We start from the raw sequence: 57,671 nt of genomic DNA, 5'->3' as shown, positions 1-57,671 counted from the left end.
TGGACAGCATCTAAAACGCCTTTTCCCTCTTCAACCCTACCAACATGAAGAAACGTTAACGGTGCATTTTTATTGTATTCGGTACTATCAACGGCTAGTGAGTTGTATATAGTATGTACATTATTCTCACTTGACGGGAGAATTTTTAATATGTTTTTTGAAAGGTGCTGACTGATGCCGACATAATCAGAAACACAGCTATAAAATAGGCGATGAATGGGATCTTTTTTAGAGGAAGATTTTGTTGTCCCATGCCTTACAATGACTCGACAATTCAATCCCATGACAGCAAAGAAAATTGACTTAATTTCGGACGCACCAAAAAAAATAAGAGTGCCAATACCGTATTTTTTAATCGCCGTCCTTAAACCTCTAATTAGCGAAATGCTTAGCTTAGATTTGAACTTAATGCTTTGGAAAGGAACACCCTGCTCTATCGACACCTGCTCGAGAAAAGTTCCCTCTCTACAAATCAGTATGGCGTCTACTCCATGATCTCGAAACAACTTGGTTTGCTTGAGTGCGTCAAGTTCCATGCCTCCTCGAAAATGAGATAAACACAAAACAGCGATCTTCGAGGTTGCGCTCATAAATATGCCTTCTGTGAAGCTGTAACCTATCTGTACAACCATTGTTGAATTCTTCGACCGATTATAAGCATCCCCACACCGCATCTCAATTGCTTGGAGAACAGTGGTAAGCATTTTGTGCCTAGGAAGCATCGTTTAATATAAGTACAATGTCCTTTGACATCAAAATCCATAAGTACAAGGTAAAATCGCTGCTATGCACTCCTCTCTAAACACTTCAAGATGGCTAATCATTGGCCTTCCTGGGTTGGCGACATGGTGATGTCTCAAAGCTTGTACAAAACCATCAAAGATAAACACCCAAACTCAACCATCGATGTACTGGCTCCAGCATGGTGCAAGCCTATTCTTGAACGTATGTCAGAGGTGGATCGTGCCATAGAAATGCCAATCGGCCATGGTGAATTCAACTTATCCGGCCGTTGGAAGTTGGGGCGTTCGCTAAAAAAAGAAAACTACACACATTCAATCGTTTTGCCTAACTCGGCAAAGTCAGCTCTCATTCCTTGGTTCGCGGGCGTTCCACATCGAACTGGGTGGAAAGGCGAAATGCGATATGGCCTACTGAACGACTTGCGCCCAAACCGCAAAGTATTCCAATACATGGTTGAACGTTATGCCGCGCTTGCTTGCTCCAAGGAAAACATGATTGAAGAGGTGCACCTAGATCAAGTTGCAAAGCCATCGCTGTCCGTCGATACAGATAACCAGGCCAATTGCCTCAAACGGTTCGCAATAGATATTAATAAAACGATCATTGGTATCTGCCAGGTGCGGAGTTTGGCCCAGCGAAGAGGTGGCCAGAGAAACACTACGCAGCCATAGCAGAGCAGATGATCAGTGATGGAAAGCAGGTATGTCTATTTGGTGGCCCTAAAGACCGCGAGGTGGCTCAACAAATTATCGACACCTTACCATCCAAACTTCGAAATTATTGCTTTAATTTAGCGGGTGAAACATCTCTGAACGATGCTGTCGATATGCTGGCCTCATGTGATACGGTTTTTTCTAACGATTCTGGTCTTATGCATGTCGCAGCGGCGGTTGGTGCAAGTATCGTTGCTATCTATGGTTCTAGCTCTCCTCTTTACACACCACCATTATCAACGAAAGTAGCAATCGTAAACACTGACGCAGAGTGCAGGCCTTGCTTCAAGCGAGAATGTCCACTAGGTCATTTAAAGTGCCTAAATGAGCTACTTCCAGCACAAGTGATAGCAGCATACAGCAAACTCACTAGCACCAAATAAGAGCCTAAATATAAGACACGGACGTCTGAACAGAACCATTCTCAGCAAACTGTTACATCTAACTCCCTTGGCTTTGGATAGCGATCACGCCAACAACATTTTTTCGCGTTCTAAATCGCAGCCTTAAGTAATAGTTGCTAGCGTATACATGACAAAATCATTCAGCTTTTATTGCAGACGAGGACTTATGGATAAGCCGCATATCTCGTTGATTTGCCCTTGTCACAATGAACAAAGGGTTGTTGAGCAATTTTTTATCGAAGTAGAAACAATACTTAACAAACTCTCTCTCAGCTACGAGATGATTTTCATCAATGACGGTAGTACTGATGCCACTTTGGACGAACTCATAAAGCTCTCAACTGCCCACAAGCAAGTTCGCATCATTAACCTCTCTCGAAACTTTGGTAAAGAGGCCGCTCTCACTGCGGGATTGGACTTAGCAAAAGGTGATGCAGTAATCCCCATTGACGCTGACCTTCAGGACCCACCAGAGCTGATCATTGATTTTGTTCGAGAGTGGAAAAATGGTTTTGATGTGGTGGTCGCAAAGCGCGTAGATAGGAGTAGTGACACATTCTCAAAGCGGGTGACAGCATCTTTGTTCTACAAATTTCATAACAGCATCGCGCGTCCAGAGATTCCTGATAATGTTGGGGATTTTCGTCTCATCAGCCGAAGAGTTGTAAAAGCCATACAGTTGTTACCCGAAAACCAACGTTTCATGAAAGGCATCTTCTCTTGGGTCGGCTTTAAAACTGCTGTTGTAGAGTATACGAGACAACCTCGCGCTGCGGGTGAAACCAGTTTTAATGGTTGGCGCCTATGGAACTTCGCGTTGGAGGGAATCACTAGCTTCAGTACTGCACCTCTTCGGGTTTGGCTTTACCTCGGAGTTCTCCTTTCAACGATTGCTTTTGTTTACGGCAGCGTCATTATTATTCGTACCATGATGTCGGGCGTCGATCTTCCTGGCTATGCATCTATTTTGAGTGCCATTCTCTTCTTTGGTGGTATCCAGTTGATTGGATTAGGCGTTATGGGGGAGTACATAGGTCGAATATATATGGAAGTAAAAGGCCGTCCTGTATACATCGTGGAAAGTGATTCTGATGATAAACCAAAGAAAACGAGCGACTAAATTTTCAGAACGGCTTCTGCAAGTACGAATTTTTCGCTTTGCGCTAACAGGTGGCCTCGCGTCATTGACACACATTGCAGTTGCTTTTGCTGTGATTCATTTATGGGCGACAAACACCCTCTTTGCCAATGTGGTGGGCTTTTCCTGTGCATTCTTTCTTTCCTACTTTCTTCAGTCCACATTTGTATTCAGACAACATTTATCTCTCAAAAACGCACTTCGCTTCTTCTCTGTGCAGTTTCTTGCTCTGTTAATATCACAAATAATTAGCGAGTTTTTCCAAAACATTAACCCTTACCTTCGCGTCCTTATTGTGGTCTTTCTCATTCCGCTAGTGACCTACATCATCCACAAGCTTTGGACGTTTTCAGAGCCTGCTAAGCATTAACTCGAGCGCACGGTTATGAGCATTTCACTATCAGAGAAACACTTTAACCGCTTCAGAATATTGGGTTTGTGCAGCGGCATATTGCTTGCCATCCTTTATGCCAACTACCAAATCATCACAGGCGATCAGGAGCAGATGTTGTTTAAAGGCTACCTGGGTGCCTTCCAAGACACTTGGCTTGCCTATGGCAACGCAGCCAGTGCGGTGGGCAATGTGCCTGGGTCTTTGTCCGCGTGGATAGTTGGTGGGCCGCTGCTGCTTTGGAATAACCCTTGGGCTCCCATGCTGCTGCTAATCGGATTACGGGTTCTTTCTTACTTGATGCTGGATGACGTCATCAAGCAGGTGTTCAGTCAGCAAGTGCGTCTGTTTTTTATGGTGGCGTATTGGCTCAACCCTTGGCTTTTATACGACAGTCAGCTTTATAACCCTGCCTACCTTTGCTTTTTCGCCGCCCTGCATTTTTGGTCGGCATTCAATCTGCGTGATAAACCAAACTTTATCTTTAGTTTCTTGCATGTCTTAGCCATCGGTGGCGCGATGCAGTTCCACTATTCGTGGCCTGTTCTTGCTGTTATCTCTTGCTATTTGCTCTATCGAAAAATGTCACAGCCAAATTGGTGGGGCGTAGTCGCCGCAGGCTTGGTGATTTTGGCATCTCTCATCCCCTACTTTCAGGAATATGCCAACAATGAAGCTATAAGCCGCGAGAGCGATCGCTACATCGGTTACGGACTGGTACATGTTTATCCCGTACTGAAAGCCGTGCTCTATTGGCTACGCTATGCCTCAACACTCTTTTCAAACCGTATTATCACAGACACCACGTTTGACTGGCTGACGACCATTGGCTGGCTACAACTGGTGTTTCAATACCTTTGGCAAGCGATACTGTATCTGGTTGGCGCATCAACGGTTGTGCTCGCCGCCAAGATAAACTGGCGTGCATGGAAAACCGTGAAGCCGCTGATCAAACGCAATGTCGCCATACCTGAGACCACGCATTGGCTTTTGCTTTATGCTACAGCCACTGTGTTGGCAATTGTTATCAATGCCATGCTCTCACCCATTACTTTTTCTTATTGGCACTTGATCATGACCTTCCCGATTGCGCTTATCCCAATACTCGTTGCCGTTGAGCGTTGGCAGCAAGACAATGCCGATAAATTTAAGACGCTCTTGTTGGGGTTAACCGCGTTTTTCCTTGTCGTGAATCTTATCGCCGCCTGCGACAGCGAAAAGTATTCTCATAAAGTGAATTATGCCGAGCAGGTGGATGTGTATCTTCAAAAAGAAGGGCTATCGCGCTAGGTCATTGGTATGAAAAGGGCTCTTCATCGAGCCCTTTGTTGTACACTAGCCCCAAAATCTTTCTAAAAGGATGCGTTGTGCGCTTTATCTACACCATATTGCTTGCCCTTGCGGCACCTTTTCTACTTTTGGGCTTGTACAAAGCCAAAGATGGAAAGCCAAAAGTTGGCAAACGCTGGGTCGAGCACTTTGGCCGCACGCCGCCTCTAAAATCAAACATTCAACCGATTTGGGTGCACGCCGTCTCGGTCGGTGAAGTCATTGCGGCTAAGCCAGTGATTGCTGCGCTGAGAGCAAGCTACCCAGACACGCCAATTGTGGTCACCACCACCACAGCAACGGGTGCCGCCATCGCCGCAACCTTGGGTGACGGTATTCAGCACAGATACATGCCGATTGATTTTGGTTTCGCGGTGAAAGGCTTTCTAACGCGCATCCAGCCGAAAGTCATGCTCATCATGGAAACCGAGCTTTGGCCAAACACCTTACATTGTGTCCACCGTGCGGGGATTCCTGTCATCGTGATGAATGCCCGCCTGTCTGAAAACTCAAAGCGCGGCTACCAGCGCGTAAAACCGCTGTTCAATCTGCTTTCACGCAATATCGACCATATCCTTTGTCAATTCGACGATGATGCACGACGTTTTAAAGCACTGGGCGTGGACGAACGTAAGGTGTCGGTATCTGGTTCCGTGAAGTTTGATTTACCCGAGTTCGATACCCAAAGCGAGGCAGTTAAAGCCTTGAAAGCGGAAATCAATGCTCGACCAACCTGGATTGCAGCAAGTACCCACCCGGGTGAAGATGACATCTTGCTTCAAGCGCAAAAAATGATTTTAAAACAAGAACCTAACGCACTTATGCTCTTGGTCCCTCGCCACCCAGAGCGATTCACTGATGTCGCTGCGCTTGTCAAAGAAAATGGCTTATCGGTTTCCAGACGCAGCCTGCAAGACCCTGTTTCATCTGATACGCAGGTGTATTTGGGCGATACCATGGGTGAGATGATGACCTTGTTTGCCGCATCAGACGTGGCATTTATGGCGGGCAGTTTAATTGGCGACAAAGTCGGCGGCCATAACCTGCTCGAGCTGCATCGCTCGGCTTACCGCTCATTACAGGGCCAAGCTTTTTTAACTTTCAGGTGATTGCAGAGCAACTCATTCGCTCTGGGGCCTGCGAGGTAAAAGAGACGCCAGACGCTATCAGCGACGCGATTGTGGCCTTGATGAACAATCCAGAGCAAAAGATGAAAGCGGGACAAGCAGCATTGATGGTGGTTGAACAAAATCGTGGTGCGGTGGCAAAAACGCTGTCGACCATCGCACCTTGGACAGATGGCTAACGCCAAACGGGCAGTTACCCTTCGTAGCCTTTAAGAAGCTCAGCCCAATCAGACTCTTGCCAGTTGATGGCACGCTTACCCAACTCTTTTCTGAACGAACGCAGCAAGCGACTTAAGTTTGCTGCTTTCCAGCTCTCGCCATTGCGGCGACCGCATTTATCAAAATCGATCAACCAGAACACGCCTTTGTCATCCAACAAGATATTGTGGATGTTAAGGTCGGTATGGCACACGCCGGCATCGTGAAGTTTTCTCACCAGTTCGCCTATCTCTCGGTATTTATCTGCTGGCAGTGACGTTTGCATCAAGATATCAACCAAATCCTTTGCGCCATCGACTTTTTCCACCAGCAAGTCTGCTCGATACGTCATGCCATCTCGGATCGCACGCGCAGCCAAAGGCCGAGGCACTGCAATGCCTTGCGCTTTGATGTACTGCAGCAAATTGAACTCTTGCGCAGAGCGGGTGTTTTCCCAGCCCGAAAAGAAGTAGCTGTCTGCCACCAGCTTACCGAAAAGCCCCCCTCGACGATAATGACGCAGTGCCGCCGGTACTGTATCCGTTTGCACAAACCATGTGGTACCACGCCCGGTTGCTGAGCCCAATATCGCGTCTTTTTGCTGCCAAAAATCCACGTCAAAACAGCGTGACACGTCCTCTTTCAACAAGGTTTCATCAAACCAAACTCGGACATTGTTATCGGCCAAAAGCTCCACGCGTGCTCCTTTTCAGATTCAAATCGTCTCAGTGTTTTTGTTCTGAGTAGTCGTTGCATTTTACATTGCGGATCGGCAACTGCATAATTTCAGCCAAGATAACCACAAAAGCAGCATCATGGCCCTATTTTCCTCTCCACCACAATCCGTTTGCATCCTTCGCCTCAGTGCGATTGGCGATGTATGCAATGCGATCGCTGCCGCGCAGGCAATCAAGGCGCAATGGCCTGACACAGACATTACCTGGATTGCAGGTAAAGCCGAAGCCGCCTTGCTCACTCCGCTTCTGCCCGATGTCACCGTGATCCCATTCGATAAGAAAGCAGGGGTCAAAGGCATGCAAGCAGTGTGGAAAGCATTGGATGGAAAACGCTTTGATGCCCTACTGCATATGCAAACCGCGATTCGTGCCAGCCTGCTGTCTCTCGGTATTAAAGCCAAACACAAGCTGGGCTTCGATAAAGTCCGTGTCAGTGACTTGCAACAGTACTTCACTAACGTAAAAGTCCCCTCTCCGCAGTCATTGCATGTCCTTGATGGCTTTATGGCGTTTACTGAAACGCTGGGCCTACAACCCCAAACACCGACATGGACAATGCCAATCCGCGAAGAAGACAGTCAGTGGGCCAAAGCGCAATTGGGCGACAAACCCACTTTAATTGTGGCTCCAGCAGCCAGTAAGGCATTCAAGAACTGGACGGCCGAAGGCTATGCAGCGGTGATTGAGCATGCCATTCATCAAGGGTTTAACGTCATTTTGGCGGGAGGTCCTGGGCAAATCGAAATCGATTTGGGCCAAGCTATCGAGAACCAAATCTCGCGTCCGGTGAAAAACCTGATTGGCAAAACCACTCTGCTGCAATTGCTGGCATTGGAAAAAGAAGCGTCCTTGGTGCTTGCACCTGATAGCGGTCCAGCCCACTTAGCCAATGCGGTGAACACCCCAGTGATTGGCCTATACGCGCACCATAACCCTGCGCGAACTGGCCTTATAATTGGCGACACTATGTGGTCAGTGCTTACGCTGAAGCCATTGAAGCGGAGACAGGAAAAAACGTTAGCGAAGTGTCTTGGCGCACCCGCGTAAAAGACGAAAACGCCATGCAACGCATTAACATTGACGATGTGATCGCCCGCTTTGATGAAGTCGTCGCTAAAGAGGAACTCAAATGAGCCAGCAATCACATCAAGAACGCGCGACCATCAGTGCCATCATCATCACCAAGAACGAAGAGCAGATTTTGCCGGAATGTCTGGCTTCACTCGATTGGGTAGATGAAATCGTGGTCGTGGACTCAGGCAGCACAGATAACACAGTTGCCATTGCTGAAGCCGCGGGTGCCAAAGTGCATGTCAACGCCGAGTGGCCGGGGTTTGGTAAGCAAAAGCAACTCGCGCAAAGCCTTGCCACCAAAGATTGGGTGCTTGCAATTGATGCCGATGAAGTCATCACCGACGAGCTGAAAGCAAGTATGTTAGAAGTGCTGGCAAATCCACCCAAAGATACCCTCTTCATTTTGCGCCGCACCACCTGGGTATTTGGCCGTTTCCTCAAACACTCTGGGTGGTATGACAAAATCGTGCGCTTCTACCCGCGCGAACTCACCGGCTATAACGACGCGTTAGTACATGAAAAAATCATTGAGCCAGACGGCGTGAAGAAACAAACGCTCAACGGTGACATGCTGCATTACTCTTACCGCGACCTGCACCAGTATCTGGTGAAGTCTGCGTTTTACGCCAAGTCATGGGCGGATGGCCGTCAGGCAAGAGGCAAGAAGAGCAGCATCGGCCAAGGCATTACACATGCATTGGGCTGCTTCTTGAAAATGTACGTGTTAAAGCGTGGTTTTCTCGATGGCAAACAAGGCTTCTTGATTGCCGTGTTATCAGCGCACTCCACGTTCGTGAAATACGCTGACCTTTGGATTCGCGCTAACGACAGTCGCGCGAGTAAAGACTGATCGGTTAAATCACGCGAGCCAAAAACGCGTTAGCGTCAGGCAAAATGGTGTCGATATCAATCTTCGACATATCTGCCGCCACTTCCTTGTCTTTGTCCTTTGGTGGTGCAAAGGCAAGGTGTTTCCCCTTACTGTTGATAGGTTGCCAACGAAGCGGCGTCGCACTGCGTTTCGCAGGAAAGAAACCAATGGTCGGTACATCGACCGTCGCCGCGATATGAAGTGGTCCTGTAGAACCCGCGATAAAGGCATCGGCACACGCAATCGAGCGAGTGAAATCCTGCAAGCCATCATTTTTGTCGTACACCACTGATGACACCTGCTTTTCATTAAGAAGAGCTTGAAGCTCTCTGGCCTTTTCTTCTTCGCCCGGCCCCGCCGTTAACACCACTTCCATGGTTTTCTCACCAACAATCCCCGCCACCAACTCGGCATACTGCGACAGCGAGAGATTATTGGCGGAGCCACCGCTTCCCGCGTGCACATAAAGCCATGGCACGTCATTACGAATAGCGAGCCCTTCAGCAAGTTTGGCCTTTTGACTGACCAATTCATCACTGGTAAAGGTCAAGTAAGGTGCAGCAGGCTCTGAGGCAGAGACATTCAGCTTTTTCAAGAAGGCACGGACCAAATCCAAGTTGTATTCAAATTCAGGCTTTGCCGATTGAGAACGACGCTGGGTCACACGGTGGTTATACAGGAACTGAGAGATTTTTGTGGCCGGTGCCAAACGAAACGGGATCTTAGACTGCCACACGAGTTTTGCGTTATAGCTGTCAGAGAACAGGCAGATCGAGGCATCAAACTGTTCGGCTTTGATCGTCTGGATCAAGGCTTTTTTACTCAGCTTATCGGCACCTTTTCCACAGTCTACCAACACCTTGTCAATGGACGGGCAAAGCTCCGCCAACGCTTTTGTGTATGACGGAACCAGCGCGGTAATTTCTGCATCCGGCAACGAACGCTTCAACATGGCGAACGCAGGCCATGCCAACATAAAGTCGCCAATTTTATCGTTTCTGATGACAAGGATTTTTTTCATTCTGTGTACCCGTTTACGGTTCTTAACGCCGATCATACCGGATGATGGAACAGACGCTAAGTCTCTGACTAAGGTGAAGAGTGAATAAATGCTAATTGGATAGCTTTTTTCATTCTACCTTGTGGCAAGAAGCGATAATTTTCGACAAGTTTTTGATAGCATGTCGCCAGATAACACTATGGCAGGACATCACTGTGAGTAAAAAAGCACTGACCCGTGTAATTTATCCGGGCACTTTTGATCCTATCACCAACGGTCATCTTGATTTGGTAGAGCGTGCCGCATCCATGTTTGATGAAGTGGTTGTGGGTATTGCTGCCAGCCCAAGCAAAAAGCCATTGTTCGAGTTGGAAGAGCGTGTCGCACTGGCAAAAGCCGTCACTTCTCACTTGGATAACGTGAGTGTGGTGGGTTTCTCTGGCCTGCTGGTCGACTTTGCTAAGCAATACGATGCCAACATCTTGGTGCGTGGCCTTCGCGCGGTCTCTGACTTTGAGTACGAATTCCAGTTGGCCAACATGAACCGCCGTCTGATGCCAGAATTGGAAAGCGTCTTTTTGACGCCATCAGAAGAGAACTCCTTCATCTCTTCTACGCTGGTCAAAGAAGTGGCTCTTCATGGCGGTGACACCAGCCAATTTGTGCATCCAACCATTTTGGCGGCACTTCAAGAGCGCCTAAAAAAATAAGGCACTGAATATCAAAAAAGCCCGCAATTGCGGGCTTTTTTTAATTTTGGCACTCGGGGCAAAACACGGTATTACGCTGCCCTATTTTGGCACTTTCAAGTTCGGTTCCACACACAGGGCATGGCTTGCCTTGTTTGCCATAAACCAACAGTTCTTGGGCGAAATACCCCGGTTTCCCATCGGTTTGGGTGAAATCTTTCAGCGTTGTGCCGCCTTGCTTAATGGCGGTTGCAAGCACATCTTTAATGTCTGCCACCAGCACCTTGGCTTCTTCCAAGGTGAGTTGCCCGGCTTGTCTTTTCGGGTGAATGCGCGAGGTGAAAAGGGATTCATTGGCGTAGATGTTCCCCACCCCAACCACAACAGCATTGTCCATGATGAATTGTTTGATTGCCGTGCGCTTGCCACGGCTTTTCTCGAACAGGTACTCGGCAGTGAAATCATCCGTTAACGGCTCTGGCCCTAGCTTTTCCAGAGCAGGGTGCTCGCCGTCATTGGGCTGCCAAAGCCAAGCACCGAAGCGTCTTGGATCGTTGTAGCGGATCATCACACCCGACGCCAAATGCAGATCAACATGATCATGTTTGTCCGGCGCCGATCCCGACGGTAATACCCGCAAACTGCCTGACATGCCCAAATGCACCAAGGCATAACCGACATCAGTTTCCAGAATGAGGTACTTGGCGCGGCGTTTCACTGAGCGGATAACCTGCCCTTCAATATCGTACAACTCATCAGGAATGCGCCAGCGCAACTGTGGCTGTCTGACATCTAACTTGGAAACGATTTGCCCTTCCGCATGCGGCTTTATCCCCATGCGGCTCACTTCGACTTCAGGTAATTCTGGCATTACATCAATTCTGGTTCGCTAACGGGAACAAGTAGTTTGGATCAACCGACACGGCAAGCCAACGGTTTTCGGCATTTTGCATGAGCCAGAATTGCGGCAATTGGTAATAAGTGAGGCGAAGCGGTTCGACATCTTGCCCCAAATCCACCACCAAGGTCGCGGGCGAGCGAAGATTCGGTTTTAGTTTGTCGTACATATCGGCATCGATTTCGGTGCCGGAAAGGTTCATCCAACGGCCAGCCAATTCTGTCGGGGAGACATCAAGCGCAATGTCAGTTTGCCACGGCGAGCCTTCGGTCAGGGTAAAGTTGGGAAACTGGAGGGCTTGAACAGCAGCATCGGACGGGATCAGGGTGATGACACCATCTTGCATTTGCTCTTGTTGTTGCGCCATGTCGTACTCAGCCACCTTACTGCGAAGGTAGGTCGGCAAATTTATCAGCGCAATGAACACCAAAATGCCGATGATAAGGAAATTATTAAAAGTACGGCGAGAAGGTAATGCCATCAGTCAGTCCCAAAACATAAACACTCTGTTCAGTTTATATCCGGAAGTCACTGATTTATAGCTTTTCGATGACAGTTGTGGTGCTGGCAGCCGAGAGAGAGGGTGAATTTTAGGTATAAAAAAACCCAGCATAAGCCGGGCTTTTTACAAAAAGCGAAAACCAATTACTTGATTTTTGCTTCTTTGTACATAACGTGTTGACGAACAACTGGATCAAATTTCTTGATCTCGAACTTGCCCGGCATGTTACGTTTGTTTTTGTCAGTAGTGTAGAAGTGGCCTGTACCAGCAGATGATACTAGACGGATCTTCTCGCGAATGCCTTTAGCCATTCTTTAAATCCTCTTAAACGTTCTCACCACGGGCACGCATTTCTGTAAGACAGAATCAATGCCTTTCTTGTCGATGATACGCATACCTTTAGGGGTAAGGCGCAGTTTAACGAAGCGGTTTTCGCTTTCTACCCAGAAACGATGAGTTTGCAGGTTCGGCAGAAAACGACGCTTGGTGGCGTTACGTGCGTGAGAACGGTTGTTACCCGTTACAGGACGCTTGCCAGTTACTTGGCATACTCGTGACATGAATGTCTCTCCAAATCGTTTCAGCTCGATATCAACCTTGTCCGGACTGTCCTGCAAACTTGGTCAGGCTCGAGGTCAAGGCTATCAAAGGTGGCGCATTATACTAATAGTAATTCCATTGCTCAAGTCCCGAGCAGATCCTTTTGTCATTTTTTGATCGTTTTTTAGCAAGTTTTCTTTGAAACGCTTATATCCAGCCGCGTTCAGCGAAAGAGACTACCTCTCCATCGCCAATGACCATGTGATCAAGCAGTCGGATATCGACCAAGGACAGCGCATCAGCTATGCGCGCTGTAATATGACGGTCAGCAGGGCTCGGCTCTGCAATACCTGAGGGGTGATTATGCGCCAAAATTACCGCATTTGCATGCATTTCCAACGCTCGTTTCACGACTTCCCTTGGATACACGCCCGCAGCGTTGATTGTGCCTTCAAACAATATCTCATCAGCGATGGGGCGATTCTGGTTATCGAGGAACAAAACTAAAAACGCTTCACGAGGCCGATCTCTTAGCCGAGCCGATAAATAACGCGCTGTGTGCGAAGGACTGGTTAAGGCATCTTCCTTTGTCATGACTTCACTAAGGTGCCGTCGGCTTAGCTCAAGCACGGCCTGCAACTGGGCATACTTTGCTGCGCCCAACCCTTTCCTTTGGCAAAACTGCTGCTGATTCGCCTGCATTAATTGCCTCAGCGAACCAAAGTCTTTTAATAGAAAGCCCGCAAGTTCGATAGCATTCATACCCGCAACACCCGTTCGAAGAAAAATCGCCAACAGTTCAGCATCGGAGAGAGACTCGGCCCCGCGCGCTAGCAGCTTTTCTCTCGGACGGCTTTCTTCTGGCAGCTGTTTTAACGACATAACCCCGTCTCACACAAAAATCGCCATGCTTGCTGCTATGTCGTCACGGTTCAAATTCTGTTGCCAAAAGCATGGCCAATCCCCAAGCCGACAACTTTTGAGAAGCTTCTTTGTTACATATCACTTTGGGATACCTCCGCTTTCACATTCAGCGGCGCCCAAAGAGTGATCAGCGAATCTTTTGTGTTATCTTTCCTTCCATTACCTCACTGGTTGAATTGGTTATGGTTCAGAAATTTACTCAAACACTCGCTGGAAAGCGCATTGTGTTGGGCATCAGCGGCGGTATCGCTGCGTATAAGTGTGCCGATCTTACCCGTCGATTGATTGAGCGCGGTGCCGATGTGCGCGTGGTCATGACAAATGCGGCGAAAGAATTCATCACCCCGCTGACAATGCAGGCCGTTTCCGGTCATCCGGTGGCAGACAGCTTGTTAGACCCAGCGGCAGAAGCGTCGATGGGCCACATTGAAATCGCTAAATGGGCAGATTTGGTGTTGCTTGCACCAGCAACCGCAGACCTGATTGCACGCGTTACCGCAGGCATGGGTAACGACCTTCTCACCACCCTTTGCTTAGCAACCGATGCGCCCGTTGCCGTGGCTCCTGCCATGAACCAACAAATGTATCGCGCGATTGCGACCCAAGAAAATCTGGCAACGCTAAAACGTCGCGGCTACCCAATTTGGGGCCCAGCAAGCGGCGAACAAGCCTGTGGCGATGTAGGTCCAGGCCGCATGTTAGAACCATTGCAACTGGTTGCTTTGGTCGAAGAACATTTTGCTGACGGCGATTTGGATGGCATGTCTTTTCTCATCTCCGCCGGACCAACCCGCGAAGCGATTGACCCGGTTCGCTACCTCACCAATCACAGCTCAGGCAAAATGGGTTATGCCATTGCAGAAGCGGCGGCAAAACGTGGTGCCAAGGTCACCTTGGTAAGCGGCCCGGTTAACCTGCCAACACCGGCTAACGTGACGCGTATTGATGTACAAAGCGCGGAAGACATGCACCAGGCCGTGCAAGCGCAGGCTGGCAACCACCAAATCTTTATTGCCTGTGCCGCAGTGGCAGACTTCAGACCGGCAAGCATTGCCGACCAAAAAATGAAGAAACAGGACGGCAAAGACGAGATGACAATCAGTCTGGTGAAAAACCCAGATATCGTTGCATCCGTTGCAGCAATGAAAGCCGATCGTCCATTCACCGTTGGGTTTGCAGCAGAAACCCAGGATGTGGAACACTACGCGCGCACCAAGCTTGCGAAGAAGAACCTCGACCTTATCTGCGCGAACGATGTATCCGTGGAAGGTCTTGGTTTTAACAGCGATCAGAATGCCTTGCACCTGTATTGGCCGAACGGTGACAAACCGCTCGCGCAAGCCAGTAAAGCCAACATTGGCAGCCAGCTAGTCAGTGAAATTGCCGCGTTGTACAACGCCAAGAATTAACAGTGGAAACGTCATGAAAAAAATCGACCTAAAAATCCTCGACCCACGTGTGGGCAACGAATTCCCGCTTCCTGCGTATGCAACTGAAGGTTCTGCAGGTCTGGACCTGCGCGCATGTCTGGACGAGGCACTGACCATTGAGCCAGGCCAAACGCACCTGATCCCAACGGGCATGGCAATCCACATCGCGGACCCATCTATCGCAGCAACCATCCTGCCGCGTTCAGGTCTGGGCCATAAGCACGGCATCGTGCTGGGTAACCTGGTGGGTTTGATTGACTCTGACTACCAAGGTCAGTTGATGGTGTCTTGTTGGAACCGCGGTGACACGACCTTCACCATGGAACCAGGCGAGCGCATTGCACAATTGGTGTTTGTGCCAGTGATCCAAGCTGAGTTCAATCTCGTCGAAGATTTCGATGCAACTGAGCGTGGTGCCGGTGGTTTTGGACACTCAGGTACAAAATAATCACCTTAAATGTCTCGAAAACGCCGCTAACTAGTGGCGTTTTTCTTGCGCTATTCACGATTTAGAAAATTCCCGTGGGCTTCTTTTACGGGGAAGGTGCATTATCCTTTTAATACACGGGGAGCACCGTTAAGATAGCGCCTCTTCAGCCGACATTAGCTACTACAACAAAGGAACCATCTATTCATGGCTGGCCAAAAAAAGCAGAATCGCCGCGAGGAAATCCTTCAGGCTCTTGCTCAAATGCTAGAGTCCAATCAGGCAGTCAACGCATTACTACGGCAAAGCTTGCCGCGCAGGTAGGGGTATCTGAAGCCGCGCTTTACCGTCACTTCCCGAGTAAAGCGCGTATGTTTGAAGGCTTGATCGAGTTTATCGAAGAGTCACTTATCACGCGTATTAACCGCATTCAGAACGAAGAGAAAGACACACTGACACGTCTGCGTCTTATTCTTCAATTGTTGCTGGTATTCGGTGAACGCAACCCAGGCTTGACCCGCATCATGACAGGTCACGCATTGATGTTTGAACAAGACAGACTGCAAGGTCGCATTAACCAACTGTTCGAAAAAATCGAAAGTCAGTTGCGTCAGGTGCTGCGCGAACGTCGCTTGCGTGAAGGCAAAGGTTTCCCTGTAGAGGAAACCATTCTGGCCGCGCAATTACTGGGACAGGTTGAAGGCAGCCTGAACCGCTTCGTGCGCTCCAGTTTCAAATATCCGCCAACCGCGGAGTTTGACCAATACTGGCAACTGTTGAGCGCGCAGTTAGACTAGCGTCGCCTTCAAGCATCAAAAAAGGCTGCATCATGCAGCCTTTTTGTTTGTCGTTATATTCCCGCAAAAACCGGGAATTACGTTAAACGTGCAAGTTATCAACGCAAACGTGGAAGTCACTTGCAGTGCCACAGTCACGCACTTCTTCTTTCGTGTAACCCGTGTCCATAGTCACCAGCGTTGGTTGAACCTGTTGCTCATTTAGCTGAATCACGCATGCGTGGAACTGATCTGAGGTGGCACAAGCTTGCGTCTCTTCCATTGTATACCCCGCCTGCGCTCCTGCAGTAAACAAACCGAAAGTCACCAGTGTCGCCATCATTACTTTTTTCATAATTTCTTCTCCGACTTAACAGTGTGTAGGGCGCGACATCGATACTGCTTGGTTCACTTATGCCGCTTTGTTGAGTTCATAATACCCATCGCCACTGAACAAATACTGAACGATTTGCATATTAATCACACATCTTTATGCAACACGCTTTTCATTGCACCCATGAAAAGGATTCACGTCGCGAATTCTTAACCCTTGTTGAATAACAGACCGTTAGGCTGAGAAGCAGCGAAATCATCAGTGACAAAAAAGCCCGCCAAAGTGGTGGGCTCAGAGAAAATCGCTGTCGGCGTAAGTTTAGATGCCGTACTCGGCGCGGTAAGCCTTAACTGCCGCCAGATGCTCAGGGTTACCGCCCTGCTCTTCCAGATAAGTCACCAGATCGCCAAGGCTAATGATAGACACCACTTTACAACCAAAGTCGCGCTCCACTTCTTGAATCGCAGACAGTTCACCTTTGCCGCGCTCTTGGCGGTCAATCGCCACCAGAACACCCGCCAAATCGGCACCGTTCGCTTGGATGATTTCCATCGACTCACGGATTGCCGTGCCCGCAGTGATCACGTCGTCAACCAGCATTACACGGCCTTCCAGCGCGCTACCTACCAAGTTACCGCCTTCACCATGGTCTTTCGCTTCTTTACGGTTAAAGCAGTACGGCGTATCGACATCGTGGTGCTCAGCCAGTGCTACCGCTGTGGTGGTCGCAATTGGAATACCTTTGTACGCAGGGCCAAACAGCAGATCATATTCAATGCCTGCTTCAACCAGTGCTTCTGCGTAAAAACGGCCCAGACGCGCAAGGTCACGGCCTGTATTGAAAAGACCAGCATTGAAGAAGTAAGGGCTTTGACGGCCAGACTTCAAAGTAAACTCACCGAATTTCAGTACTTGTTTTTCCAATGCGAACTCGATGAATTGACGCTGATACGCTTTCATTTTCTCTCCTGTCGATATTACAAATCGGCTTACATGCCGGAATAGCCTGAGACAATGCTTGTCATAAAGACTGCCTCACAAATAACAAGTCAAAAAAAAGCGGCTCCAATAGAAGCCGCTCTCTTATCAATCAATTAACGATGCTTTCTGAATAGCAACGATGTCCTGAATGCCCTTGGTCGCCAAAGACAACATGGCGTTAAGCTCATCAGCAGTAAACGGTTCACCTTCTGCGGTGCCCTGCACTTCAATCATGCGACCGTCTTCTAGCATCACCACGTTCATGTCCGTTTCTGCGGCTGAGTCTTCTACATACTCTAGATCGCAAATTGGCGTGCCTTCAAAGATGCCAACAGAAACAGCAGCAACATGACCCTTCATTGGGTTTTCTTTCAGTTTGCCGTCAGCAACCAGTTTGTTCAGTGCATCCGCCATTGCCACGCTTGCACCGGTAATAGAAGCCGTGCGCGTGCCGCCGTCTGCTTGGATAACGTCACAGTCGACGGTGATGGTGTAGTCACCCAACTTGTCGAGGTTTACCGCAGCACGCAGGCTGCGCGCGATAAGACGTTGGATTTCCATGGTGCGACCACCTTGCTTGCCGTTCGCCGCTTCACGACGGTTACGGGTGTGCGTTGCACGTGGCAGCATGCCGTATTCAGCAGTGATCCAGCCTTGGCCTTTACCTTTCAGGAAGCGAGGCACGCCTTCTTCAACTGTCGCGGTACAAATCACCTTGGTGTCGCCAAACGCCACCAGCACAGAACCTTCTGCGTGGGCAGTAAAATGACGGGTAAGGGTAACCGGACGAATTTGACCTACTTCTCTTCCGCTTGGGCGCATAGGGGTTCCACCTGTAGTAAATAGTTTAAACACTGCTGATTTTCGCTAACCGGCGATTATAACGATTTCGACCTTATCGTGCTAATACTTACCGCGATCGCTGTTCTTTTTCTCACGGCGTGATATGCCAAGACTACACACGCCGCAGCAACTGCGTATAATCAATGCAACATAATTTAATGAGTGCACTTCAATGATCCACAGTATGACTGCTTATGCCCGCAAGGAAATCAAGGGCCTATGGGGAACCGCGGTGTGGGAAATCCGTTCGGTAAACCAACGCTACCTCGAAACCTACATCCGTATGCCAGAGCAGTTCCGTGGCCTTGAACCTATCATTCGTGAGCGTTTCCGCCAGCGTCTGGCGCGTGGTAAAGTCGAATGTAACCTGCGCTTTGAAGCCAATGCGTCTGCCAACACTGAGTTGAAAATCAATGAAGAGCTGGCAAAGCAAGTGATCCACGCCGCGAAGTGGATTAAAGAAATGTCGGGCGAAGGCAACATCGGTCCATTCCAAGTGCTGCAATGGCCAGGCGTGATGGAAACCCCAGAGCAAGATATGGACGTGATCAACAAAGCCCTGCTTCAAGGCTTTGATGAAACCGTTGACGACTTCATTGCCGCACGAGCAAGCGAAGGCGAAAACATGAAAGCGCTGATTGAAACCCGTCTGGATGCTATCGCAGCGGAAGCAGTAAAAGTACGCGCGCGCATGCCAGAAATCCTGCAATGGCAACGTGAGCGTCTGATCACCAAGCTGGAAGAAGCTAAGCTAGAGCTGGACGCCAACCGCGTTGAACAGGAAATCATCCTGCTGGCACAAAAATCTGACGTGGCAGAAGAGCTGGACCGTTTGGACTCTCACGTGACCGAGACCAAGAAGATCCTGAAAAAAGGTGGCGCATGTGGCCGTCGTCTGGACTTCATGATGCAAGAGTTCAACCGTGAGTCGAACACGCTGGCATCAAAATCGATCAGCACAGACATCACCGCATCTGGTGTTGAACTGAAAGTGCTTATCGAACAAATGCGCGAGCAAATTCAGAACATTGAATAATCGCCATTAAGAACGCAAAAAAGCCCGGCCATCGTGCCGGGCTTTTTTCATGGCGTTTCGGTTTAGAGGGATTTGTACCCAATCCAGCGGGTATTAGGTTATCCTAAATGGTAATTCAAATTTTAAGCGGTCCGTGGTAATCTGCGCGCCCTTTAACCTCACAGTGATCTAGACCATGAGCCAAGGTACGCTTTACATCGTTTCAGCGCCTAGCGGTGCCGGTAAATCCAGCTTGATTTCGGCATTGTTAAAAGACAACCCTCGTTACGACATGAAAGTGTCTGTTTCTCACACCACCCGCGCAACGCGCCCGGGCGAAGAGAACGGTGTTCACTACCATTTCGTGTCAGTTGACGACTTTAAAGCCCTGATCGAGCAAGATGCGTTTTTGGAACATGCAGAAGTTTTCGGTAACTTCTACGGAACTTCACGTCTGTGGATTGAAGAGATGCTGTCAAAAGGCGTCGACATTTTCTTGGATATTGACTGGCAAGGTGCGCAGCAAATCCGTCAGAAGATGCCGAAAGCAAAAAGCATCTTTATTCTTCCACCAAGCCGCGAAGAACTGGAACGCCGCCTAAACGCGCGCGGTCAGGACTCTGACGAGGTCATCGCAAAACGCATGGAAGAAGCTGTGTCAGAAATCTCACACTTTAACGAGTACGACTACGTTATCGTGAACGACGATTTCGACGTGGCTCTGATGGACATGAAAGCCATCCTTCGTGCCGAGCGAATGAAACAAGACAAGCAAGCCAGCAAATATCACGATATGCTGGACAGACTGCTGGCGCAATAAGTACGAAACTTGCGCCATCAACCACTTGTTGGTTGTTAAGATCTAATCGCTTTTGTATAATTTTCGGTCATTTTGACTTTATTACACTTACTGGAGTTTCTTCATGGCACGCGTAACCGTTCAAGACGCTGTTGAAAAAATTGGCAACCGTTTCGATCTAGTATTGGTAGCAGCTCGTCGCGCACGCCAAATGCAAACTGGTGGTAAAGACGCACTGGTTCAGGAAGAGAACGATAAGCAAACCGTTATCGCTCTGCGTGAAATCGAAGAAGGCCTGATCACTAAAGAAATCCTGGATGCGCGTGCGCGTCAAGAGCAGCAAGAGCAAGAAGCTGCTGAAATGGCGGCTGTAAGCACCATCACAGGTTCTCTTCGCTAATTAACTTCAGGAAACAGGCCGTTTGTATCTCTTTGATAGCCTGAGAGAAGTCGCAGCACAATACTTGCCGGAGTCGCACTTAGAGGCACTCCGGCAAGCGTATTTGGTCGCGCGTGATGCGCACGAAGGGCAAACCCGCTCAAGCGGTGAACCTTACATTATCCACCTATCGCCGTTGCCCGTATTCTTGCGGAAATGCGTCTTGACCACGAAACCTTGATGGCAGCCCTGCTGCACGACGTTATCGAAGACACAGACGTAACCAAAGAAGACCTCCAGCAACGCTTCGGAGACAACGTCGCCGATCTGGTGGATGGCGTTTCCAAGCTCGATAAGCTCAAATTCCGCGACCGCAAAGAAGCGCAGGCAGAAAACTTCCGCAAAATGATCATGCCATGGCCCATGATATCCGCGTTATCCTGATCAAGCTCGCTGACCGTACGCACAACATGCGCACCCTCGGTGCTCTGCGTCCGGACAAACGTCGTCGCATTGCTCGCGAAACCCTCGAAATTTTCTCACCACTGGCGCACCGCCTCGGTATTCACAACATCAAAGTTGAGCTTGAAGAGCTGGGCTTTGAAGCTCTGTACCCAACCCGCTATCGCGTGTTGAAAGAAGTGGTGATCCAAGCGCGCGGCAACCGCAAAGAGATGATTCAAAAATTCCATGCGGAAATTGAAGGTCGTCTTGAAGATGCGGGCATCAAAGCACGTGTGTTGGGCCGCGAGAAGAACTTGTACTCCATCTATAACAAGATGAAGAACAAAGAGCAGCGCTTTCACACCATCATGGACCTTTACGCGTTTCGCGTGATCGTTGATGACTTGGATACCTGCTACCGTGTGCTCGGTCAGATGCACAACCTGTACAAGCCACGCCCTGGTCGCATGAAAGATTACATCGCGGTACCCAAGGCGAACGGCTATCAGTCTCTGCACACCTCCATGATTGGCCCGCACGGCGTACCTGTTGAAGTACAAATTCGTACTGAAGACATGGATCAGATGGCGGACAAAGGCGTTGCCGCACACTGGGCGTACAAAGACGGTGCCGATCGCGCAAGCGGCGGAACCACAGCGCAAGTACGTGCACAGCGCTGGATGCAAAGCCTGCTGGAGCTTCAGCAAAGCGCAGGTAGCTCGTTTGAGTTTATCGAAAGCGTGAAATCTGATTTGTTCCCTGATGAACTGTTCGTCTTTACGCCAAAAGGGCGTATCGTCGAATTGCCAGTAGGTGCAACAGCGGTCGACTTTGCCTATGCAGTGCATACCGATGTCGGTAACTCTTGTGTCGGCGCGCGTGTAAACCGCCAGTCCTACCCATTGAGTCAGGCACTGAAAAACGGCCAGACCATTGAGATCATCACGGCACCGGGTGCGCGTCCAAATGCGGCATGGCTTAACTATGTCGTGACGTCTCGCGCACGTACCAAGATCCGTCAGGTACTGAAAACCAAGCGCCGCGAAGAATCGGTTATCTTGGGGCGTCGTTTGCTGAACCACGCGCTGGGTGCGGTCAATGTTCAGGATATCGATAAAGAAAACCTGAACAAGGTACTGCAAGATCTGAAACTGGCGTCGCTGGAAGATTTGTTGGCCGATATCGGTGCTGGCGAACTGATGAGTGTGGTGATTGCCAAACGACTGCTTGGCGATGCTGACAGCTTGGAAGAGCAAGGCGGCTGCCTGCCTATCCGCGGTGCCGAAGGCATCTTGCTGACCTACGCAAACTGTTGTCGCCCACTGCCGGGTGATCACATCGTGGCACACGTCAGTCCGGGTAAGGGTCTTGTTATCCACCGTGAAGAATGTGCCAACGTCCGCGGTTACAGCCAAGAGCCTGACAAGTACATGTCTGTGGAATGGGGCGATGACATCGATCAGGACTTCACCACAGGTCTGCGCGTCGACATGCTGAACCATCAAGGCGCACTGGCGGATTTGACCAATACCATTGCTGCAACTGGCTCCAATATTTTGGGTCTGACGACAGAAGAAAGAGATGGTCGCTTGTATACCATCTACGTCAAACTGACGACCAAAAACCGTGTCCACTTGGCCAATATCATGCGACGCATTCGTGTGATGCCAAATGTGGTCAAGGTCAGCCGTCAGAAAAACTGATCTGTCGCTTCGGCAACATACTTCAACGCCCGCTTTATTGCGGGCGTTTTTATAAACAGGAAACACCATGACACCAGAACGTTTTGCACGCATTCATGAGGTGCTGGCGACCCGTCAGCCGGATCTCACTGTGTGTATGGAAGAAGTCCATAAACCGAATAACATCTCCGCCATCATTCGTACCGCAGATGCGGTCGGTGTGCATCAGGTACACGCGGTATGGCCGAAGAACAGCAAAATGCGTACCTTGGGCGGCACCTCTGCTGGTGCGCGTAACTGGGTAGATGTGGTCACGCACGACAACACGCCTGACGCGTTTGCCATGCTCAAAGAAAAAGGCATGCAAATACTGGTGACTAACCTTTCTGATCGCGCGGTGGATTTTCGCGACATTGATTACACCAAGCCGACGGCTATCGTCATGGGGCAGGAAAAAACCGGGATCAGTAAGCAAGCCCTTGAATTGGCAGATCAAGACATCATCATTCCTATGGTAGGTATGGTACAGTCGCTGAATGTGTCCGTGGCCAGTGCCTTGATTTTGTATGAAGCGCAGCGTCAGCGTCAAAACGCAGGCATGTACCAGCGCACTCGCACACTGATCCCGCAGGCTGAAGTCGACCGCATCATTTTCGAGCGCGGCCACCCTGTGCTGGCAAAAGTGGCGAAACGTAAAGGTCTGCCCTATCCAGAGCTGGATGACGAAGGCCAAATCGTCGCAGACGAAGCCTGGTGGGCAAAAATGCAGGCAGCTAAGTAACCTGCCATCGTATTGATTGAGGAGAGATGAGAACGCCATGCGCGCTTCAATGTTAGATGCCGTTTCCGTGACTTCGCTGACAGGTGTCGGTGGAAAAATGGCTGAGAAGCTGGAAAAACTGGGCCTGTTTACGGTGCAGGATTTGTTGTTCCATCTCCCCTATCGCTACGAAGACCGCACCCGCATCTGGCCAATCATGAGTCTGATGCCGGGACAGCACGCCACCGTCGAAGGCGAAGTGGTCAGTAACAACACCACCTTTGGTCGCCGCCGTATGCTGACGGTAAAAATCACCGACGGTAACGGCTCACTCACGCTGCGTTTTTTCAACTTCAACGCGGCGATGAAAAACAGCCTTGAGCAAGGCAAGCGCGTTAAAGCCTATGGCGAAATCAAACGCGGTCAGGGCGGGCTTGAAATCATCCACCCGGAATACAAAGTCTTTTCTGAGCCAACCGAACTGGCTTTGGAAGAAACCCTGACACCTGTCTACCCAACGACTGAAGGTTTGCGTCAGCTAACGCTTCGAAACCTCACCGACCAAGCACTGGCATTGCTCGATGGCGCAGCGGTTCAAGAACTGTTACCAGAAGGCTTGTATGACCGTCAGATCACCTTGCGTGACGCGCTGAAAACGCTGCACCGTCCAACGCCGGACATTTCTTTGGACGCACTTGAAAAAGGCGAACACCCGGCACAAAAGCGCCTGATCTTAGAAGAATTGCTGGCGCAGAATTTGTCGATGCTGGCGGTTCGCAGCAAGCTGCAGCAAGACCCAACCTATTCGCTGCCGCCATCTACCGATTTAAAACCTAAACTTCTCGCTTCCTTGCCGTTTAACCCAACTGGCGCGCAATCTCGCGTGGTGGCTGACATCGAACGCGACATGGGCTTAAACAAGCCAATGATGCGCTTGGTGCAAGGTGATGTGGGTTCTGGTAAAACGCTGGTTGCTGCCCTCGCTGCGCTTCAAGCAATTGAGCAAGGCTATCAGGTTGCTTTGATGGCACCGACGGAACTCCTTGCGGAGCAGCACTCGATTAACTTTGCCAACTGGCTAGAGCCGCTGGGTATTTCTGTCGGCTGGCTGGCGGGTAAGCTCACGGGCAAAGCCAAAGAAGCGGAGCTTGCCAAGATTGCCAGCGGCGAAGCCAAAATGGTGGTCGGTACCCACGCCCTTTTCCAAAAGCACGTGGAGTTCGACAAACTTGCTTTGGTCATCATTGACGAACAACACCGTTTTGGTGTTCATCAACGCTTGGAGCTTCGCGAAAAAGGCATGAAGCAAGGCGTGCATCCGCACCAGCTCATCATGACAGCGACGCCAATTCCGCGCACTCTTGCTATGACCGCATATGCGGATCTCGATACCTCCATCATTGACGAACTGCCGCCGGGTAGAACACCGATCCAAACCGTAGCAGTACCGGATACTCGCCGCATCGACATCATCAACCGTGTGCACGCGTCTTGTTTAGAAGAAGGCCGTCAGGCTTACTGGGTCTGTACCTTGATTGATGAGTCTGAAGTGCTCGAAGCACAAGCGGCGGCAGAAACCGCAGACGATCTGTCCCGCGCCCTGCCCGACCTGAAAATCGGTTTGGTACATGGCCGCATGAAAGCGGCTGAAAAGCAGGAAGTGATGCAGGCATTTAAGTCCGGTGAGCTGCACCTTCTCGTTGCCACCACGGTAATTGAAGTGGGTGTGGACGTACCCAATGCCAGCTTGATGATCATCGAAAACCCCGAGCGTTTAGGTCTGGCACAGCTTCATCAGCTTCGCGGCCGCGTTGGCCGGGGTTCTGTCGCCAGCCACTGTGTGCTTTTGTATCACGCGCCACTGTCAAAAACTGCGACCCAACGTCTTGGCGTATTGCGTGAAAGCAGTGATGGTTTTGTCATTGCGCAGCGTGACTTGGAAATTCGTGGCCCCGGCGAATTACTGGGAACAAAACAAACAGGGATGGCAGAGTTTAAAATTGCGGATTTAGTGCGCGATCAGAAACTCATTCCAGAAGTGCAGAAACTCGCGTTGTACCTTCATCAAAGCTATCCGGATAACGCCAAAGCGATTATCGAGCGTTGGCTTGGCAACAAAGACAGATACAGCAACGCATAAAACTGTCAGAGGAAGGTGAGGGTTTACTCATCTTCCTCCCAATATTGCATCACCAAAGCCATCACTTCCGAACGGCTATACCCCACTTCCTTGGCATCGGTGATCAGTGCTTTGAGCTTGGACTCCACAAAACCAAAGCGATCTTCCATTCTGTCGTTAAGCCCTTCACGCGCCACTATCATTCCGATACCGCGACGGCGTTCGAGCCAGCCCATTTTTTCCATGATTTGATAGCAGCGGGAAATCGTCATCGGGTTGATATTCAGCTCAGCCGCGAGCTTTCTCACCGAGGTCAGCTTTTCTCCGGGCATTAAGGTGCCCGCAACAATCTGCCGCTGAATTTGCGTCATCAACTGTCGAAATTTGGGTGACGGGTCTTGTGGATCGATTACCACTTTCATTTTTCATCCCTGCTGTATCGGGGCTTTATTACAGTATTAGCAGATGACTCACAAATGAGACAAAATTAGAGGGGATTTTTTTGTCGAATTTGAGGCAAAGAAAAACGCAGGCAAATTGCCTGCGTTTTCAGAGAGCTTACGTATTATCGACGCCCGTTACGCGACGATCGCTTCTTGGTGGGAAGCACGATCTGTGCACGTAAACCGCCTTGCGAACGCTGGGTCAGGCGCAGTGCACCTTTATGCTGTTCAATAATGCGTTTCACGATAGCAAGGCCAAGTCCCGTGCCTTCACTGCCGCGCGCAGTATCACCACGCGTGAAAGGCTGAAGCACAGTATCGACTTGGTCGGGTGCAATGCCCGGCCCGTTATCTTCCACCGCAATCCATTGATGGCCGCGATCCGCTGTACTGCCAGTGCTGATTTTCACCCAGCCACCGCCGTAACGCACCGCATTCACCACCAAATTGGTCACCGCACGGCGAATAGCGACTTCGTTTGCTTCAAGATCGCCAAACAGCTCACCCTTACTCAGCTCAAGCTCGTGTCCTGTTGCACCGTCAGCCACAGAGACATCATCGACCAGCGCGTTGAGGTCAATCTTCTCCATATCTTGAAGCTGTACCGAGCGCAGGTAATCCATAAACTGATTGATGATTTCGTTACACTCTTCCGTGTCTTTAATCATGCTCTCAGCCAGATAGCTGTCTTCTGGTGACATCATTTCCGTTGCCAGTCGAATACGCGTGAGTGGCGTACGCAAGTCATGGCTAACCCCTGCCATCAATAAAGCACGGTCTTCTTCAAGCTTACGGATGCCCTCACTCATCTGATTAAAGGCTTTGGTCACTGCACGAATATCTGATGCCCCGCGTTCAGGGATCGGTGGCGGGAAGGTGCCACTTCCCACGTCCTTCGCGGCTTTTTCCAATGCCACCAGCGGCCGGTTTTGCATCTTAATGAACATCCAGCCGCCGCCAATCACCATGAGGGCAATCACCATGGAGTACACAAACAGAGGTTGGAAATCATCTTGATGCAGCTCAGAGAGCGGTATGCGCATCACGTAACCAGGAAAGGCTTTGCTCTCCAGCCACAGGACATAACTTTTCTGATCAAGGCTGATACGCGCTTCCGTTGGCGCATTCAGCTTCTCAGTCATGTCTTCGCTGATAAGGTCGATGGTCGCAGCCTGATCAAACTCGCGCATGACATCTGGCTCGGTCTTCTCGTGCAAAGAGACCCCAAGCTTGGCCAATAGCTCTCGACGCAACGCTTCATCGAGGTGATAAACCTTGCCGTCACCCAATGTCACATTGTCTTCCAGAATCACGGAAATCTCGTGCGCCAGAATTTTGTTGAACTGTTTGATGCTTGGCAGAAGGGCGTAGTTAAGAATGGTCAGGTAAGAGAAAATCTGGCTGGCGATAAGCAGGCCAGCCAGAACCACGAGCGTACGCGCGAAGTTACTTCGTGGGGAAAAGCGCATTAATTACGCTTCCCCGTCCGGAACGAATACGTAACCCAGACCCCAAACGGTCTGAATGTAGCGAGGTTTGCTCGGATCTTCTTCAATCATGCGGCGAAGACGCGAGATTTGAACGTCAATGGAACGCTCCATCGCTGAATATTCACGGCCACGCGCCATGTTCATCAGCTTGTCACGAGACATAGGCTCACGCGCGTTGGTGACCAGAGCTTTGAGCACTGCAAATTCACCGGATGTCAGGGTCAGCGGCTCGTCATTGCGGAACATTTCACGCGTGCCGAGGTTCAGGCGGAACTGACCGAACTCCACAATTTTTTCTTCAGACGCAGGTGCACCCGGTGCTTCAATGGTTTGACGGCGAAGCACTGCACGAATACGTGCCAACAGTTCACGCGGGTTGAAAGGTTTTGGCAGATAGTCATCTGCGCCCACTTCCAAACCAACGATACGGTCAATCTCGTCACCTTTTGCCGTCAGCATCAAAATTGGCAGCTGGTTATTGGCTTGGCGCAAACGGCGACAGATAGACAAACCATCTTCGCCCGGCAGCATCAAATCCAGCACCATCAGGTGAAAGTTTTCACGCGCCAGCAAGCGGTCCATCTGCTCAGCATTCGCAACGCTGCGAACCTGAAAACCTTGCTCAGACAAATAACGCTCCAGCAACGAGCGCAAACGCATATCATCATCAACAACCAGGATCTTGTAATTTTCTTGCATGACTTACCTTTCTAATCTGACGGCAGTGTTGTCATCGATTGTATCGTCTGACATGGCTATGAGACATCAGAGTTAACGTCTGTGCTACCAAAAACTGTTACCAGTTGTAACGAGTTTACCTATAGCGATTTATACTCCGAGAAGCCGTGATCAACAATCCATTTCATATACCGGCTTAACGTTGCGACGCCGCTTCGCTTTAAACCTCGATGCAAAGCGGTTATAACACGTGTCGACAATGAAATTCATCCTCGGATAATGCAATGAAAAAAACCGACTTGGTCACCCGAGAAGGCTATAACAAACTCAAGCAAGAGCTCGACTACCTCTGGAAAGAGCGACGTCCTGAGATCACCAAAATCGTCTCTTGGGCGGCAAGCTCGGCGACCGTTCTGAGAACGCCGATTACACTTACAACAAACGCTTACTCCGAGAAATTGACCGCCGGGTTCGTTACCTGCGCAAACGCCTCGAAATTCTTCGCGTTGTCGATTACAACCCGCAACAAGACGGCAAAGTCTTCTTTGGTGCCTGGGTCGATATTGAAAACGAAGACGGCGATACCCTCAAATTCCGCATCGTTGGGCCAGACGAGATTTATGGCCGCAAAGATTACATCTCTATTGATAGCCCGATGGCCCGCGCCCTGATCAAAAAAGAAGTCGATGACGAAGCTGTCGTCAATACGCCGGAAGGGCCAAAGGTGTGGTACGTAAACACCATCACCTATCAACAAGACGAACTTTAACATCGCGTTGAAAAACGAGGTGTCACGTAAAGGAACATCATGACTAATTCAATCTATCAACAAATTGCGACCGAGCTGAACGTTCGAGAAGCGCAAGTGACTGCAGCAGTAACCCTACTGGACGACGGCAACACAGTCCCATTCATCGCCCGTTACCGTAAAGAAGTGACTAACGGCCTCGACGATACCCAATTGCGTAATCTGGAATCTCGCCTTGGCTACCTGCGTGAACTGGAAGACCGCCGTCAGGTCATCCTGAAATCGATTGATGAACAAGGCAAACTGACCGACGCGCTGAAAAAAGACATTCTGGATGCAGACAGCAAAAATCGTCTGGAAGATTTGTACCTGCCATACAAACCTAAGCGTCGCACCAAAGGGCAAATCGCGATTGAAGCGGGCATTGCGCCTTTGGCGACTCTGCTTTGGGAACAGCCAGATCATGACCCAGAAACGGAAGCGGCGAAGTTTCTCAATGTCGATGCTGGCTTTGCTGACACCAAAGCAGTACTGGACGGCGCGCGTGCAATCTTGATGGAGCAATTTGCCGAAGACGCTGCCCTTTTGGATAAAATTCGCCGCCATCTGAATCAACAAGCGCAAATCCAAGCGCGCGTTGTGGCTGGCAAAGAAAACGAAGGCGCCAAGTTTAAAGACTACTTCGAACATGATGAGTTGCTGAGCAAGGTACCGTCGCACCGCGCCCTTGCGATGTTCCGTGGCCGTAACGAAGGCATTTTGCAGCTTTCTCTGAATGCGGACCCAGGTCAGGACGAAGGTTCAACCGGCTCTTACTGCGAAACCATCATTGCCAACCATTACGGCATTACTTTAGGTTCGGCGGCGGCTGACCGCTGGCGCAAACAAGTGGTGAGCTTTGCATGGCGTATCAAGATTTTGATGCACATGGAAACCGAGCTGATGGGTAACCTGCGTGAAATCGCTGAAACTGACGCGATAAAAGTGTTTGCCGACAACCTGAAAGACTTGCTGATGGCCGCCCCTGCTGGCCCGCGTTGCACCTTGGGTATCGACCCGGGTCTCCGTACTGGCTGTAAAGTCGCAGTTGTCGACAACACAGGCAAGCTGCTGGACACCGCCACCATCTACCCAACGCCACCACAGAACAAGATTGCAGAATCGGCACGTGTGGTCATGGCTCTGGTGAAAAAGCACGGCGTAGATTTGATTGCGATTGGTAACGGTACTGCATCACGTGAAACCGACGCCTTTGTGGCTGGCATGCTCAAAGATGCTGGCGAGAAAATTCAAACCGTGATGGTAAGTGAAGCTGGCGCATCGGTGTATTCCGCGTCTGAGCTTGCAGCAGCAGAGTTTCCGGGACTGGATGTATCACTGCGCGGCGCTGTGTCTATCGCCCGTCGTCTGCAAGACCCGCTGGCAGAGTTGGTGAAAATTGACCCGAAATCTATCGGTGTGGGTCAATACCAACACGATGTGAGCCAAAGCCAACTGGCCAAGCGTCTTGATGCGGTTGTAGAAGACTGTGTAAACGCCGTCGGCGTGGATGTGAATAGTGCATCTGCCGCCCTTCTGACCCGTGTAGCCGGCCTTTCTACCACCATGGCGGCCAACATCGTTGCCTTCCGTGATGAGAACGGCCGTTTCAACGACCGTAAAATGCTGCTGAAAGTACCGCGCCTTGGCCCGAAAGCCTTCGAGCAGTGTGCTGGCTTCCTTCGAGTGATGAACGGCAAAAACCCTCTCGACGGCTCTTCGGTTCACCCTGAAGCCTACCCTGTGGTCAAACGCATTGCAGAGAAGTCTGGCAAGGGTGTCGATGCCATGATTGGCAACCATGACTTCCTACGTGGCCTGAAAGCAGCGGACTACGCGGACGAGACCTTTGGTATTCCAACCGTGACAGACATTCTGGCAGAGCTGGCAAAACCCGGCCGCGACCCGCGTCCTGAGTTCAAAACCGCGACCTTTGCTGAAGGCGTGAACGAAGTGAAAGATCTCATCCCGGGCATGGTACTGGAAGGCTCAATCACCAACGTGACGGCATTCGGTGCGTTTGTCGATATTGGCGTTCACCAAGACGGCTTGGTACACATCTCTGCCCTGTCGGACAAGTTCGTGTCTGATCCACGTGAAGTGGTAAAAGCCGGTGACGTGGTTAAAGTCAAAGTGATGGAAGTGGACTTGCAGCGCAAGCGTATTGGTCTATCAATGCGCCTAAGCGACGAGCCGGGTGCGGACAACAAGCCAGCCCGTGAATCTCGCCCAGCACGCAATCAAGAGCGCAGCTTTGACGGCAACAACAAAGGGGGTCGCGACAACCGCGGTGGTAAGCAATCCGCTTTCGGTGGCGCATTTGCCGATGCCTTTGCAAAAGCCAAACGCAACTAAGTCAAAACGACAAATTCGATAAAACCAAAACAGCACCCAAGGGTGCTGTTTTTTTGCCTGATTGAGCTTTTAAAACAACGGCTAGATAACGATAAGCACTTCCGAGGGCACATTAGCTACCGTTGATTGCTGATAGCGCATAGCAACGACGGCCCCTGTGCGTTGCGAGTCTTTCAGCTCGTCGATTTTATCCAAGATCTCTTTTGGCAACTTAATGCGCATCGCATAGCCATTTTCATTCTGCGGAACATAAGAGTTACTCGACAGCATGGCCGAAAGCTGGCTTAGGGTTTCGTGCGCAGCGTACTCCCCACCCGAAAATTCGTTTTGTTTTTGCGTGATGTCAGCATAGTTTGGATGTTCAGAAGGATCCCAAGAAGGGTTCTTGAGCTGCTTTTCGTCTTTGTTGACTGACTGTTCTTCTGCGCTCGCTTCTAGCTGCTTGGTGGGGACAATTTTTTCGCGCACGCGATTATCCCGCGCAGCCTGTTCGGTTGGCGGGTTAACTGACGGTACGACAGCGGGTATGCTGACGTTTGCGGGCGAAATATTCATGCCAATGTCGTCTCCCAACATCGACCGAAGGCCTTGACGCCTGCGTGCATATCGCGGGATGACCCCGCGTATGCGCGTGCTGTATCTCTACAGCGAAATCACGTAGGTACTGCGTTATACCAACACTGCTATTAGGCCACCTATGGTGCCCAGTGCTGACAATACCTGACCTGCTGAATAAGCAGCGTCATCGTTGCTTTTCACTTCTTCAGGGTGGTCCATGCCCAATGCCCCGTAGGTGAAAGACTCAACGCTAGACGAAGTCTTGCCTTCGGCTTCCGTTGCTTTATTCACAGCCTTACCTTCAGCACTTCCTTGGCGACTTGCTCGTATGACTGTTTTGCACCCTCAGCTTCCTTTGCCTGATTCGCCTTCGCCTCCTGATTAACAGGGTTTACAGACGTTGGCTTGGCATAGGTGTGCTGAGAATACCCAACGTTACCTATATTCATTATGGTCTCTCCTGATGCCATCGCAAGTGAGATGAATAAAGTATCGGCTGCCTTTGTTTAAAATTTAGCCCCATTTCACTTTATTTAACCACTTTGTCACGTCAGGATGGCAAACATTGTCCGCAGAACGCCAAGAGCTCCTGCGTAAAGTGTTGAGGATCCGAAATAAATGGAGCATGAGACGCATTGGCAAAAATTTGCCGCTGCGACTGAGGTGCCAAGATATCTAATTCTTGGGCGACCTTCACAGGCACTAAGCCATCAAGCCGACCATACATTCGTAGCCAAGGCATTGAAATTTCGCGCAAGTGAGGCCTCAAGTCAGCATCAGCAAGAATATTAAGACCGGCCTGAAGCACTTCAGGTTGAGGAGATGGGTGAGAGAGGACCGCCTCCTTCAACCACTTAATATCTTGCCTTGCCGTTGGACTTCCCATTGCTTGAAGTGCCATGAAACGCTCAACAGTCGTCTGAAAGTCTTCTGAGAGCTGTTCCGTAAACGCTTCCAATACCTCGGGTTTTATCCCTCGCCATCCGTGTTCTGCAGCAAAGCGGGGAGAGCTGGCGACAGTCACCAGACCCGCTACACGCTCAGGTGCCAGTAAGGCAACCTTAGATGCAACTAAGCCGCCCAGTGACCATCCCACCCAGATCGCTCTCTGCGGTGAATTACTAAGCAAACTATGTGCCACTTGATCGAGCGTACGATCATCGCTGGGTTGGCTAAATCCATAACCGGGGAGGTCAACACAGTGCACACGAAAGTGCGGGGTGAGACTCGGTAGAAGGTTTTTCCACACTTGGCTGTTCATTCCCCAGCCATGGATGAGAATCAGATCGTAGCCTTGGCCTTCCGTGTGCCAGTAGAGAGGTGTCGTCATTTAAACTGCCTGAAAGTAATTAAGAAACTCGCTGCCCCTATGATGCGCACTATCTTACGCGTCCTCCCGCTGAGGTGTCAGCTTTGCCATCACAGGTTGGAGGAGCACAGACACGCTTGGTGTCAGGTTTGTGATGATGCCTTACCTAAGCACCCACGATGCTTGCAGTGTGGCTTACCCACGCCCTATGACATTGAGTCATGCGGCAAGTGTTTATCCTCACCGCCTTCTTGGGATTCTCTGGTTTGCGTCGGGAACTACACCTTCCCGTACACGACCCTGCTACATCGCTTTAAGTACCAACGACAGTACTGGCTCGGCAAATCACTGGCCTCATTGATCGCGACACGTATCGACGACCCTGCGCCAGTTGTTGTTCCTATTCCGATGCATTGGCGACGCCGTTGGCATCGCGGCTACAACCATAGCAATGTGTTGGCTCGCTCACTCGCTAAGCAACTGGACGTTGATTGTGAGCCCAACCTCCTAAAACGGGTGAAAGCCACTCGTCAGCAGAAAGGATTGGATAGACAATCGCGATTATCGAACCTCAAACACGCCTTTGCCGTTTCAGCCCCCGTACCCGAGCACATTGCGCTGGTAGATGACGTGGTAACCACGGGCACTACCATCAGCATGTGTGCAAACTGCTACGCGCTAACGGAGCCAAACGCATCGACGTGTATTGTTTGTGCCGAACTCCGCCGCCATCACGTGAATAACATTAACCATGTCGGTTCAGGGGTGATAGGAAGCGCAAACAAGAGTAGAATGTAAACAATACTGGAAAATTCAGGTAAGAAGCCGTGTCACAAATTATTATTACTGAAAATGCACAAAGCCATTTCGTTAAGCTGCTAGAGCAGCAGCCAGAAGGCACTAATATCCGTGTATTCGTGGTGAACCCAGGCACTCAAAATGCTGAGTGTGGTGTTTCTTACTGCCCTCAGGATGCAGTGGAAGCAACCGATACAGAAATTACCTTCAATGGTTTCTCTGCATATGTTGATGAACTGAGCCTGCCATTCTTGGAAGACGCTGAAATCGATTTTGTTACCGACAAAATGGGTTCACAACTGACGCTGAAAGCACCGAACGCAAAAATGCGCAAAGTGTCTGACGATGCACCTTTGATGGAGCGCGTTGAGTACGCAATCCAAACGCAAGTTAACCCACAGTTGGCTGGCCACGGCGGTCACATCAGCCTGATCGAAATCACTGAAGACGGCGTCGCTGTTATCCAGTTCGGCGGCGGCTGTAACGGCTGTTCAATGGTTGACGTTACCCTGAAAGACGGTATCGAGAAACAGCTTCTGGAAGAGTTCAGCGGTGAGCTGAATGGCGTTCGTGACGTGACTGAGCACGCGCACGGCGACCACTCTTACTACTAAGCACTCGCTGCATTGAAAAAGGCACCTTACGGTGCCTTTTTTGTGTCAGACGGTTTGTGCTAAGAAGGTGTCTTTTCGCCATTGATAAACGAACAGCACCGCAAGAGTTACTCCACGCAACGCCATAAAGCCCAGCATGGCCGCCCAAAGCGCATGATTACCCATTCCGCTCAGCAGCCACCAAATCGCAAAGAAGCCTGCCATCGATACGAACATGGTATTGCGCATTTCACGTCCACGGGTCGCGCCGATAAACACGCCATCCAACAAAAAACACCACATGGAAACCAGCGGCATAGCAATCAGCCAAGGGAGGTAAATGTACGCCTGCTCTCTGACGGCCGGAATGTCCGAGATAAGTCCGACAATGCCCTGCCCGCCCAGTAAAAAGCCCAGCGTGATGAAAAGCGAAATCACGAAGCTCCACAACGTGGTCGCGGCAAGCGAGGTCATCAACTCTTCGCGATTTTTCGCACCCACGGCTTTCCCTACCATGGCTTCCATCGCATAGGCGAAACCGTCCATCGCAAACGACACCAGCATCAAGAAATTCATCAATACCGCATTGGCGGCGACCACATCATCGCCCAAGGTGGCACCTTGGAAGGTCATAAAGGTAAAGGCGAGTTGCAGGCAAAGGCTTCTCAAGAAAATATCGCGGTTAAGTTTGAGCAAACGCCCCATACCCGCTGAAGCTTTTTTCCATTGAGCGATAGGCGACGGCAGCGACGCAGCTTTCCACGTTCCTGCCACAAAGTAGAGGCCCAATGCCATGCCTGAGTAATCCGCGACGACACTTGCCGCAGCAGCACCTTCGACTTTCCAGCCAAAGCCCACCACAAAGAACAGATCGAGAATGATGTTCACCGCATTGACTACTATCACCAGCGTCATCGGCTTTTTGGCGTTTTGTGCCCCTAGCAACCAGCCCATGATCACCAAGTTGGTCAGCGCGGCAGGGGCACTCCAAATGCGGATAGAGAAGTATTGCTCAGCGTAGTGTTTCACTTGGCTACTGGCATCGCTGACGCTAAACACGGCGTCCGCGATAAATGGATGCAAGGCAACAATCACCAGTGCCAATAGCCAGGCTAAAGACAGCCCTTGCAAGAACACATTCGCGAGTCCGGTTTTGTTTTCAGCACCCCATGCCTGCGCCGTCAGGCCCGTTGTTGCCATGCGAAGAAAACCGAGCAACCAAAATGTCACCGCAATCATAGTGCTACCGACGGCCACACCACCGAGGTACCAAGCGTGTTCTAAATGACCAATAACCGCCGCATCCACCAAGCCCAGCAAAGGCACGGTGATATTGGACAGCACCATAGGAAAGGCGAGAGAAAAGACCCGCAAGTGAAGTGCTTTTTGCTGAAGAGCCGGGAACATAAACTGCTAATTCGCCATGGACAAGTTGCGCGCAGTGTATCAGAAAGTGAGCGACAGAAAGACAGTATCCCCCTCACTGTCTGTATCGCGCGTAAAGCCGTTTTTCTCTAATACGCGAATGGATGCGGCGTTGGCTTGCTCTGCGCCACCAGCCAAAGACGCCACGCGATCAGAGGCGCGACACCATGCTACCAATCCTTCAATGATCTCGCTGGCAAGCCCTTTGCCTTGAAAGGTTTCGGCCACGACATAACCTAGGCGAACATCCACTTTTTGCTGTGTATCATCCATCACATACAGCAAGAAAAAACCCGCCAATGTGTCGCTTTCGCTTAGATAGAAAGGCACAAGAAGCGCATCGGACAGAGTGTGTGTTAGCCAATTTTTGGCAGATTCTGTATCTACCACACAATACACATCTGGCGGCAGGTGTGCTTTGACAGACGGCGTCAGCAGTTGAGCAATATCAGTGGCAAAGCCTTCGGTGATATCGGCAGAAGCAAACGCCACGGCAGTCAACCGTGGCGTTGAAAATTGAAGCGATGAAAGCAGCATCTCGTGACTCAGTTGGTGAGTGGTGCACCTATGCTACCGCATACCAAGCATGGTCTGCTAACAAGGCAACAAACAACCCGAAGATGTGCCAGATGGAGTATTTAAACGTCTGCCATGCCAAGCCTTTCTTGTCAGCAAACTTGAGACACCAAGCGTACCAAGCAAATCCGAGGTTCAGTGCAAGGCTACCGAAGAGATAAATCAGTCCGCTCATTCCCGCAAGCCAAGGCAAAATGCCCACAACCACTAACAGCAGGGTGTAGAGCAAAATCATGGTCTTGGTAAATTCGACGCCGTGGGTCACTGGCAGCATCGGCACGCCCGCCTTGGCGTAGTCTTTCTGACGGTGGATAGCCAACGCCCAAAAGTGCGGTGGCGTCCACGTGAAGATGAGCACCACCAGCAAGAGTGCGTGCGGGTTTAGTTCACCCGTTACCGCAACCCAGCCAAGCAGCGGCGGCATCGCCCCTGCCAAGCCACCAATCACAATGTTCTGCGGCGTCGCATGCTTTAGCCATACCGTGTAGACAAGCGCATAACCAATCAAGCTAGCAAAGGTCAGCCAAGCCACCAAGCATTAAGTGCCCAGAGCAAGGCAAAGCCCACCACCATCAATACTACGCCAAAGGTTAATGCTTGCACCGTGCCTACGCGCCCTTTCGCCACCGGACGGTGAATGGTGCGCTGCATTTGTCTGTCAATCCGCTGATCGATAACGTGGTTAAACACCGCCGCCGCCGCGCTTTGCATGCCAATGCCCAACAAACCAAGGATCACCGCTTTTGCTGGCGGCAATGTCGGCACGGCCAAACACATGCCCACCATGGCGGTCAAAAGCAACATGGCGACGACCTTAGGTTTGGTCAGTTCAAGGTAATCACGCCACTGTGGCGTGTCCGTTGAGGCGGTGCTGGTCAACGTTTGTGTAGATGACTTAGCCATGGCTTAACCTCCCTGTGTCCCCCAAAGATGCCTGCTTAACGGATACAGCTGCAGGCGAAAAGATTTGAAGCGTGGTTTTGACCATCACGAGCAGTAACAACAGGCCGCAAACGTTGTGTGCGACCGCAACAGAAAGTGGCAAGTAGCGACGACGTTCGTAACGCCCAAGGTGATTTGTAGGACAAGAGCAGCCGTGAGTAACACCGAGGCACGTGTGCCAAGCGGTTTTCTAACAAACCAAGCCAGAAGCAACACCAATGCGGTGACAATCATGGCACCAATGCGATGTGTTGCGTGTATGGTGACGCGCTGATCGAAGTTCAGCACACCATATTGGTAGGTTTCGTTTGTCGGGCTTATTGGGTTAAACGCCGACGCATCGTAATTCCCCGCCCAATCCGCTTCGCATACGGGCAGTTTGGTACACACAACCGCGGCGTAGTTGGCCGACGTCCAGCCACCCAGCGCAATTTGCAGTACCACAGCAACAAGGCCACCCAGCGCAAGGGCTTTTAGCTTGCCGGAGGTGGCTTGAGGCGTTTGAGATTCAGCATGTACCTCCCCCCCCCAGAGAGCACTCTTCGCCGTTCGGTGAGCGCCAATAAGAACAAGAGCGTGACCGTGGTAAATCCGCCAAGAAGATGCCCCATCACCACAATTGGCATCAGGTTCATGGTTACAGTCCACATGCCAAGCGCAGCTTGAAACGTCACCACGGCCAACAAAATGGAGGGAAGTAGACGGTTTCTGGCAGGGTTGCGCCAAGCGAGAAAAGCGATAGCGGCAATCACCAGCCCCAAGGTGCCAGCAACATAGCGGTGGATCATTTCATTCCACGCTTTTTGAATTTCGACCGGCGCATCGGGAAACGCTTCGGTCGCCTGCGCTATGTGCTCTGCCGATTGAGGCACAGTTAAAAAGCCATAGCAACCTGGCCAGTCAGGGCAGCCTAATCCCGCTTCGGTAAGGCGGGTGAAAGCACCAAGTGCCACAACAACCAGTGCAAGCAGAAGTGCGCCGTAGATGAGGCAAGGTAGCGATTGTCTTTATTCATATTCACCCCACCTTCGACAGCTTCATCAGCTTGCGCAAATCTTTCAGTAACCCTTTGCTTTGAGCAATTTGGGCATCTTTGCCTTGCGGAATAGGGTAAGCCAGAATCAGGTTATTCAGTGGGTCGACGAGGTAAATCGCATCGCCAGCATAAGGCAGCGTGGACAAGGTCTGGAGCTGCGCAGCGTCCACAGTCTGTTCCGTCACTTCTGCTTGCTCAGGTTCGATGTCTTGTCTGTTTTCTGGCACCAGTAAGATACTGGCAACTCGCTCACGCTCGCGACCGACGGCAACTGGAATTTGATTGAGTTGGAACAGCGCGCTCTCGCACAGTTCATCACAGTTTTCCGGCAAGGTGTAAATCAGCCGCCACTGCCCTTGATGTTCAAGCCATTCTGTCTGCGTTTGTCCCGACAACAACTCGCCATTGTTGGTCACGCCTTTGTTGTACCAGCCCATTTCAAGCACCAGCTTGGCTGCCACAACTGGCAGCAAAAAGGCGATGGTCACGAATAGCAGTGCTTTCTTCCCTGTCATAAACGCCCCCTTCTCCACCAAACCAAAAATCCAATCACCACAACAAGGGCCAATCCAAACCACTGCGCAGCGTAGGCATAGTGCTTCTCAGGTAACATCACCACCGGATCCCAAACGGGAGTGGCTTTTGTTTCTACGCCGCGTCCTTGTGTATCTTCAATGCCCGTTGCGCGCACTATCCATGGCAACAAGCTTTTTCTGTTTTCGCCGACAAGGGATCAATCTCGACAGACTGAACACGAAGCGGCCACCTGTCTTCGCTGATATCTTGTTTTAATACCACTCTGTCGGACGGTGTATCGAGTACACCTTTGACCACTAGGTTGCTATCAAGTGGCGGTAATGCTGGCAGCTCATCGCGCCTCGCGGGTGCCGCAATCCATCCCAGCTCCACCAATATCCAATGGCCTTGATGTTGAAAAGGCACTATCCAGCGGTAACCGACTTGTCCATTCAAAGTTTGGTTATCAAGCAGAATGCTGTTTTCACCCTCAAACTGCCCTGCCAGTGCTACACCAAACCCTTTTAAATCCGTGTTGTTGACGTCCAGCGTGCTGAGCACTGTGTGTTTTCTTGTGTCTAATTGGGCTAAAAGTGCGGCTTTTTCTTCAGCCCGTGATATCTGCCATGAACCTAACTTGACCAGCAGCGCGGTCATCGCCAAAGTAAAGACAAGGAAACCAACTCTTCTGATTCGACGTACTCTGGAAGAAGACAAATCATCCACGTTCTGATCACCATTTTGGTCTACCGGAGGCAATATGCTGCTCAAAGGGATCCTTGTATGTCTGCTGGTGTTTATCGTTTATAACTTGTTTCGCGCGTTGCCGATTTTGGTCAAAGGGCAAACTGATGTGCCTATGTCCCGTTATCTGGGACGTCGAGTGTTGTTTTCCGTCGTTGTGTTTGTCATCTTGCTGATAGCGTTGGCGACCGGGGTAATTGAGCCCAACAGCCGCCCCTATTAGTTTTTTGCGTTGCTACAAGATGTAGACGAACACGAACAGGCAAAGCCAAACCACATCCACAAAGTGCCAATACCAGGCTCCCGCCTGAAACGCGAAATGGCTGTCAGGCGTCATATGCCCTTTCAGCACCCTGAGCCAAATAATGAACAAGATGACCGAACCCAAGAACACATGCATGCCGTGAAAGCCCGTCAGCAAGAAGAAGGTGTTACCGTAAACGCCTGAGTCCAAACGCAGGTTCAACTCTTCGTAGGCGTGGACGTACTCTTCAACTTGCAGCCCCAAGAAAATCCAGCCTAAGAAGACGGTTGCACCGAGGAAGACTTTCAGCTTCTGGCGATTGCCTTCTTCCATGGCAACATGAGCAATATGAATCGTGATGGACGAGGTCAGCAGAATGAGGGTGTTAATAAGTGGCAGACCCCATGCGCCCATTGCGGTAGTTTCAACGCCACCGGGCGTTTTCTCTAACGGCCACGTCGGGATAAAGTCCGGCCATAGCACTTCCGCGGTCATCGCATTGTTACTTGCACCGCCCAGCCAAGGCACGGCAATCATGCGCGCATAGAACAGTGCGCCAAAAAATGCCGCAAAGAACATGACTTCAGAGAAAATAAACCAACTCATACCCTGTCTAAACGAGCGATCCATTTGCGAGGAATAAAGCCCGCCCATCGACTCATTGATCACATCTCGAAACCAGCCCGTCAGCATAAATAGCAAGACACCCGTCCCTGCTAAAAGCATCCATGGGCCATTGCCACCAAAGAGTCCGGCGACGGTCGCCCCCGCCCCCATGGCAATAAGAAACAGTGCCACCGCGCCGACGATAGGCCAGATACTCTGCGCCGGTACGTAATAGTTTTCGTAATCCTGTTGGGCATCTGTGTTGGTATGCGTTGTTGTCATGATGACCTCACTGCAGTTATTGAGTCACAGGCTCAGGTTTGACGCTGAACAGGGTGTAAGCCAGCGTCAGAGTGTTGATGTCGTCTGGAATTCCTGGGTCAACGTAGAACACCAACGGCAGTTCTGCGTCTTTGCCCGCATCCAGAGGCTGTCTGTTAAAGCAAAAGCATTCAATTTTGTTGAGATACTGCGCCGCCAACCCCGGCGACACCGAAGGGACTGCTTGTCCAATCGAATTCACCGCCGTGTTGTTTGTGGCTCGGTAAGCAATGGTGTGTGTCTCACCAGGGTGCACCGAAATACGCTTGGTCTCTGGCACAAAATCCCAGCCGAGGCCGGGATTAATGTAAGAAACAAATTCCACCGTGACGGTGCGCGAGAAATCCACTTGGTTACTTTCTTGCGCCGCAACATCACTGGTTTTTCCGTTAATCCCAGTGATATCGCAGAACACGTCATAGAGAGGTACAAGGGCAAACGCAAAGCCGAACATCAGTACCGCCATCCCCGCCAACTTGGCCGCAGAACGGTTTGAACGTTGTGTTTGTTGTTCGTTTTGTTCACCCATAAGCAACCTCAGTCAATTTTTGGTGGCGTTGAGAAGGTGTGGTAAGGCGCAGGCGATGGCACTGTCCATTCCAGACCTTCTGCCCCTTCCCAAGGTTTCGCAGGCGCAGGCTCGCCGCCGCGGATACATTTGACTACCAGCACCAAGAAAATGAGCTGGGAGAATCCGAACAGGAAGGCACCCACACTGACAATCGCGTTGATGTCAGCAAATTGCAGCGCGTAGTCCGGAATACGACGTGGCATACCAGCTAGTCCCAAGAAGTGCATTGGGAAGAACAAGATGTTGACGGAAATCAGCGAGCACCAGAAATGCCAATTCGCAAGGCGTTGGTTGTACATGTGCCCCGTCCATTTCGGCAGCCAGTAATACGCCGCCGCCATGATGGAGAAGATGGCACCGGATACCAGTACGTAGTGAAAGTGCGCCACCACGAAGTACGTATCGTGGTATTGGAAGTCGACGGGCGTTATCGCGAGCATCAAGCCCGAGAAGCCCCTATCGTGAAGAGCACAATAAAGGCGAGTGCAAACAACATGGGCGTTTCAAAGGTCAAAGAGCCGCGCCACATAGTCGCTACCCAGTTAAAGACTTTCACCCCTGTCGGCACCGAAATGAGCATGGTGCAATACATGAAAAAGAGTTCAGCAAAGACTGGCATACCTGTGGTGAACATGTGGTGCGCCCACACCACAAAACTCAGACCGGCAATAGAGGCTGTCGCGTATACCATGGACGCATAACCGAACAATGGTTTGCGTGCGAAGCAGGGATAATCGCCGACACAATACCGAAGCTTGGCAGGATCATGATGTACACCTCTGGGTGTCCGAAGAACCAGAAGATGTGTTGGAACATCACAGGATCGCCACCGCCAGCCGCATCAAAGAACGAGGTGCCAAAGTATTTGTCGGTAAGCACCATGGTCACCGCCCCGGCTAGCACTGGCATTACTGCGATCAGCAAGAATGCAGTGATAAACCACGTCCATACGAACAGCGGCATTTTCATGTAGGTCATGCCTGGCGCGCGTAGGTTCATGATGGTGACGATAACGTTGATCGCCCCCATGATGGAGCTGATACCCATGATGTGCACAGCGAACACAAACAGTGCTGTGCTATCCGGCGAATAGGTGGTTGAGAGCGGTGCGTAGAAGGTCCAACCAAAATTAGGACCGCCCCCTTCCATAAACAGCGACATCAGAAGCATGAAGAACGCAAAAGGCAGAATCCAGAAGCTCCAGTTGTTCATGCGCGGCAGTGCCATATCCGGCGCGCCAATCATCATAGGTACCATCCAGTTTGCCAAGCCGGTAAAGGCGGGCATGACGGCACCAAACACCATGATGAGACCATGAACCGTGGTCATCTGGTTGAAGAAGTTAGGGTCAACCAGTTGAAGACCGGGTTGGAAAAGCTCGGCACGAATCACCAATGCCATTGCCCCACCAACGAGGAACATGGTGAAACTGAAAATCAGGTACATGGAGCCGATGTCTTTATGGTTGGTTGTTAACAGCCAACGCATCAACCCTCGGGGTTTATGATCATGGTCGTGGTCGTCGTGACCTACCTGATCTGGCGTCATATCTGTCATTGCCATCTCTCCTTAAAGATCGTCACCGTTAAGTACCGCGTTAATCTGAGATGCCTGTACCGCATCACCCGTGTTGTTACCCCAAGCATTACGCTCGTAAGTGATAACCGCGGCCAACTCTTTCAAACCCAGCTGCGCACCAAACGCCTGCATTGCTGTGCCCTGCTTGCCGTGAATAACAATGTTGAGGTGCTCAAGCAGCTTGTCAGGGTCAGCAGAAATCCCTTGTTGAGCGAGCGCAGGGAACACACCCGGCAAACCCAAGCCGTTAACTTGGTGACACGCCGCGCAGCGAGAGTTGTAAACATCTTCACCGAGCGTCATCAGCTCTTCCATGTCCATGTTCATCGCGAGCAGTTTTTGCTCTTCTTCGCGCACTTTCGCTTGCTCAGAGGCAGTTTTCTGTACCCAAGCTTCAAATTCATCGACGGGCTTGGCAATCACCACAATCGGCATAAAGCCGTGGTCTTTGCCGCATAGCTCCGCACACTGGCCGCGGTAGATGCCGGGCTTGTCGATGCGCGTCCACGCTTCATTGATAAAGCCAGGGTTGGCATCTTTCTTCACCGCAAAGTCAGGCACCCACCAAGAGTGAATCACGTCTTCCGAGGTAATCAGGAAACGCACTTTCTGGCCGATAGGCACAACCAGCGGTCTGTCTACCTCAAGCAGGTAGTTGTCACGCTTTTTCGCTTCACCATCGATTTGCGCAGCAGAAGTTGCCAGTAATGAGAAGAACTCGACATCATGGTCGAAGTAGCGGTAATGCCATTTCCATTGCGAGCCTGTGACCTGAATGGTCAACTCCGATTCTGACGGATCTTCCATCTCTAAAAGGACTTGAGTGGCAGGTACGGCCATGCTGATAAGGATCAGGAATGGAATCAGCGTCCAAAGTATTTCGACTTTGGTGCTCTCGTGGAAATTGGCGGCTACGGCCCCTTTGGATTTTCGATGGTGGATGATGGACCAAAACATAGCCCCAAACACCACGGCACCAATGGCGACACATATCCAGAGAATGGTCATGTGAAGGTCGTAAACCTTGGCACTGATTTCCGTCACACCCTGCGTTAGGTTAAACGAGGATGGCTCGTCGGCTGCGTGAGCAACGAACGAGAACAGGGGAATTAGTGCGAGCGTTGATAGAAGTTGGCGATTCTTCACCGGGTCCCTCCTCAAAATCTCGACATCTGCCGCATTGCTAAATGTGTAAATGAAGAAAAAAATTAGAAATATCGATTAACACTTTGTTTACAAATAAAGTTAGGCAAGGAATGGAAAAAGAACAAAAAATGCACAGCAAAATGCCCTGAAACATGATGCCAGCCACGAAATTACGAGATAAAGACAACTGTTGCAGGATGTGAGAATTTCACCCAATTTGTTGGTGCAAAAATCTTTTTCTTCACCGTCTAAGCCTTGTAAAAGCAAGGCAAACATGGTGACTATAGGGTTTGATACGGCAGGGTTTCTTGAAGAGAAAAAATGAAAAAACTGGCGTCTGACAGGGCTTGAAGCACATGAAACACCATAAAAAAAAGATGACGTTCAGTTTTTTAACTGAAGTCATCTTTTTTTGACGTTTGATGAACGCGAGTCGCGTGTTACATCCAGTCAGTATTTCTAATAACGCCTACAGCAATACCTTCAATGGTCAGGTGCTGTTGGGTCAGGTCGACAACGATAGGCGCGAACTCTTCGTTCTCTGCATGTAGCAGAACCTGATCGCCTTTGCGCTCAAGACGCTTAACGGTCACGTCATCTTCCACACGTGCAACAACCACTTGGCCATTACGCACATCTTGGGTTTTATGCACCGCCAGCAGATCGCCATCCATGATACCGATGTCTTTCATACTCATCCCGTTAACGCGCAGCAAGAAATCTGCGTGCGGCTTAAACAGTGATGGGTCAACTTGGTAATGCGTTTCAACGTGTTCTTGCGCCAGAATCGGCTCACCCGCAGCCACTCGGCCAATCAGCGGCAAACCGTCATCATTTGCGGCGTCCGTGTCTATCAACAGACGGATACCGCGCGATGCACCAGGTACGATTTCAAGCACGCCTTTACGCGCCAACGCTTTCAAGTGTTCTTCCGCTGCGTTAGCTGAGCGGAATCCCAGTTCTTTCGCGATCTCGGCACGCGTTGGCGGCATACCGGTGTCGTCGATTTTTGCTTTGATCAGATCAAAGACTTGCTGTTGTCTCGCGGTTAACGGCTTCATAATCAGACCTGTCTTTTTATACAGTTAACTGTGAGTATATCCAGTGTTTAACCACTTGAAAAGGCACAGATCGAATCCGAAGGCCTAACAAGCCGTACACAGTTCACACTTTTCGTTTTACATTTGGCTTGTGCAGCTTTGGAAAACTTCTCTTAACCGTGCGGAATACTGTCATTTCGCTGCAAGTTCGTAGACGTTTTCTGCTAGACTTGGCACGCACAAAATATAAGAGGCCGCGATCAGATGTCTGCTTGCCAATCGATTTATCATAAATTGTTGAATTTACCGCTGTCGGTGCTGGTTAAAACCATCAGTATTCCGTCAGATCCAGTTGCTCAGTTAGGCTTTGACCTCAACCGTCCAATTGTTTACGTACTACCATTTCGCTCTCATTCCGACCTGCTGACTCTGCGCAGCAGCTGCTTGCAGCTGGGTTTACCTGATCCGCTGGAGCCCCTAGAACTTGGCGGTAAATCACTGCCACGCTATGTCTTTATTTCTCAAGGCAAGCGCATGTTCAACAACAGCGACCCAGTGCCGTTCGAGTCTATCGAAGTGTTCTCTGAGTTGTTGGAACTGCACAAACGTGATTCTGAACTCGACATTCAGCTCGTACCTGCGTCTGTGGTTTGGGACCGCAACCCTGGCAACGAGTCGCGTCCGGCGACACCTGCGTTGACCGCGATGAATGGCGTGCAAAAATGCTTCACCATCCTGACCTTGGGTCGCGATAGCATGGTGCGCTTTAGCAATGCCGTTTCTCTGCGCTATATGGCAGACAAGCACGGCACCGATACCACGATCGCGAACAAGCTGGCTCGTGTTGCGAAAATTCACTTTTCTCGCCAGAAAATGGCGGCATCGGGTCCAGGTCTGCCAAACCGTCAGGCACTGTTCAAACGTCTGCTGGCCTCAAAAGCCATCGACAAAGTGGTGCAGGAAGAAGCGGAAAGCCGCGATGTCCCAGTAGAGAAAGTGCGCAAAGAAGCCATCGATATGATGGAAGAAATCGCTGCCGACTTCTCACCAAGCCTGATCCGTTATGGCGACCGCGTACTGACATGGCTTTGGAACAAGCTGTATCAAGGCATTAACGTCAGCAACTCAGAACGTGTACGTAAACTGGCGCAAGACGGTCATGAGATTGTGTATGTGCCTTGTCACCGCTCGCACATGGACTACCTGCTGCTTTCCTACATTTTGTATAAAGAAGGTCTGGTACCGCCGCACATTGCTGCCGGCGTGAACCTGAACTTCTTCCCAGCAGGCCCGATTTTCCGTCGTGGCGGTGCCTTCTTCTTGCGTCGTACCTTTAAAGGCAACCGCCTGTACTCCACTGTATTCCGTGAGTACTTGGCCGAGTTGTTTGCCAAAGGCTATTCGGTCGAGTACTTCTCGGAAGGTGGCCGTTCACGTACAGGTCGTCTGCTTCCGGCGAAAACCGGCATGCTGGCGATGACCATCCAAGCCATGCTGCGTGGCCTGAAGCGTCCAGTCACCCTTGTGCCTGTTTACATTGGCTACGAGCACGTGATGGAAGTGAGCACCTATGCCAAAGAGCTACAAGGTGAGCGCAAAGAGAAAGAAAACTTCGGTCAGGTGCTGGGCATCGTCCGTAAGCTTCGCAACTACGGCAAGGGCTACGTGAACTTCGGCGAGCCAATTCAGGTGAACCACTTCTTGAATGAGAAGGCACCGACTTGGCATCAAGATATCGACCCAATTGAACCGCAACGTCCGAACTGGCTGAACCCAGTGGTGAACGAGTTGGCCGACCGCATGATGACCAAAATCAATGATGCGGCTGCAGCGAACGCCCTGACCTTGTGTGCCACTGCCCTGCTGGCCTCTCGCCAACGCGCATTGAGCCGCGAAGCACTGGAAGATCAGCTGAACATCTACTTGGAATTGCTGCGTGCAGTGCCGTATTCATCGACCAGTACAGTGCCAGAAGACTCAGCACAAGAGCTGGTTGAACATGCGATCAGCCTGAACAAGTTCGTGGTGGAAAAAGACTCGCTGGGTGATGTGATTTCTCTGGATCGCCAACAGGCTATCTTGATGACGTACTACCGCAACAACATCATCCATCTGTTCGCGATTCCGTCATTGGTTGCTCAGATGCTGGTGTTCAAGAGCAGCGTAAGCCGTGATGCACTGAAGAGCACAGTGAAGCAGCTTTACCCATTGCTAAAAGCTGAGCTTTACATGAGCTTTGATGATGCGGCACTGGAAAGCTACTTAGATGCCGTTGTGGTTGAGCTTAATCGCCAAGGTTTGCTGACCGTGGATGGTGACATGCTGCACCGCAATCCAGCGAAGCTGACACAGCTTCAGCTGCTGGGTCGCACTATTGCAGAAACGCTGCAACGCTACGCCATCACCTTGACCCTGTTCTGCCATGAATCAGACGTATCACGCACTGATTTAGAACAGCAGAGCCAAATGATGGCTCAGCGTCTGAGCCGTCTTCACGGCATCAATGCTCCTGAGTTCTTCGACAAAGGCGTGTTCAGCACACTGGTGACCACCCTTCGCGAGACTGGCTACTTGAACGACGATGAGCATGCGCGTACCGAACAGATTGAAGCCTTGCTGGAATGCATCTTCGGCCTGATTTCCCCGGAAGTGCAACTCACTATTCAGGCGATCCTCAATCAGTCTGCAGAATAAAAAAAATCCCTCGCCTAGGCGGGGGATTTTTTTATCTATTCTTTCAGCGTGAATATCGCGCTCGGCTACATTAATACCGCCAGTGCAATACCCATAAAGACCAGCATGCCCACGTAGTTGTTATTCAAAAACGCTTTAAAACACGCATCTCGCTCACGCGCTCGTGCTAGCCATTGTTGATACACAAACAATGAAGACGCTGCCAGCAAGAACCAGTAGTAAATCGTCGCCAGCTCGCTCAAATACCCCACCAGCAGCAACAGCAGCAAGGTCACGAGTTGCAACAGACCGACTGCGGCCTTATCAAACTTACCAAATAAAATGGCTGACGATTTGATGCCGATTTTCAGGTCGTCATCTCTATCGACCATGGCATACAAGGTGTCATACGCCACCGTCCAGGCAACGTTTGCGATAAACAGCATCCACGCTACCGGCGGCAGTTCGCCCGCTTGTGCGGCATAAGCCATCGGGATCGCCCAGCTAAACGCCATACCAAGTACCAACTGCGGCATATGAGTGTAGCGTTTCATGAAGGGATAAACAGACGCGAGAATAACAGCAACCACAGAAAGCTGAATGGTCAGCGCATCCAGCGTCAGCACCAAGAGGAAAGCACCCAGAATCAAGAGCCAAACAGTGCCAGTGCTTCTTTGGCTGTGACTGTACCGGATGGTAGCGGGCGCGCCTTGGTACGTTTAACGTGACCGTCAAAGTTGCGGTCAGCAAAGTCATTGATGACACAGCCTGCGGCACGCATCATCACCACACCGAGAACAAATACCACCAGCACATGCGGGTTAGGCATACCATCGGCAGCCAAAAACAGTGCCCAAAGCGTCGGCCATAGCAGCAACAAACTACCAATTGGCCTGTCCATACGCGTCAGTTGCCAAAATGCTCTGGCTTTGGCCGCATCCATTTAGCCTTCCTCCTGATAAATCGGCGCATGAGGTAAAAACAATTCTGAAACCAGCATAGCTTATCGTTCACCCACAACCGTGAGCGACGTGCCAATAATGTTTGTCCATCAACAACAAAGCTCGCAATTTCAATCGCATCTCGGCGGGCATTGGCTTGATTAAACACACGCACACCCAGCGGCACCGCGCCCAAGTCGGCGATATCTTTTTCTTGCTCAGTTAATGTGGACTTCGGCACCAAGGTGCGGGCACAAAGCCAAGGGCGATCATCACCCGAAAGAACCACTTCGCGTACCAAACACGCTTCATCACCCAGCAGCGCGCGCTCTGAGTCTGACAAGGTGCTTTTTTCAACGTCATGCAAACCAATCACGTCGACAGTCAGCGTTTCACAACACGCTTTCAAGCGTTCTGTCATTGAATGGCGTTCAAGCAGCCATTCTCCGGCTTTCGTTGTTTCCAGCTGTTGCCAATCTGGGGCCTCCCAATTTGCACCCATCAGGCTGATACGTGTAATCGCTTGAAATCTGACATGTTATCCTGAGCCAATGAGCAAAAAAACCACAAAACTTTCGCCGAATCGGCCAATAATGTTTACTATTAATTAGGATTGATATTTGCGCTATTGTACACAGCTGTGCCTACGCGCGCGCAGCTAAACTACCATAAGAGATTCATTAAATCCGGGGTTTGGCAAAAACCATGAAAAAAAACATTATCGCCATTTTCGCCGTCGTCATGACGATGCTGGTGTCGCTGCCATCTTCAGCGGAAGAAGAAAATGCAGCTGCCTTTAGCTATTTTACTCTTGAGCCCGAAATCACGACCAATTTTATTACCGATGGTCGTAAGCTGGGTTTCATCAATGTGCGTGTTGACCTCATGGTGGATGACGCCTCCTTGATTCAGATGCTGGAATATCACCAGCCGCTGATCCGCGACACCATCATTGAAGTGCTGAGTCAGGAAAATGAGGTTCGTGTGAAATCACTGGCTGGGCGTGAAGCCATCCGTAAGGCGTGCCTTGAAAAGGTCAACGAAATGCTGCTGGCGGAAACCAATCAAAAAGTGCTCGCTGATCTGCTGTTTACCAAATACCTGTATCAGTAACCGCGACACATCGATAGCCAGCTTAAACGCAGACGACAGACACCAAAAAGGCGCACTGTATGCGCCTTTTGCGTTGCGTGTTTTCCAACTAAACCGGCTCTTCTTGTAAGGCTACCGCGTCTTTCTGTGCCATATAATCAGCAACCTTTTCACGCTCTTCTTCCGTCAGATACAGCCCCAGTTTGGTCCTGCGCCAAAGCACGTCTTCCGCCGTCTGCGCGTATTCAGCCGTCGTGAGGTAATCAATTTCTCGCTGTGACAACCCCGCGCCAAATTGCTGCCCTAAGTCCTGTTTATCTGAGGTATCCCCCAGCCAAACCCACACACGGCTGCCGTAGGTTGTCGCTAAACGGTTGACCATAAATGGCTCCATCCAAGGATGAAGCTGTCGCAACGCATCTTCGATCTCTGTGAACGAGGAAATGTCCTCACCACCCGGCAAGACTTGTGTCGCCGTCCACTCGCCCGTGCTGTCAGGGAAAAAAGGTGCCAATTGATTCACCGCCGCTTGTGCAAGCTTGCGGTAAGTCGTGAGTTTGCCACCAAAGACCGACAGGATAGGTGCTTTGCCCTCTGACGCCTCAAGTTCCAAGGTGTAGTCACGGGTGATGGCTTGCGGCGAGTCAGACTCATCATCACAAAGCGGTCTCACCCCACTGTACGTCCACACTACGTCGTCTTTGGTCAGCGGCTTTTTAAAGTGCTGGTTATACACATCCAGCACATAAGCTATCTCTTTGTCTTCAATGCCCACATTGCGCGGGTCACCGTTATATTCCACGTCGGTCGTGCCGATAAGTGAAAATCTGTCGAGATAAGGCAGCACAAACACAATACGCCCGTCTTCGTTTTGGAGAATGTACGACGAGGACTCGTTGTGAACGCGCGGCACCACAATATGGCTGCCTTTGATGAGGCGAATGTTGCGTGGTGAGGTTTCTGTCGTGCTCTCGTCAAAGAACTGCTTCACCCAAGGCCCCGCCGCATTGACCAAGGCTTTGCCTTTGCGTGTGAAACGGGTTTGCGTCACCTCATCCAGCACCTCGATTTCCCATAAACCCTCTTTGCGCTCGGCACTGACGACTTTGCAGCGATTACGCACTTCTGCCCCGCGTTCGGCGGCATCCATTACGTTTAGGATCACTAAACGCGCATCATCGACCCAACAATCTGAGTATTCGAAACCTTGTTTGATTTCGGGTTTGAGTACCGAGGACTCACCGAAGCGAATGCCTTTGCTGCCCGGTAAGGTGGTGCGAGAGCTCAGGTGGTCATAAAGGAACAGACCCGCACGAATCATCCACGCAGGACGAAGGTGTGGACGGTGTGGCAGGCGAAAGCGCATTGGCCACGCCAGATAAGGGGCTTTACGGAGCAAGACTTCACGCTCGGCAAGTGCTTCACTCACCAAACGAAACTCGTAATGTTCAAGGTAGCGCAAGCCGCCGTGGATAAGCTTGGAGCTTGCAGAAGACGTCGCCGACGCAAAGTCCGCCGCTTCATACAAACCGACTTTCAGGCCACGCCCTGCCGCATCTGCTGCAATGCCAGCCCCGTTAATTCCGCCTCCGACAACAAGCACATCAAAGACACCGTCGCTCATCCTAACCTCCGCTATCCATTTCATTCTTTTCGAACAATGAGGGCGAAACCAAAATGCTCAAACGAACATTTAACTTTCGTTTACGAGCAGTTTAGTGCAAAAAACGCGCGTTTGAAATGGTATTTCGATGAAAGTTTGCTCGATGGCGGACACAAAAAAACCGCCTTTGGCGGCTTTGTTTGCTATGTCATTGCTTTCGCAGCAATTCAACTAGGTGATGATCTCAATATGAACATCAGAATCACGCAAATGTGATGCGATATCGCCAGGCAGTGGCGCATTGGTAAACAACATGTCGATTTGAGAAAGGCTACCCACGTTGACCATGGCATTGCGACCAAACTTGGTGTGGTCAACGGCGAGCATAACCAATCTGCTGTTTTCCATGATGGCCTGTTTCACCCGTACCTCGTGATAATCAAAGTCGAGCAATCCGCCTTGCAAGTCGATACCACTGATCCCAAGAATGCCGAAATCGAGACGGAACTGAGAAATAAAGTCGACCGTCGCTTCCCCCATGATCCCTCCATCGCGGTTACGCACTTCTCCACCGGCCATGATGATGCGAAAGTCTTCCTTGGCCATCAGAATGCTCGCCGCATTAAGGTTATTGGTGACAATACGAAGGTCTTGATGATTGAGCAGTGCGCGCGCGACCGCTTCCGGTGTCGTGCCAATGTCGATAAACAGTGTTGCACCGTCTGGAATGTGCGCCACCAACGCCTGCGCCAGCCGGTTCTTTTCTTCCTGCTGCATGATCTTACGCGCATCGTACGCCGTGTTCACTGAGCTGGACGGTAAAGTGGCACCGCCATGTTGACGGCGGATCTTGTTATCTGCCGCCAATTCATTGAGATCACGTCGAATGGTTTGGGGGCTCACATCAAAGTGAAGCACTAGATCGTCAGTGCTGACGTACCCCTTGCTGCGCACTAAATCGAGAATTTCCTGATGGCGTTGAGTCTGTTTCACGGCGTCCTTGGCTCCCGATGAATGCTATAACGATAAAAACGCCCCATAGGGACGTTTTTAGTGTAATTACACGGCGTCTTAAAGCCAGTGATAACCGCATTAACAACGGACTACATCACATTAAGACTGTCTGGCTGCCTGTGAGAACTTGGCATCAAATACACCGATCGCACAACCTGACAACAATCCGAACAGGTGCGCCATGTTGGCGATGGCCATACCAAACGGTTCAAAGAACCCAACCACCAGCCAAAGCAGCATAAAACCAACATACGCAGTTTCTATCGAAAGACCGCGTTGCGGTGCTAGTGCTCCCATCAACCACAAGTAGCCAAGCAAAGCGTAAACCACGCCCGACATGCCGCCAAAGGCAGGGCCTTCAAAGGCATACTGCCCTAACCCTGAGAACAAGGAGGTCAGTAAGAAGAGTTGTACCAATTTGGCACTGCCGCACTGCTTTTCAATCTTACCGCCGAGCACCCACCACCACAGCAGGTTAAACACGATGTGCGTGGCCGAGAAATGCAGCAGCGAATGGGTAAACAAGCGCCAAATCTGCCACTGCTGATCTTCCGTAGCTGGGAAGTGAAGCAGAGAAAAAACGTCGTTGCCAAAGCCCAGCACCAAACCGGCATAAGCAACGATACACACGACCATGACAGACAGCGTAAACGGTCCCGCATTTTGCTTTATCGAGGTAAGAAGCCCCTGACGAGGGTAATAAAAGCGCGCCGTTCGGCTTTCCGCCATATCCCACGACGCTGACTGATACTTACGTGCAGTTGGATTGTTCATAAAGGCGTGAAGTTCCGCTTCAACTTCGACTTGATGCTGCGCATCTGTCAGCCACAGGGCGAACAACCCTTCTCCTTCTGGCATCATTTTGATTTCAATATCACGTGATGCCATGTAATCGATAAACGCTTGTCCCGCTCTTGGGTTTGGGATCGCTATCAGCCGTATCATAGTACCTCTACATCAATTCACCCCTGACTCAACAGGCAGTGTCTGTCTTTGCCAGGCATCAAAGCCACCATCTACACTGTACACCTGCTCGAAGCCTTGGTTAATCAAATATTGTGCTGCGCCTTGGCTGCTGATCCCGTGGTAACACATCACCAACACGGGTTGTTCATACTCCACTTCCTGTGTGAACTGCACAATGCTGTCGTTTGTCAGGTGAAACGCGCCCTGTGGATGAGATAGCTGAAAAGACTGAGGATCCCGGATATCCACCAAAATCGCTTCTTGATCGTTATCTTGCAGAAGCTGCCACGCGTCATTTACAGAGATATGCGCAAATTGTTCCATGGGTTATTCCACTCCCTCAACATCTAAGGTGTGCTGCCAATACGCGGCAACACCGTAAAATTGCCTGAAAAACTGCATTGTACCTGATATTAGGTTAACGAACTCCATAGGGAAAAAGTGGGATTTGTACACTTTTGCATCACCTGTGGAAAAATCTGTGGATTGCGTTGATAAAGTAGGATCTGAAACTTGGATCCACAAGATGTAGTGTTGATCATAATAAAGCTGTGGAAAACTGATCTCGGCCCAATCCTGACAAGGGATCTTAAGGTACAAAAAAACCGGCATTATGCCGGTTTTTACGATCTTAACGGATTAGCGATCACAAAACGTCGCCAACCGCCTCTTTCAGCTTACGCATCGCATTCTTTTCTAACTGACGAATGCGCTCTGCAGATACTTGGTAGTGGTCTGCCAATTCTTGCAGCGTTGCTTTGTTGTCATCCAGCCAGCGAGAACGAATGATGTGCTGGCTTCGCTCATCTAACCCAGACATGGCAGATGCCAGTCGGTGATTAGCGTGATTTTCCCAGTTTTCTGATTCCAGGTTGGTGGCAATATCTGAACTCTTGTCTTCCAGATAGAACACAGGGGCGACAGGGCCGTCACGCTCTTCATCATCTGCGCCGGCATCAAAACCCGCATCTTGAGCAGCAAGACGGGATTCCATCTCACGCACTTCCGATGCATCAACCCCCAGTTGCTCAGCAACCAAGTTAACTTCTTCAGCGTTAAACCAACCAAGACGCTTTTTAGACTTACGCAGGTTGAAGAACAACTTACGCTGCGCTTTGGTGGTCGCCACTTTCACAATACGCCAGTTACGCAGAACGTATTCGTGAATTTCGGCTTTGATCCAGTGAACAGCAAAGGAAACCAGACGCACACCCACTTCTGGTTGAAGCGTTTTACCGCCTTCATCAGGCCAATGTTACCTTCCTGAACCAGATCAGAAACAGGCAATCCATAACCGGAATAACCACGGGCGATATGAACAACAAAACGCAGATGCGACAGGATCAGGCTTTTCGCTGATTCTAGGTCACCGTCGTAATGAAGACGTTCTGCCAACTCGCGCTCCTCATCCGCAGACAGCATTGGATAGCTATTTACCTGACGTAGATAGCTGTCGATACTGTTTTCAGATATCGGGGCAAGTGCATACATCTCTGTTGTCATTTTCACCTCTTTTCGAATAAATCGACTTTGTGAGCTGTGATCAGCCCTCGCAATACTCTACTCAAGATTAAAAAAACTGCAAGCCTGAGCACAAAATCACCATCACTCTCTGAGCATCGTCACCGTGTTCAGAGAGTTGAGACATTGAACTATGAGACAGGTTCAATTTCTCTTAAGTGTTTCCCAGCCGCTAGTCTCGCTGCCAGCAAACCAATCAGTGCGGTAACCATCAGAAGAATCAGTGTTTCTTCGATACCAAGGCCCGAAAGGCGGAAAGCACTACTATATAATGTAGCCAGCTTTTCAACGGCTGCATCAAGCAAAAGCGCATTCACCTGAACCACACACCAAGCGACCACTGCACCGGCCAGTGCAAGCCATACGCCGGTGTAAATATAAGGGCGCAGAATGTAGCTGTCCGTTGCCCCCACCAGCTTCATTACCTGAATTTCTTCTTTTTGGTTCAACACCTGAAGACGCAAGGTATTGCCGATGATGAGAAACACCGCCATCAACATCAAGGCAGAGAACACCGTTGTCAGCGTCATGACCAGACTTTCAATCGCAGCCAGACGTTGTAGCCAGTCGCTGTCGAGACGGACTTCATCCACGTTGCTGTCGGTACGAAGCTTAGATGCCAGTGCTGTTGCCGATGCCGCGTCTTCTGAGCGCGGTGTGATCACCACCACCGAAGGCAGCGGGTTGTCATCCAACAAGCTCACTGCAGCATCAAACCCTTGGATTTGGCGAAGTTGCTGCAAGCCGTCGTCGGGCGAAATATAGCTCGCAGACGCCACATCCGGCCATTCGCTGATTTCGTCAGAAAATTCTCGCGCACGTTCATCCTGCATGGGTTGCAGGTAGACCGTGATTTGATTCGGTGCCTGCCACTCTTCTGTCACCGCAACGATATTCTTGGCCAACATAAACAAGGTGGCTGGCAGCGCGAGTGAAAATGCCAGTGCCAGCACCGTCAGCATATTGCCGAGCGGTCTAGAAAGCAGATCGCGCAGTGCCTGACCGCCCTGCTGTTTATGGAGAGAGAAGAAATTAGCCACGCGCCACCTCCGAAAGATGGCCCTGATTCAAATCAAATCGACGCATATCGTATTTACTCAGCAGCGATGTATCGTGCGTTGCCATCAATACGGTGACACCCACTTGGTTAAACTGGCGGAAAAGCTCCATGATCTGCTGTGACAATGCCGCATCCAGATTTCCGGTGGGTTCGTCCGCAATCAGAAGTTGTGGACGATTAACCACTGCGCGGGCAATGCCCACACGCTGCTGCTCACCACCCGACAATTGCATTGGCAGGCAGTTGAGCTTGTCGAGCAACCCGACTTTATCTAGAGCCGCCGACACACGCTTTCTCACATCCGTTTCATCGGCTTGCTCAATACGCAATGGCAATGCCACGTTATCAAACACGGTGCGATCCATCAGAAGCTTGTGATCTTGAAAGATGATGCCGATGTGTCGACGCAGAAAAGGAATGTCTTTGCGATCAATGCGCGAAATATCATGGCCGTTGAACAGGATTTTCCCGTCGCTCGGCCTTTCAATTGCGCACAACAATTTCAGCAGTGTACTTTTACCCGCACCTGAGTGCCCCGTCAGGAATGCCATGTCCCCTTTAGGTAAGTGAAAACTCACTTTTTGTAACGCTTGATGCCCACCGCGGTAGGCCTTGCTCACCTGCTGAAATTGGATCACGCTTATCAGTCCTCTTGGCTAAACAGAGCTTCGATAAAATCTTCTGCAACAAACGGTCTTAGATCGTCGATACCTTCACCGACACCGATGTAGCGAATTGGAATGTTGAACTGATCGGCAACCGCAAAGATAACGCCACCTTTTGCCGTACCATCCAATTTGGTCAGGGTAATACCAGACAGCGGCGCAATGTCATTGAACAGACGCGCTTGACTAATGGCGTTTTGCCCTGTGCCCGCATCGATGGTCAGCATGATTTCATGCGGCGCATTCTCGTCGAGCTTCTTCATAACGCGAACGATTTTCTTCAGCTCTTCCATCAGGTTAGCTTTGTTTTGCAGACGTCCTGCCGTATCGGCAATCACAACATCCACATTACGTGCTTTTGCAGCTTCAATCGCGTCATAGATCACTGACGCACTGTCCGCGCCTGTATGCTGTGCAATCACAGGGACGTTATTGCGCTCGCCCCAAACCTGCAGCTGTTCGACTGCTGCCGCGCGGAAAGTGTCACCTGCTGCCAACATGACAGATTTACCTTGCTGCTGGAATTGCTTGGCGAGCTTACCGATGGTGGTCGTTTTACCCACACCGTTGACACCAACCATCAGGATCACAAACGGACCATTTCCTGATTTCACTTCCAGCGGCTGATCCACTTTGCTCAGGATCTCCGCCATTTCTTGCTTAAGAAGGCCAAACAGGGCTTCGCCATCTTTCAAATCTTTGCGTGAGGCTTTGTCAGTCAGGCTATCGATGATTTTGGTGGTCGTATCCATACCAACGTCTGCAATAAGAAGCTGCTCTTCCAGCTCTTCAAACAGTTCGTCATCGATTTTCTTGCCGCTGAACAGACCAAAGAAACCCGCGCCTAAGTTGGCTTTGGTTTTTTGAAGGCCGCGCTTCAAACGAGCAAAGAAACCCTCACGCTTCGGTTTTTCTTGTTCAACTTGCGCCGCTACTTCCGCTTCGGCTGCCAGACGGGCTTCTTCTTCGGCTTCTGCCGCTAAACGGGCTGCTTCTTCAGCTTGCGCTTTTGCTTCGGCTTCTGCCGCCAAGCGAGCTGCTTCTTCAGCTTGTGCTTCGCTTCGGCTTCCGCCGCTAGACGCGCTGCTTCTTCAGCTTGTGCCTTTGCTTCG

Annotated in this window: 52 protein-coding genes and 12 pseudogenes (2 of these 64 cut by a window edge); 24 read left to right on the top strand and 40 right to left on the bottom strand. The window is 50.6% G+C overall.

Annotated features, from left to right (window positions below; all coding sequences use genetic code 11):
- Positions 1-536, bottom strand: the 5' portion of a protein-coding gene (locus tag ATN88_RS05700; RefSeq protein ID WP_198158335.1) for a glycosyltransferase family 4 protein. 466 nt of this gene lie to the left of the window's left edge; the window shows 536 of its 1,002 coding nt (coding positions 1-536); it begins with the start codon at positions 534-536; its stop codon lies beyond the left edge, outside the window.
- 276 nt (positions 537-812) lie between these two features.
- Here ATN88_RS05700 and waaF point away from each other — a divergent pair.
- From waaF to waaA, 5 genes and pseudogenes are all read left to right on the top strand, one after another.
- A pseudogene (gene waaF, locus ATN88_RS05695) lies at positions 813-1,840 on the top strand (lipopolysaccharide heptosyltransferase II).
- Between the two features lie 187 nt (positions 1,841-2,027).
- On the top strand, positions 2,028-2,981 hold the full coding sequence (locus ATN88_RS05690; RefSeq protein ID WP_067412667.1) for a glycosyltransferase family 2 protein: 954 nt from the start codon (positions 2,028-2,030) through the stop codon (positions 2,979-2,981).
- Positions 2,953-3,369: a GtrA family protein gene (locus ATN88_RS05685; RefSeq protein WP_067412663.1), complete on the top strand. Its 417-nt coding sequence runs from the start codon at positions 2,953-2,955 to the stop codon at positions 3,367-3,369. The genes ATN88_RS05690 and ATN88_RS05685 overlap by 29 nt, the downstream gene beginning before the upstream one ends.
- A gap of 15 nt (positions 3,370-3,384) precedes the next feature.
- The gene (locus ATN88_RS05680) at positions 3,385-4,680 is read left to right on the top strand and encodes a 3-deoxy-D-manno-octulosonic acid transferase (protein ID WP_083539424.1); all 1,296 of its coding nucleotides are present in this window, start codon (positions 3,385-3,387) and stop codon (positions 4,678-4,680) included.
- Between the two features lie 77 nt (positions 4,681-4,757).
- Positions 4,758-6,025 (top strand): annotated as a pseudogene (gene waaA / locus ATN88_RS05675) (lipid IV(A) 3-deoxy-D-manno-octulosonic acid transferase).
- A 14-nt stretch (positions 6,026-6,039) separates the two neighbouring features.
- On the opposite strand, the gene ATN88_RS05670 reads toward waaA, so the two are convergent.
- Entirely contained in the window at positions 6,040-6,741 is a 702-nt protein-coding gene (locus ATN88_RS05670) for a 3-deoxy-D-manno-octulosonic acid kinase (RefSeq protein ID WP_067412660.1), read from the bottom strand.
- A 118-nt stretch (positions 6,742-6,859) separates the two neighbouring features.
- Here ATN88_RS05670 and ATN88_RS05665 point away from each other — a divergent pair, with 118 nt between their 5' ends.
- Both ATN88_RS05665 and ATN88_RS05660 read left to right on the top strand, forming a co-directional pair.
- Positions 6,860-7,828, top strand: coding sequence for a glycosyltransferase family 9 protein (locus ATN88_RS05665; RefSeq protein WP_083539423.1), 969 nt, complete (start codon positions 6,860-6,862; stop codon positions 7,826-7,828).
- Positions 7,829-7,910: 82 nt separating this feature from the next.
- Positions 7,911-8,705 (top strand): glycosyltransferase family 2 protein, encoded by a 795-nt coding sequence (locus ATN88_RS05660; RefSeq protein WP_067412657.1) that lies wholly within the window; start codon positions 7,911-7,913, stop codon positions 8,703-8,705.
- A gap of 4 nt (positions 8,706-8,709) precedes the next feature.
- On the opposite strand, the gene ATN88_RS05655 is transcribed toward ATN88_RS05660, so the two are convergent.
- Positions 8,710-9,747: a glycosyltransferase family 9 protein gene (locus ATN88_RS05655; RefSeq protein ID WP_067412653.1), complete on the bottom strand. Its 1,038-nt coding sequence runs from the start codon at positions 9,745-9,747 to the stop codon at positions 8,710-8,712.
- Positions 9,748-9,941: 194 nt separating this feature from the next.
- Between ATN88_RS05655 and coaD the strand changes: the two genes are divergently transcribed.
- Positions 9,942-10,436: a pantetheine-phosphate adenylyltransferase gene (gene coaD / locus ATN88_RS05650; protein ID WP_198158334.1), complete on the top strand. Its 495-nt coding sequence runs from the start codon at positions 9,942-9,944 to the stop codon at positions 10,434-10,436.
- Between the two features lie 40 nt (positions 10,437-10,476).
- Here coaD and mutM read toward each other — a convergent pair whose 3' ends face one another.
- The 5 genes and pseudogenes from mutM to radC form a co-directional block, all read right to left on the bottom strand.
- Positions 10,477-11,286 carry a bifunctional DNA-formamidopyrimidine glycosylase/DNA-(apurinic or apyrimidinic site) lyase gene (gene mutM / locus ATN88_RS05645; RefSeq protein ID WP_067412649.1) on the bottom strand — a complete coding sequence of 270 codons (810 nt, stop codon included), beginning with the start codon at positions 11,284-11,286 and terminating at the stop codon, positions 10,477-10,479.
- Positions 11,287-11,290: 4 nt separating this feature from the next.
- Positions 11,291-11,794, bottom strand: a complete 504-nt coding sequence (locus tag ATN88_RS05640; protein ID WP_067412646.1) for a hypothetical protein — start codon at positions 11,792-11,794, stop codon at positions 11,291-11,293.
- A gap of 164 nt (positions 11,795-11,958) precedes the next feature.
- Entirely contained in the window at positions 11,959-12,126 is a 168-nt protein-coding gene (rpmG, locus tag ATN88_RS05635) for a 50S ribosomal protein L33 (RefSeq protein ID WP_002535344.1), read from the bottom strand.
- A gap of 13 nt (positions 12,127-12,139) precedes the next feature.
- Positions 12,140-12,375 (bottom strand): annotated as a pseudogene (gene rpmB / locus ATN88_RS05630) (50S ribosomal protein L28).
- A gap of 187 nt (positions 12,376-12,562) precedes the next feature.
- Positions 12,563-13,237, bottom strand: a complete 675-nt coding sequence (radC, locus tag ATN88_RS05625) for a RadC family protein (protein ID WP_067412643.1) — start codon at positions 13,235-13,237, stop codon at positions 12,563-12,565.
- Between the two features lie 224 nt (positions 13,238-13,461).
- Here radC and coaBC point away from each other — a divergent pair, with 224 nt between their 5' ends.
- The 3 genes and pseudogenes from coaBC (at position 13,462) to slmA (ending at position 15,933) form a co-directional block, all read left to right on the top strand.
- The gene (gene coaBC, locus ATN88_RS05620; protein ID WP_067412638.1) at positions 13,462-14,688 is read left to right on the top strand and encodes a bifunctional phosphopantothenoylcysteine decarboxylase/phosphopantothenate--cysteine ligase CoaBC; all 1,227 of its coding nucleotides are present in this window, start codon (positions 13,462-13,464) and stop codon (positions 14,686-14,688) included.
- A gap of 13 nt (positions 14,689-14,701) precedes the next feature.
- Positions 14,702-15,157 (top strand): dUTP diphosphatase, encoded by a 456-nt coding sequence (gene dut / locus ATN88_RS05615; protein ID WP_067412634.1) that lies wholly within the window; start codon positions 14,702-14,704, stop codon positions 15,155-15,157.
- 186 nt (positions 15,158-15,343) lie between these two features.
- A pseudogene (gene slmA / locus ATN88_RS05610) lies at positions 15,344-15,933 on the top strand (nucleoid occlusion factor SlmA).
- Between the two features lie 82 nt (positions 15,934-16,015).
- Here slmA and ATN88_RS05605 read toward each other — a convergent pair.
- From ATN88_RS05605 to rph, 3 genes are all read right to left on the bottom strand, one after another.
- Complete coding sequence (locus ATN88_RS05605; RefSeq protein ID WP_067412628.1) at positions 16,016-16,267, bottom strand: hypothetical protein; 252 nt, start codon at positions 16,265-16,267, stop codon at positions 16,016-16,018.
- A 297-nt stretch (positions 16,268-16,564) separates the two neighbouring features.
- Positions 16,565-17,206, bottom strand: coding sequence for an orotate phosphoribosyltransferase (gene pyrE, locus ATN88_RS05600; RefSeq protein WP_067412625.1), 642 nt, complete (start codon positions 17,204-17,206; stop codon positions 16,565-16,567).
- A 126-nt stretch (positions 17,207-17,332) separates the two neighbouring features.
- Positions 17,333-18,049, bottom strand: a complete 717-nt coding sequence (gene rph, locus ATN88_RS05595) for a ribonuclease PH (RefSeq protein WP_067412622.1) — start codon at positions 18,047-18,049, stop codon at positions 17,333-17,335.
- Between the two features lie 193 nt (positions 18,050-18,242).
- Here rph and ATN88_RS05590 point away from each other — a divergent pair, with 193 nt between their 5' ends.
- The 6 genes and pseudogenes from ATN88_RS05590 to recG all read left to right on the top strand — a co-directional run bounded on the left by ATN88_RS05590 (position 18,243) and on the right by recG (position 25,289).
- The gene (locus tag ATN88_RS05590) at positions 18,243-19,106 is read left to right on the top strand and encodes a YicC/YloC family endoribonuclease (protein WP_067412619.1); all 864 of its coding nucleotides are present in this window, start codon (positions 18,243-18,245) and stop codon (positions 19,104-19,106) included.
- 175 nt (positions 19,107-19,281) lie between these two features.
- On the top strand, positions 19,282-19,905 hold the full coding sequence (gene gmk, locus ATN88_RS05585; RefSeq protein WP_067412616.1) for a guanylate kinase: 624 nt from the start codon (positions 19,282-19,284) through the stop codon (positions 19,903-19,905).
- A gap of 103 nt (positions 19,906-20,008) precedes the next feature.
- Positions 20,009-20,284, top strand: a complete 276-nt coding sequence (rpoZ, locus tag ATN88_RS05580; RefSeq protein WP_067412613.1) for a DNA-directed RNA polymerase subunit omega — start codon at positions 20,009-20,011, stop codon at positions 20,282-20,284.
- 22 nt (positions 20,285-20,306) lie between these two features.
- Positions 20,307-22,410 (top strand): annotated as a pseudogene (spoT, locus tag ATN88_RS05575) (bifunctional GTP diphosphokinase/guanosine-3',5'-bis pyrophosphate 3'-pyrophosphohydrolase).
- 67 nt (positions 22,411-22,477) lie between these two features.
- Positions 22,478-23,170: a tRNA (guanosine(18)-2'-O)-methyltransferase TrmH gene (gene trmH / locus ATN88_RS05570; protein ID WP_067412611.1), complete on the top strand. Its 693-nt coding sequence runs from the start codon at positions 22,478-22,480 to the stop codon at positions 23,168-23,170.
- Between the two features lie 37 nt (positions 23,171-23,207).
- Positions 23,208-25,289 carry an ATP-dependent DNA helicase RecG gene (gene recG, locus ATN88_RS05565; RefSeq protein WP_067412608.1) on the top strand — a complete coding sequence of 694 codons (2,082 nt, stop codon included), beginning with the start codon at positions 23,208-23,210 and terminating at the stop codon, positions 25,287-25,289.
- Between the two features lie 23 nt (positions 25,290-25,312).
- Here recG and ATN88_RS05560 read toward each other — a convergent pair whose 3' ends face one another.
- The 3 genes from ATN88_RS05560 to ompR all read right to left on the bottom strand — a co-directional run bounded on the left by ATN88_RS05560 (position 25,313) and on the right by ompR (position 27,900).
- Positions 25,313-25,690 carry a GntR family transcriptional regulator gene (locus ATN88_RS05560; protein ID WP_067412606.1) on the bottom strand — a complete coding sequence of 126 codons (378 nt, stop codon included), beginning with the start codon at positions 25,688-25,690 and terminating at the stop codon, positions 25,313-25,315.
- Between the two features lie 143 nt (positions 25,691-25,833).
- The gene (envZ, locus tag ATN88_RS05555) at positions 25,834-27,180 is read right to left on the bottom strand and encodes a two-component system sensor histidine kinase EnvZ (protein WP_067412603.1); all 1,347 of its coding nucleotides are present in this window, start codon (positions 27,178-27,180) and stop codon (positions 25,834-25,836) included.
- Positions 27,181-27,183: 3 nt separating this feature from the next.
- On the bottom strand, positions 27,184-27,900 hold the full coding sequence (gene ompR / locus ATN88_RS05550) for an osmolarity response regulator transcription factor OmpR (RefSeq protein WP_067412599.1): 717 nt from the start codon (positions 27,898-27,900) through the stop codon (positions 27,184-27,186).
- 263 nt (positions 27,901-28,163) lie between these two features.
- Here ompR and greB point away from each other — a divergent pair.
- Positions 28,164-28,648 (top strand): annotated as a pseudogene (gene greB / locus ATN88_RS05545) (transcription elongation factor GreB).
- A gap of 39 nt (positions 28,649-28,687) precedes the next feature.
- A complete protein-coding gene (locus ATN88_RS05540) occupies positions 28,688-31,021 on the top strand; it encodes a Tex family protein (RefSeq protein WP_067412596.1) in 2,334 nt (777 codons plus the stop codon).
- 81 nt (positions 31,022-31,102) lie between these two features.
- Here ATN88_RS05540 and ATN88_RS05535 read toward each other — a convergent pair whose 3' ends face one another.
- The 3 genes and pseudogenes from ATN88_RS05535 to bioH all read right to left on the bottom strand — a co-directional run bounded on the left by ATN88_RS05535 (position 31,103) and on the right by bioH (position 32,909).
- The gene (locus ATN88_RS05535) at positions 31,103-31,597 is read right to left on the bottom strand and encodes an ATP-dependent Lon protease (RefSeq protein WP_067412591.1); all 495 of its coding nucleotides are present in this window, start codon (positions 31,595-31,597) and stop codon (positions 31,103-31,105) included.
- Positions 31,598-31,690: 93 nt separating this feature from the next.
- Positions 31,691-32,028 (bottom strand): annotated as a pseudogene (locus tag ATN88_RS28815) (hypothetical protein).
- 101 nt (positions 32,029-32,129) lie between these two features.
- Positions 32,130-32,909 (bottom strand): pimeloyl-ACP methyl ester esterase BioH, encoded by a 780-nt coding sequence (bioH, locus tag ATN88_RS05525; protein ID WP_067412586.1) that lies wholly within the window; start codon positions 32,907-32,909, stop codon positions 32,130-32,132.
- Between the two features lie 42 nt (positions 32,910-32,951).
- On the opposite strand from bioH, the gene ATN88_RS26810 reads away from it, so the two are divergent.
- Complete coding sequence (locus tag ATN88_RS26810; protein ID WP_232312835.1) at positions 32,952-33,686, top strand: ComF family protein; 735 nt, start codon at positions 32,952-32,954, stop codon at positions 33,684-33,686.
- A gap of 29 nt (positions 33,687-33,715) precedes the next feature.
- Entirely contained in the window at positions 33,716-34,300 is a 585-nt protein-coding gene (nfuA, locus tag ATN88_RS05515) for a Fe-S biogenesis protein NfuA (RefSeq protein WP_067412581.1), read from the top strand.
- A gap of 45 nt (positions 34,301-34,345) precedes the next feature.
- Here the strand turns inward: nfuA and dinF are convergent, their stop codons facing one another.
- From dinF to ATN88_RS28140, 8 genes and pseudogenes are all read right to left on the bottom strand, one after another.
- Entirely contained in the window at positions 34,346-35,686 is a 1,341-nt protein-coding gene (gene dinF / locus ATN88_RS05510; protein WP_067412576.1) for an MATE family efflux transporter DinF, read from the bottom strand.
- Positions 35,687-35,725: 39 nt separating this feature from the next.
- A complete protein-coding gene (locus ATN88_RS05505; RefSeq protein ID WP_232312833.1) occupies positions 35,726-36,196 on the bottom strand; it encodes a GNAT family N-acetyltransferase in 471 nt (156 codons plus the stop codon).
- Between the two features lie 73 nt (positions 36,197-36,269).
- Positions 36,270-37,183: pseudogene (cyoE, locus tag ATN88_RS05500) on the bottom strand (heme o synthase).
- Positions 37,184-37,267: 84 nt separating this feature from the next.
- On the bottom strand, positions 37,268-37,684 hold the full coding sequence (locus tag ATN88_RS28155; RefSeq protein WP_269748103.1) for a COX15/CtaA family protein: 417 nt from the start codon (positions 37,682-37,684) through the stop codon (positions 37,268-37,270).
- Between the two features lie 11 nt (positions 37,685-37,695).
- Entirely contained in the window at positions 37,696-38,175 is a 480-nt protein-coding gene (locus ATN88_RS28150) for a COX15/CtaA family protein (protein WP_269748102.1), read from the bottom strand.
- 64 nt (positions 38,176-38,239) lie between these two features.
- Positions 38,240-38,773, bottom strand: coding sequence for a hypothetical protein (locus tag ATN88_RS05490; RefSeq protein WP_067412568.1), 534 nt, complete (start codon positions 38,771-38,773; stop codon positions 38,240-38,242).
- Positions 38,770-38,961, bottom strand: a complete 192-nt coding sequence (locus ATN88_RS28145) for an SURF1 family cytochrome oxidase biogenesis protein (protein WP_269748101.1) — start codon at positions 38,959-38,961, stop codon at positions 38,770-38,772. The genes ATN88_RS05490 and ATN88_RS28145 overlap by 4 nt, the downstream gene beginning before the upstream one ends.
- The gene (locus ATN88_RS28140; protein WP_269748100.1) at positions 38,949-39,545 is read right to left on the bottom strand and encodes an SURF1 family protein; all 597 of its coding nucleotides are present in this window, start codon (positions 39,543-39,545) and stop codon (positions 38,949-38,951) included. Before ATN88_RS28140 ends, ATN88_RS28145 begins: the two co-directional genes overlap by 13 nt.
- Here ATN88_RS28140 and ATN88_RS05480 point away from each other — a divergent pair.
- Entirely contained in the window at positions 39,535-39,741 is a 207-nt protein-coding gene (locus tag ATN88_RS05480) for a DUF2909 domain-containing protein (protein WP_067412564.1), read from the top strand. The genes ATN88_RS28140 and ATN88_RS05480 overlap by 11 nt on opposite strands.
- Positions 39,742-39,753: 12 nt before the next feature.
- Here ATN88_RS05480 and ATN88_RS05475 read toward each other — a convergent pair whose 3' ends face one another.
- The 5 genes and pseudogenes from ATN88_RS05475 to lexA all read right to left on the bottom strand — a co-directional run bounded on the left by ATN88_RS05475 (position 39,754) and on the right by lexA (position 45,045).
- The gene (locus ATN88_RS05475) at positions 39,754-40,650 is read right to left on the bottom strand and encodes a cytochrome c oxidase subunit 3 (RefSeq protein WP_067412560.1); all 897 of its coding nucleotides are present in this window, start codon (positions 40,648-40,650) and stop codon (positions 39,754-39,756) included.
- Between the two features lie 16 nt (positions 40,651-40,666).
- The gene (locus tag ATN88_RS05470; RefSeq protein ID WP_067412556.1) at positions 40,667-41,218 is read right to left on the bottom strand and encodes a cytochrome c oxidase assembly protein; all 552 of its coding nucleotides are present in this window, start codon (positions 41,216-41,218) and stop codon (positions 40,667-40,669) included.
- A gap of 8 nt (positions 41,219-41,226) precedes the next feature.
- A pseudogene (gene ctaD, locus ATN88_RS05465) lies at positions 41,227-42,817 on the bottom strand (cytochrome c oxidase subunit I).
- 12 nt (positions 42,818-42,829) lie between these two features.
- The gene (coxB, locus tag ATN88_RS05460) at positions 42,830-43,984 is read right to left on the bottom strand and encodes a cytochrome c oxidase subunit II (RefSeq protein ID WP_067412553.1); all 1,155 of its coding nucleotides are present in this window, start codon (positions 43,982-43,984) and stop codon (positions 42,830-42,832) included.
- A gap of 440 nt (positions 43,985-44,424) precedes the next feature.
- Positions 44,425-45,045, bottom strand: coding sequence for a transcriptional repressor LexA (gene lexA, locus ATN88_RS05455; RefSeq protein ID WP_067412550.1), 621 nt, complete (start codon positions 45,043-45,045; stop codon positions 44,425-44,427).
- Positions 45,046-45,288: 243 nt separating this feature from the next.
- On the opposite strand from lexA, the gene plsB reads away from it, so the two are divergent.
- Positions 45,289-47,718, top strand: coding sequence for a glycerol-3-phosphate 1-O-acyltransferase PlsB (gene plsB / locus ATN88_RS05450; RefSeq protein WP_067412547.1), 2,430 nt, complete (start codon positions 45,289-45,291; stop codon positions 47,716-47,718).
- A 65-nt stretch (positions 47,719-47,783) separates the two neighbouring features.
- Here plsB and ubiA read toward each other — a convergent pair.
- Positions 47,784-48,640 (bottom strand): annotated as a pseudogene (gene ubiA, locus ATN88_RS05445) (4-hydroxybenzoate octaprenyltransferase).
- Entirely contained in the window at positions 48,604-49,140 is a 537-nt protein-coding gene (locus ATN88_RS05440; RefSeq protein ID WP_232312831.1) for a chorismate--pyruvate lyase family protein, read from the bottom strand. Before ATN88_RS05440 ends, ubiA begins: the two are co-directional and overlap by 37 nt.
- A 203-nt stretch (positions 49,141-49,343) precedes the next feature.
- Between ATN88_RS05440 and ATN88_RS05435 the strand changes: the two genes are divergently transcribed.
- Positions 49,344-49,751: a flagellar basal body-associated protein FliL gene (locus ATN88_RS05435; RefSeq protein WP_067412544.1), complete on the top strand. Its 408-nt coding sequence runs from the start codon at positions 49,344-49,346 to the stop codon at positions 49,749-49,751.
- Between the two features lie 88 nt (positions 49,752-49,839).
- Here ATN88_RS05435 and glpD read toward each other — a convergent pair whose 3' ends face one another.
- From glpD to ftsY, 8 genes and pseudogenes are all read right to left on the bottom strand, one after another.
- The gene (gene glpD / locus ATN88_RS05430) at positions 49,840-51,354 is read right to left on the bottom strand and encodes a glycerol-3-phosphate dehydrogenase (RefSeq protein WP_067412541.1); all 1,515 of its coding nucleotides are present in this window, start codon (positions 51,352-51,354) and stop codon (positions 49,840-49,842) included.
- A 210-nt stretch (positions 51,355-51,564) separates the two neighbouring features.
- A complete protein-coding gene (locus ATN88_RS05425; protein ID WP_067412537.1) occupies positions 51,565-52,326 on the bottom strand; it encodes a DeoR/GlpR family transcriptional regulator in 762 nt (253 codons plus the stop codon).
- A 120-nt stretch (positions 52,327-52,446) separates the two neighbouring features.
- Entirely contained in the window at positions 52,447-53,292 is an 846-nt protein-coding gene (gene glpG / locus ATN88_RS05420; RefSeq protein ID WP_067412533.1) for a rhomboid family intramembrane serine protease GlpG, read from the bottom strand.
- 12 nt (positions 53,293-53,304) lie between these two features.
- Positions 53,305-53,637, bottom strand: a complete 333-nt coding sequence (gene glpE / locus ATN88_RS05415) for a thiosulfate sulfurtransferase GlpE (protein ID WP_067412529.1) — start codon at positions 53,635-53,637, stop codon at positions 53,305-53,307.
- Between the two features lie 322 nt (positions 53,638-53,959).
- A pseudogene (rpoH, locus tag ATN88_RS05405) lies at positions 53,960-54,816 on the bottom strand (RNA polymerase sigma factor RpoH).
- A gap of 149 nt (positions 54,817-54,965) precedes the next feature.
- Entirely contained in the window at positions 54,966-55,874 is a 909-nt protein-coding gene (gene ftsX / locus ATN88_RS05400) for a permease-like cell division protein FtsX (protein ID WP_067412527.1), read from the bottom strand.
- A complete protein-coding gene (ftsE, locus tag ATN88_RS05395; protein ID WP_067412524.1) occupies positions 55,867-56,532 on the bottom strand; it encodes a cell division ATP-binding protein FtsE in 666 nt (221 codons plus the stop codon). The genes ftsX and ftsE overlap by 8 nt, the downstream gene beginning before the upstream one ends.
- A 5-nt stretch (positions 56,533-56,537) precedes the next feature.
- Positions 56,538-57,671: pseudogene (ftsY, locus tag ATN88_RS05390) on the bottom strand (signal recognition particle-docking protein FtsY) (it continues 101 nt past the right edge of the window).

Origin of the sequence: Enterovibrio coralii, from assembly GCF_001559595.1 — a bacterium.
In the GTDB taxonomy this organism is placed as follows: domain Bacteria; phylum Pseudomonadota; class Gammaproteobacteria; order Enterobacterales; family Vibrionaceae; genus Enterovibrio; species Enterovibrio coralii.
Note: the sequence above shows the minus strand (reverse complement) of the source record. Positions and strands in the feature narration are given on the sequence as shown.

Bases quoted from the DNA above. Each gene is read 5' to 3' on its own strand.
- ATN88_RS05560 (WP_067412606.1), bottom strand. From the start codon at position 25,690: ATGAAAGTGGTAATCGATCCACAAGACCCGTCACCCAAATTTCGACAG.
- pyrE (WP_067412625.1), bottom strand. From the start codon at position 17,206: ATGAAAGCGTATCAGCGTCAATTCATCGAGTTCGCATTGGAAAAACAA.
- rpoZ (WP_067412613.1), top strand. From the start codon at position 20,009: ATGGCACGCGTAACCGTTCAAGACGCTGTTGAAAAAATTGGCAACCGT.
- ATN88_RS05490 (WP_067412568.1), bottom strand. From the start codon at position 38,773: ATGACAGGGAAGAAAGCACTGCTATTCGTGACCATCGCCTTTTTGCTG.
- glpE (WP_067412529.1), bottom strand. From the start codon at position 53,637: ATGGAACAATTTGCGCATATCTCTGTAAATGACGCGTGGCAGCTTCTG.
- ATN88_RS05590 (WP_067412619.1), top strand. From the start codon at position 18,243: ATGATCCACAGTATGACTGCTTATGCCCGCAAGGAAATCAAGGGCCTA.
- lexA (WP_067412550.1), bottom strand. From the start codon at position 45,045: ATGAAGCCGTTAACCGCGAGACAACAGCAAGTCTTTGATCTGATCAAA.
- ATN88_RS05440 (WP_232312831.1), bottom strand. From the start codon at position 49,140: ATGGGTGCAAATTGGGAGGCCCCAGATTGGCAACAGCTGGAAACAACG.
- ATN88_RS05685 (WP_067412663.1), top strand. From the start codon at position 2,953: ATGATAAACCAAAGAAAACGAGCGACTAAATTTTCAGAACGGCTTCTG.
- ATN88_RS05435 (WP_067412544.1), top strand. From the start codon at position 49,344: ATGAAAAAAAACATTATCGCCATTTTCGCCGTCGTCATGACGATGCTG.
- rph (WP_067412622.1), bottom strand. From the start codon at position 18,049: ATGCGCCCAAGCGGAAGAGAAGTAGGTCAAATTCGTCCGGTTACCCTT.
- radC (WP_067412643.1), bottom strand. From the start codon at position 13,237: ATGTCGTTAAAACAGCTGCCAGAAGAAAGCCGTCCGAGAGAAAAGCTG.
- ATN88_RS05640 (WP_067412646.1), bottom strand. From the start codon at position 11,794: ATGGCATTACCTTCTCGCCGTACTTTTAATAATTTCCTTATCATCGGC.
- dinF (WP_067412576.1), bottom strand. From the start codon at position 35,686: ATGTTCCCGGCTCTTCAGCAAAAAGCACTTCACTTGCGGGTCTTTTCT.
- ATN88_RS05660 (WP_067412657.1), top strand. From the start codon at position 7,911: ATGAGCCAGCAATCACATCAAGAACGCGCGACCATCAGTGCCATCATC.
- ATN88_RS26810 (WP_232312835.1), top strand. From the start codon at position 32,952: ATGCGCACTATCTTACGCGTCCTCCCGCTGAGGTGTCAGCTTTGCCAT.
- ATN88_RS05655 (WP_067412653.1), bottom strand. From the start codon at position 9,747: ATGAAAAAAATCCTTGTCATCAGAAACGATAAAATTGGCGACTTTATG.
- plsB (WP_067412547.1), top strand. From the start codon at position 45,289: ATGTCTGCTTGCCAATCGATTTATCATAAATTGTTGAATTTACCGCTG.
- ATN88_RS05470 (WP_067412556.1), bottom strand. From the start codon at position 41,218: ATGGGTGAACAAAACGAACAACAAACACAACGTTCAAACCGTTCTGCG.
- mutM (WP_067412649.1), bottom strand. From the start codon at position 11,286: ATGCCAGAATTACCTGAAGTCGAAGTGAGCCGCATGGGGATAAAGCCG.
- ATN88_RS05690 (WP_067412667.1), top strand. From the start codon at position 2,028: ATGGATAAGCCGCATATCTCGTTGATTTGCCCTTGTCACAATGAACAA.
- bioH (WP_067412586.1), bottom strand. From the start codon at position 32,909: ATGACGACACCTCTCTACTGGCACACGGAAGGCCAAGGCTACGATCTG.
- glpG (WP_067412533.1), bottom strand. From the start codon at position 53,292: ATGATACGGCTGATAGCGATCCCAAACCCAAGAGCGGGACAAGCGTTT.
- ompR (WP_067412599.1), bottom strand. From the start codon at position 27,900: ATGCAAGAAAATTACAAGATCCTGGTTGTTGATGATGATATGCGTTTG.
- gmk (WP_067412616.1), top strand. From the start codon at position 19,282: ATGAGCCAAGGTACGCTTTACATCGTTTCAGCGCCTAGCGGTGCCGGT.
- coaBC (WP_067412638.1), top strand. From the start codon at position 13,462: ATGGTTCAGAAATTTACTCAAACACTCGCTGGAAAGCGCATTGTGTTG.
- envZ (WP_067412603.1), bottom strand. From the start codon at position 27,180: ATGCGCTTTTCCCCACGAAGTAACTTCGCGCGTACGCTCGTGGTTCTG.
- rpmG (WP_002535344.1), bottom strand. From the start codon at position 12,126: ATGGCTAAAGGCATTCGCGAGAAGATCCGTCTAGTATCATCTGCTGGT.
- ATN88_RS05665 (WP_083539423.1), top strand. From the start codon at position 6,860: ATGGCCCTATTTTCCTCTCCACCACAATCCGTTTGCATCCTTCGCCTC.
- glpD (WP_067412541.1), bottom strand. From the start codon at position 51,354: ATGAGCGACGGTGTCTTTGATGTGCTTGTTGTCGGAGGCGGAATTAAC.
- ATN88_RS05480 (WP_067412564.1), top strand. From the start codon at position 39,535: ATGCTGCTCAAAGGGATCCTTGTATGTCTGCTGGTGTTTATCGTTTAT.
- ATN88_RS05540 (WP_067412596.1), top strand. From the start codon at position 28,688: ATGACTAATTCAATCTATCAACAAATTGCGACCGAGCTGAACGTTCGA.
- ATN88_RS05680 (WP_083539424.1), top strand. From the start codon at position 3,385: ATGAGCATTTCACTATCAGAGAAACACTTTAACCGCTTCAGAATATTG.
- ATN88_RS05535 (WP_067412591.1), bottom strand. From the start codon at position 31,597: ATGTTGGGAGACGACATTGGCATGAATATTTCGCCCGCAAACGTCAGC.
- ATN88_RS05475 (WP_067412560.1), bottom strand. From the start codon at position 40,650: ATGACAACAACGCATACCAACACAGATGCCCAACAGGATTACGAAAAC.
- recG (WP_067412608.1), top strand. From the start codon at position 23,208: ATGCGCGCTTCAATGTTAGATGCCGTTTCCGTGACTTCGCTGACAGGT.
- trmH (WP_067412611.1), top strand. From the start codon at position 22,478: ATGACACCAGAACGTTTTGCACGCATTCATGAGGTGCTGGCGACCCGT.
- ATN88_RS05605 (WP_067412628.1), bottom strand. From the start codon at position 16,267: ATGAAAAAAGTAATGATGGCGACACTGGTGACTTTCGGTTTGTTTACT.
- dut (WP_067412634.1), top strand. From the start codon at position 14,702: ATGAAAAAAATCGACCTAAAAATCCTCGACCCACGTGTGGGCAACGAA.